Origin of the sequence: Micromonospora sp. NPDC001898 (assembly GCF_042891255.1) — a bacterium.
In the GTDB taxonomy this organism is placed as follows: Bacteria; Actinomycetota; Actinomycetes; order Mycobacteriales; family Micromonosporaceae; genus Micromonospora.
Genome location: NZ_JBIATC010000009.1, coordinates 125,924 through 183,594, shown reverse-complemented (window position 1 = coordinate 183,594; position 57,671 = coordinate 125,924). Strand labels below are relative to the sequence as shown.

Genomic DNA, 57,671 nt, shown 5'->3' with positions numbered 1-57,671 from the left:
GCCCAGCAGGTCCCGCTGCCACACGACGTGGTCGGCGTACTGCACCGGCATCGGCTGCCAGCGCGGCGGGCGACCGGCGAGCCGGGCACCGTACGCCTCGGCCAGATCGCGCAGCAGGGGAGGCAGTGACCACTCGTCTGCGGCGATGGGATGCAGCACCAGCACCAGCACCGACCGGGTCTCGTCCACGAGGAACAGCCTGGCCCGTACGGCCGGGTCCTGCCGGAGGTCGAAGGGCTCCCGGGTGACGGCCGTGACGGACTCGGCCAACTTCTCCGCGTCCATCGGTTCGACGACCAGCGGCGGCTGGATCGACTCAGGGGCGACGATCCGTTGGACGGGTGCCCCGTGGTGTTCCGAGAACCGGGTGCGGAGCACGGCGTGCCGGCGCACGACATCCGTGAGTGCGGCGTCGAGCGCGGCCACGTCGACCCGGCCGGTCAGGTGGAGCGCGGACGACACCTGGTCGGCCGGCGTGGTTCCCGCTTCCTGGTGCAGCGACCAGCGATGCCGCTGCGCGGGCGACAGGGGCACCTCGTCGCCGTGGGCGCACCGGGTCGGCGGGGGGCGGTCGGTCGTGGCGGTGATCCTCGGGATGAGCGCGGCGACGGTGGGCGACCCGAACAGCTCCTGGATGCTCACCTCCAGGCCGAGGACCGCCCTGATCCGGCTGGTCAGGCGGACGGCGGACAGCGAGTGTCCGCCCAGCACGAAGAAGTTGTCGTCCGGGGCCACCGTCGGGCGGCCGAGGGCCTGGGCGAAGAGTTGACAGAGCAGTTCCTCCGGCAGCGACCGTGGAGCGCGGCCGGCGTCGGCGGCGAGGACCGGATCGGGCAGCATCGCCCGGTCGAGCTTCCCGTTGCCGGTGAGGGGCAGCGCGTCCAGCACCACGAAGGCCACCGGCACCATGTGCCCGGGCAGGACGAGCGACAGATCGTCGTGGAGCCGGCGCTGGTCCGGCACGCCGTCTTCGGTCGGCACGACGTATCCGACGAGGGCCTCGTCCCCGGTCGGGAGGGTCCGGACGGCCACCGCGGCGGCGCGGACCGCCGGCTGTCGGACCAGCGCCGCCTCGACCTCGCCGAGTTCGATCCGGAACCCGCGGATCTTGACCTGGCTGTCGGTTCGGCCCAGGTACTCAAGGTCGCCGTCGGGTCGGAGCCGGGCGAGGTCACCGGACCGGTAGCCGCGGACCGACTGCCCGTCGTCGTCGGTCAGGTCGAGAAACCGCTGCCCGGTCAGGTCGGGTCGGGCATGGTATCCGAGCCCGACCCCCGGCCCGGCGACGACGATCTCACCCACGTGCCCCGGTCGTACCGGATCGAGTTGGTCGTCGACCAGCCGGATGAAGGAGTTCGGCAGCGGGACGCCGATGAGGCTCGCGCTCTGGCGCAGGTCGGCTTCGCGGATCCGGCGGTAGGAGGCGTGGACGGTCGTCTCGGTGATGCCGTACATGTTGACCAGCTCGACCGCCTCGTCGCCGTACTTGGCGATCCAGGGTGCCAGGGTGGCGAAGCGCAGCGCCTCGCCGCCGAACACGACCCGACGCACCGACAGCCGGTCGTCGTGCCGCTGCTCCTCGGTGACAAGCTGGTAGAAGGCGGTCGGCGTCTGGCTCAACACCGTCACCCGCCGGTCCCGCAACAGGCGCCGGAAGGCGGCCGGGTCCTGGACGGCGTGCTCCGGTACGACGACCACGCACCCGCCGTGGAGCAACGCCCCCCACATCTCCCAGACGGCGAAGTCGAACGCGAAGGAGTGGAACATCGACCACACGTCGTGCTCGTCGAACGCGAAGAGGGAATCCGTCGACCGGAACAGGTGCAGGACGTTGCCGTGCGATATGCGTACACCTTTGGGCTGACCGGTCGTTCCGGAGGTGAAGATGATGTACGCGCAGGCGGAGACGTCCACCGACGGTACCGAGTAGCGCAGGCCCGGTGGCGGGGTGTGGTGCAGCCGGAGCACCGCGGTGTCCGGTGGCAGGCCGTCCGCCAGGTCGCCGGTGGTGATGACCAGGGCGGGTTCGGCCACCTCCAGGATGCGCTCCAGCCGGGCCCGGGGGTTGCCCGGATCAAGCGGGATGTACGAATGGCCCGCCTTGATCACGGCGAGAGCCGCCAGCACCAGATCGGCGGAACGGGGCAGGTAGATGCCGATGCGGGCACCGGGTCCGCCGGTCCGGGCCTGGATCTCGGCGGCGACGGCCTCGGCGAGTTCGTCCAGCTCGGCGTACGTGAGCACCCGCTCGTCCGAGACGACGGCCGTCCGGTCGGGATGCCGACGCACGGAGTGGGCGAAGCCGGCCAGTAGGGTGTCGGCGCCGCCGCCGACACCACGGCTCGATTCGGTCGGTGTCATGCTCATCCCTCACTCGCGGCGACGGAAGCCCCTGCTCGGCAGGGTCGATGCGGCCCGGCGCAGCCGCGTACCGGTCAACCGCGGCCAGGCGAGTTCCCCAGATCATGTCGTTGATGGGGCGGCCCTGTCTTCAACCGATGGTGGAACGAGTGCATTCGGCCTCCACCAAAGGCGGACGGTCCCACGGCGCCGAAAGAACCGGGGCGTAGTTGGGTGCGCGGTGCGTCCGGCCGGACGGGTCCGGACCGAGCCTGGTCGGCGTTTCCGACTTGTCCGGCGCCGCCGGGGGACCGGTGCCCGGCGACCGGCTCCACCTTCCACGCGGGTTCCACAGTGGTTCCACAGCCGGGTGCTTCACTGAGCCGAGACCCATTGAGGAAAGTGGGTGTGCCGGATGGCGCTGGAGCCGATGACGCGAGGGCTGTGGCGGTACCGCAGCGGTGCGGGCAGGCCCGGCGGTCGGGCCACCCGGACCATCGTGGTGGCCCCGTACGGTGGCGGCAGCGCCTACTCCGTGTACGACCTGCTGCGGCACGTGGCGGTTGCCGCCGACGAGACCCTGGTCCTGCAGTACCCGGGGCGGGGGCCCCGGATCGGTGAGCCGGCCACGGCCAGCCTGCACGACCTGGCCGACCAGATGGCGACGGAGATCGACCGGCACGCTGCCGGCAACCTGGTGCTGCTCGGGCACAGCCTGGGCGGACTGCTCTGCTTCGAGCTGGCGCACCGGCTCACGCGCTCCGGCCGCCACGTCGAGCTCGTGGTGATCTCGTCGGCCCAGCCGACGGCGGTCACGACGCTGCGCGCCGACGAGATCGAGTCGCGCGACGTCGGGCAGTGGGTCGCTCTGCTCCGCCGGGAGAACGTCATGACCGACGAACTGCTCGACAACCCGGAGATGCTGCGTCTCGCGATCCAGACGATCCGCTCGGACACGCTGCTGGCCGCACGGCACGTCGGGTCGCCACAGCCGCTCCGCTGCCCGATGTTGGTCGTCGGTGGCGACGCCGACCCGGACATCACCCCCGAGCACCTGCGCGGCTGGGCGGACCTGACCGTCGGGCCGGCGACGATCGCCCTGCTGCCCGGCGACCACTTCTACTACCGCGACCGGGCAGCGGAATTCGGCGGACTCGTCCAACGGCAGTTGCCCCTGCTGCGCCGGAACGTTTCGGCACCGATGCGCGCGACGCAGGGAGAAGAATGATGACGGATCCGTTCGACCGGCCGGACGGCCGGGGCCACGTCGAGACGAACCGGGCCGACCCGCAGCCGGCCGGCCCCGCACGGGAGTCCGGGTCGTGAAGCGCAACCGCTGGCTGCTGCGCGACCCGTCCGACGAGTCAGTCGGCCGCGTCTTCTGCTTCCCGTACTCGGGTATGGGCGCGTCGATGTTCAACCGGTGGCCCCGTTGGATCGACGGGGTCGAAGTGTGCCTGGTGCAGTTGCCCGGTCGGGAGAACCGCATCCGGGAGCCGCACTACCGGAGCTACGCGCAGCTGGCGGACGTGTTGGCCGAGCAACTGCTGCCGCTGCTGGACCGGCCGTTCGTCTTCTTCGGACACTGCGCCGGCGCACTGCCGGCGTACGAGACGGCTCGTCGCCTGCCCGCCGACCGGCTGGCGATGCCGGCCGGGCTCGTGGTCTCGGCCCAGGTCGCCCCCCACCACTGTCCGCACGACCGGTTCCTGGCCCTCACCGACGAGGAACTCCTCGACGAACTGGCCGGTCTCGCGGTGCGGCGCGGCGGACAGCCGGATCCCGCGATGCTGGCCCTCAGCCTGGCGGTGCTGCGCGAGGACCTTGAGGCCAACCGCCACTACCGGCTCGACGAGCCGGCACCGGTCCCGATGCCCGTCACGGTGCTGCGCTGGGCCGACGACCCGGAGGTGACCGAGGCCGAACTACGCGGCTGGGAGCACTACGGCGACGACGTGCGGTTCGACGTCCTCGCTGGGGGCCACTACGAGTTCCTGACCGCGCCCGAGCCGCTGCTCGCCCTGCTGTCGGCGCAACTACAGGAGCGTGCCCCGCGATGATGGACGAGATCTTCCGGCAGGTCGCCGCACGGCACCCCGCCCGGACGGCGGTACGGGCCTGGGACGGTGAGCTGACCTATGCCGAGCTGAACCGGCGCGTCGACCGGTTCGCCCGCCGGCTGCGGCAGGCGGGCGCGGTACCGGGGACGGTGGTGGGAGTGCACCTGCCCCGGTCCGCCGCGACCGTGGTCGGTCTGCTGGCGATCCTCCGCTGCGGCGCCGCGTACGTGGCGCTCGATGACCGCTACCCGCCGGAGCGCCGTGACGCCATCCTCCGGGACGCGGCCGTCGAACTGGTCCTCACCACGTCGTCCGGGCTGTCGGACCTGCCGACCGGGTGCCGGGCCCTGCCGGTGGAGGACACCGGGGACGACGGAACGGCCGGGTTCGCCGCCGGCCAGTCCGGCCCCGCGCACCTCGCCTACCTCGCCTACACCTCGGGGTCCACCGGCCTGCCCAAGGGGGTGTGCGTACCGCACCGGGCCGTCGTCCGCCTGGTGGTGGACAGCGACTTCCTGCCGGTACGTCCCGACGACGTGTTCGTCCAGTACGCGCCGCTGGCGTTCGACGCCTCCACGCTGGAGGTGTGGGCCCCGCTGCTCAACGGGGCCTGCCTCGTCGTCCCGCCGCCGGGCGACCTCTCGCCGGAGGAGCTGTGCGCCTTCGTCGCGGAGCACGGTGCCACGGTGCTGTGGCTCACCGCCGGCCTGTTCCACCGGGTGGTCGAGGTCGGCCTCGACCACCTGCGCGGACTGCGGCACCTGCTCGCCGGTGGGGACGTGCTCTCCGTACCGCACGTGAACCGCGCCGTGACCGCGCTGCCCGACACCGTTCTGATCAACGGGTACGGGCCGACGGAGAACACCACCTTCAGCACCTGCCACCGGATGAGTTCCCTGGTCACCGGGAGCACCGTCCCGATCGGGCGGCCGATCCGCGGCACCACCGCGTACGTCCTGGACGACCGGCTCGGGCCGGTGGACGACGGTCAGGTCGGGGAACTGTACGTCGGCGGGTCGGGGATCGCCCACGGCTACCTCGGTGACCCGGCCCTCACCGCGACCCGCTTCGTCGCCGACCCCTTCGCCGCCACCCCCGGTGCGCGCATGTACCGCACCGGCGACCTGGTCCGGCGTACCGGGGAGCACCTGGAGTTCGTCGGCCGGCGGGACCGACAGGTGAAGATCCGGGGCTTCCGGGTCGAGCCGGCCGAGGTCGAGGCGGTGGCGGTCGGCGTGCCGGGCGTGACGGGTGCGGCCGTCGTGGTGCAGGACGACGCCCGCGGGGGCCGACGCCTCGCGGCCTTCCTCACCGGGACCGCATCCGTGCTGGACCTGCGCCGACGGCTGACCGCAGTGCTGCCGTCGTATGCCGTGCCCGCCCGGGTGACCAGGTTGGACGTGCTGCCGTTGACGGCGAACGGCAAGGTCGACCGCACCGAGCTGGCCAGCCGGGAGTCCCACAGCCGGCCCGAGCTGAGCGCCGACCACCGCAAACCGGGTACGGAGCTGGAGCTGACCATCACCCAGCTCTGGGAGGACCTCATGGGCTTGGACGGCATCGGCGCCGACGACGACTTCTTCGAACTCGGCGGCCACTCGCTGCTCGGGGTGCAGATCCTCACGGAACTCCGGCAGGCGCACGGTGTCGAGGTGTCCCCGCTGGCCTTCTACATCGACCCGACGCCGGCCGGCCTGGCCCGCACCGTGCAGGCGGCCCACCGGGACCTCCGGTGAGGATCTCCAGCGCCGTGGCAGCCCTGACCGTGCCGGTGGGGGACGTCGACCTGTTCGCCCCCGACTTCTACGCGACCGGTGACCCGCACCCGGTGTGGGCCGAGATGCGGGCCCGGTATCCGCTGCACCGGCAGGACCTGCCGGACGGCCGAACCTTCCTGTCGGTCACCAGGTACCGGGACGCCTGCCGGGTGCTGGGCGACCACCGCGGGTTCACCTCGGAGCGGGGCAGCCTCCTGCAGCAGTTGGGCCACGGCGACGCGGCGGCCGGACTGATGCTGGTGTCGACGGACCCGCCCCGGCACACCGAGCTGCGCACCCCGCTCAACCGCGTGCTGAGTGCCCGGGCGGTACGGGACCTCGAACCAGGCGTCGTACGGGCGGTCCGCCGGGTCTTGCGCCCCGTGCTCGACCGTGCGGAGTGGGATCTCGCCGAGTGCGTCGCACAGTTGCCGATGGCGGTCGCCGGCATGCTCATGGGAATCCCCGAACCGGACTGGGCCGAGCTGACCCGGTGGACGGCGATGGCCGCCGCACCGGAGGATCCCGGGCTGAGGGTGCGGCACCCCGCCGCCACCCTGGCCATCGCCCACCACGGCCTGTTCGACTACTTCGCCGGTCAGTTGCGCGACGACCGGTGCCAGCGGCGGGACGATCTGATCGGGCACCTGACCAGCATGCTGGCCGGTGGCCGGCGGCTGACCACCGAAGAGGTCATCTACAACTGTTACAGCCTGCTGCTCGGCGCGAACGCCACCACCCCGCACGCCGTCACCGGAACCGTCCTCGCGTTGATCGAACATCCGGCGCAGTCGGTCGCCGCGTCCGAGGCGGTGAACGGCGTGGTGGAGGAGGGCCTGCGGTGGACGTCGCCGGCCAACAGCTTCCTGCGGCACGCCCAGCAGGACGTGGAACTCAGCGGCGGCCTGGTCCGCCGGGGCGAGGCGGTCGCGGTCTGGATCGGGTCGGCGAACCGGGACGCGGAAACCTTCACCGATCCCTACCGGTTCGACATCGCCCGCCCGGACAACCGGCACATCGCCTTCGGATTCGGCCCGCACTACTGCCTCGGCGCACCGCTGGCGCGGATGACGCTGGCCGTCTTCTTCACCGAGTTGTTCCGGGCGTTCGACCGGATCGAGCTCAACGGGCCGGTGGAGCACCTGGCATCGAACTTCATCGCCGGCATCACACATCTGCCAGTGCTGACCCGGCGGCGCACCGCATCCCCGAGGGAGTTCGACGAATGAGCGACACGACGCAGGCCATGGTGAAGATCTGGCGACGGCACCTCGGTGACCAGCCGGTCGGTCCCGACGACGACTTCTACGCCCTCGGCGGGGACTCGCTCATCGCCCTGCGGGTGGTCGCGGACGCCAACGCGCGGGGTATCCCGATCGAACTGCGCGACCTGCTGTTCTTTCCGACGGTCAGCGAGCTGGTGGCGGCGGTGGCCGGCCGGCACGGACGTGACGAACCTGGCGAGGGCGGGCATCAGCGCCGGCCGTTCGGTCTCCTGGATCCCTATGACCAGGCGTTGATGCCGACGGGGGTCCGCGACGCCTGGCCCGCCTCCGCCCTGCAGGTGGGGATCATCTACCTGAGCGAGGCGTCGGGTGATCCCCGTCTCTACCAGGATCTCGTCGGTGTCGAGGTGGCCGGGCCGTTCGACGAGTCGCTGTTCACCGCCGCGCTCGCCGAGCTGTGTGACCGTCACCCGGCGTTGCGTTCCTCCTTCGACCTGGGCGGCTACAGCGTCCCCGCGCAACTGCTGTGGTCCTCGGTGGACCCACCGCTGTCCGTCGAGTACGCCACCACGGCCGAACCGGTCGCCCGTTGGCGCGAGACGCAGTTGTCCCAGGCCCTCGACTGGGGGCGCCCGCCGGTCGTCCGCTGCCACGTGGTGGCGCTCCAGGACAGCTTCCACCTCACCCTCACGATCCACCACGCGATCCTCGACGGCTGGAGCTACGCGCGGCTCTGCTACGAACTGCTCGCGTTGTACGACGCGAGACTCACCGGCCGCCCGGCCGGCCTGCCGCTGCCGCCGGAGTCCGGCCAACGGGAGTTCCTCCGGCTGGAACGGGAGGCGATCGACGACCAGGAGGCCGCCGACTACTGGCACACCGAGGCGGACGTTCCCGGGCTGCTGCTCGACCGGGGGCGGTTCGGCGGTGCGGCCGACCCCCGCGAGACGATCAGCTTCGAGGTGGGGGGAGCCCTGCTGGACGGCCTCCGGTCCGCCGCCGGGACCATCGGCGTCCCCCTGAAGAGTCTGGTCCTCGGCTGCCACGTCCGGGCCCTGAGCACCTGGACCGGGCGGGACCGCGACGTGGTGACCGGACTGACGGTCAACGGGCGGCCGGAGACCGCCGGTGCCGACCTGCTCGTCGGGTTGTTCCTCAACACGGTGCCCATTCGTGTCCCGGTCGTGCCGGCGGAGCAGGGGGAACTGTGCCGCAGCGCCCTCGGCGCCGAGCAGCGGGGGATGCGGCACCGCCGGTACCCGTTGGCGATGATCGAGCAGCGGCTGGGCCGGCCACCGTTCGACGTGGCGTTCAACTTCACCCACTTCCACGTCTACGACCAGTTGGGTCAGTTGACCGCGATCCGGCCCGGCGCGTGGTGGGCCTTCGACAAGGCCAGCTTCCCGTTCATGGTCGACTTCATGATCAACTCCCGTGACTTCGGCACCGCCGTCGCGGTCGCCTACGACCCCGACCTGTTCGACAAGGCACAGGCGACGACGTACCTGGAGCTGTACCGCAGTGCGCTGCACTCGGTGGCGGGAATGCCCGACTGATGGCCGGCCCGCTGGTGGTCGTGTACGACCGCGGCGCCGCGTCGGCTGCCGAGATCGCCGTCGGGCTGGGGGCACTCGGCCCGTTGGCGTTCCTGGTCAACCCGAGCGACCACACCCGCCGGACCGGGGAGGTGCTGCGCCGGCTGGGCGACGTCGTACCGTTGACCGCCGACCGCGAGGCGGATCTGGCGGCGGTGCGGCGGCTCAACCCGGCGGCGGTGCTGACCTTCTCCGAGCCGATGCTGCCGGTCACGGCGTGGCTGGCCGATGCGCTCGGACTGCCCTTCCACTCGATCGCCACGACCGAGATGCTGGCCAGCAAGGTGCGCCAACGCGAGCGGTTGCGCCTGCGCGGCGTCGACGACGTCCGCAGCCGCCCGATCTCCTCGGTCGACGAGTGGGCCGCTGCCCGGGAACACGTCGGCCTGCCCGCCGTGGTCAAGCCCGTGTACGGCCAGGGCAGCCGCAACACGTACGTGGTCACCGACGACGCGACGGCACACCGGGTGCTCGCCCCGCTCCTGCCCGCCGGCCGGGTGGCCACCGTCGTGGTGGAGGAACTGCTGGTGGGCCGGCAGGACGGACCGTACAGCGACTTCGTGTCGGTGGAGAGCTACCACGGGCCGCACGGACTGCGACACCTCGCCGTCACGGGGAAACTGCCGCTGGAACCGCCCTTCCGGGAGGTGGGGCAGTTCTGGCCGGCGGCGGTGACCGACGCGGAGCGACAGGAGATCCTCGACCTCGCCACGCGTGCCCTCACCGTGCTCGACCTGGGCCCCGGTCTGACCCAGACCGAGATCAAGCTGACCAGGCGCGGGCCCCGGATCATCGAGGTCAACGGTCGCCTGGGCGGTCACATCAACGCCCTGGCCCGGCACTGCGCGGGATTCGACGTGGTCCGCCTCGCCGGGCAGTTGGCACTGGGCCAACCGGTGACCGCACCCCCGGTCGACCAGCCGGGCCAGGTCCACTTCCAGTACCACACCCTGGCCCCGGTCGAGCCCTGCGAACTCCTCTCGATCGGCGGCGCGGCCGAGGTCCGCAGCCTCGACGGCATCGACGGGTTCCGGGCGTACGCACGAGTGGGCGACGTCCTCGACGCCGACGTGATGACCCGGCACCTCGACCTGCTCTGGGGCCGCTGTGACCGGCATGCCGACCTGGCCGCGCTGCTCGGTGAGGCACAGCGGCGGATCCGTTACGAGTTTCGGTTCCGCGACGGAGCACGGCGATCGAGCGCAGCCGACCTGCAGACAGAGGTGCCGAGATGACGGTGATCCAGGGCTCGACGCACCAGTTCCGGTCGCGGTCGACGTCCGACGGTGGCGAGACCCGCCCCCACCTGCGGACCCGTGTCCTGGTCGCGGACCACGACCCGCTCTGGCGTCAGCTACTGCACGACGTGCTCAACGGCAACAGCCAGCTCGACGTCGTGGCGGAGGTGGACAGCCGCCGCCCCCTGGCGGACTGGCCCCTGCAACGCGTCGACGTGGCGGTCCTCGGATCCAGCCACGGGGAACCGATGGTCGGTGCGATCCGGCAGTTGACCGCCCGACGGATCAGGGTCGTTCTCCTGTGCCTGGACTGGTCCCGGCGCAGTCTCGACGCGGCGGTGTCGGCCGGCGCGGCCGGCTGCCTGGTGAAGGAGGCCGACCTCGGCGGTGTGGCCGGCAGCGTGCAGGCGGTCACCGGCAGGAACCGGGTGCTCTCCCCGGCCCTGCTGAACCTCTACGTCAACCCGGCTGCGACGGACCGACGGTCCCAGGACGCCGTGCAGAAGCTGACCGCCCGGGAACGCGAGGTGCTCTGCCGGCTCGGTGAGGGGCTGACCACCGCCGAGGCGGCGGAGCTCTGCGGGGTGTCGAGGGCCACCGTCAAGAGCCACGTCTCGCACGCGCTCGCCAAGCTCGGTGCCCGCAACCGGCTGGAGGCCGTGCTCATGGTGCGGGACGTCCTGGGTGCCCCGGCCCCGGCGACCTACGGTGCCCCGGAGGCCGTCACGAGCTGATCCCGAGGGGCCGCCAGGAGGTGGCCGGTGCCGGGCACGTCGGCGGCGGCCTCGACCGTGGACCGGGCGTCGACTCGGGTCTCGGGCACCCGCAGTTCGGCGGCCAGCTCCGCCAGTCGCAGCCCCGGGAAGTCGGCCGTCTGGGCGGCGGTCACCGCCAGGGTCAGCGGGTTGCCGCCGCAGTAGTCGACGAGGTCGGTCACCGCCGCCGGCTCGGCGGCGGTCCGATCGACGCCCAGGCGCCGTTCGAGCAGCTCCCGCGCCTCGACATCGGACAACGGGCCGAGCGAGAGTGGCAGGGCCGTGCCGGTCGCCACCAGGCTGGTGAGCCTGCTCCGACTGGTCACGATGACCGGGCAGCCCGCCGCTGCGGGCAGCAACGGCCGTACCTGGTGGGCGTCTGCCGCGTTGTCGAACACGATCAGCATCCGGCGGTCGACGAGCAGGCTGCGGTACAGCGCCAACTGGCCGTCCACACTGACGGGCAGGCGGTCCGGCGACACGCCCAGGGCCAGCAGGACGGTCCGGATCACCTCCGGAACGGACAGCGGTGGACAGAGGGCGTCGGATCCGCGCAGGTCAACGTAGATTTGCCCGCCCGGCAGGTGGTCGGCGAGCCGGTGCGCCAGGTGGACGGCGAAGGTGCTCTTGCCGATGCCCGCCGGGCCGCTGAGGACGAGCGTCTTCGGACGCCAGCCCGCGCCGCCCAGCAGCCGGGTGCCCGTCTCCAGCTCGGCGGCCCGACCGACGAAGATCGGCGGTGCCGGCGGCAGCAGCCGGGGGACGGCCGGACGGGCATCGACCGGAACCGTCCGCCGCAGGATCCTCCGCTGGAGGTCATGAAGGTCGGGCGCGTCGAGACCGCGGCACGCCAGCAGGGTCAGTCCCTCTCGGCAGACCTCGGCCGCCTCGTCCACCCGCTGGTCGGCGTAGAGCGCCAGCGCCAGCAGGCGACGCACCTTCTCGTTGTACGGATCAACGGCGATCATGCCGGCGAGTTCCCCCGTGGCCTCGACGTAGCTGCCGATCTCGACAAGCGCCTCGGCGCGGATCTGCATCGCGGAGCGGCGCAGGGCGTCCAGGCGATTGATCTCGGCCGTGGCGCCCCACCAGTGGGCGATGTCCGCGAACGCGGTGCCGCGCCACAGCGCCAGTCCGTCCCGGAGCAGCTTCGCCGCCTGCCGCGCCTCCGCGGCACCGCCGGTCCGCAGCAACCGGCTGCCGTCGACCACCGCGTTCTCGAAGACGTGTGCGTCGATGCTGTCCCGTTCCAGCTCCAGCAGGTAGCCCCTGCTGGCCGGCGTACCCACCGTCCGCACGGTGGCCGCCGGACCGTCCTGCCCGGGCGGGAGTTCCAGCTTCTGGCGCAGGTGCGAGACGTGACTGCGGAGAGTCGTCTCGGCTGCCGCCGAGGCGGACTTACCCCACAGCAGGTCGACGAGCTGGCGCGCGTCGGCCGGCCGGCCGACGCGGAGCACCAGCGCCGACAGCAGGCCGGAGACCTTCGGCCCGAGTGGCACGGTGCGATTGAGGTGCTCGACGCGCAACGGCCCGAGCACGGAGATCCTCGTCGCTGCTGGCGCGGCCTGCTGGTCGGGCATTGATCTTCCCTGAGTGAGGTCCGTGTTCATGGGGACGTCCGGAGCCGACGACGGGGCACGTACGCCGCCTCGGCGGGCGAGCAGGCGCAGACGAGCGAACAGACCATTTCCACCCTCACGATCGGGGCTGTGCGGCTCAGGTTCCCGGGGCAGGCCAGGTCCGCAGCGGCCGGTGGGTACGACGGTGAAGCAGGACTGCGACTCAGGGCTCAGACGCTGGTAGGGGCCATCGGCGCCGGCAGGTCGACGCGGCTGGCCGTGCGGACGGTGCGGGTGGTGTACCGGTCGATGTCGACCTCCGGCCCGGCGCCGAAGACGTGGGTGGTCAGTCGGGGCGTGCTGACGGCGTCGTGGGAGTCGTCATCGGCATAGCCCAGCACGACCACAGGTGTGGTCAGCGCCTCGACGGAGAGCAGCAGGTCGGCGCAGTCGCCGGCCGGGGCCCGGCCGATGGGTTTGGCGGGTACCGGCTCGAAGCCGAGGCGGGTCTTGAACAGGAACAGGCCGGGTTTGGCGACGTGCCCGTACAGGTTGGGGTCGTTGCCCATGGTCACCTCGGGACAGCCGCGCCTGCGGGTCTCCTCGAAGGCGTGCAGGTAGATCACCCGGGCGAGGCTGTGTTCCCGCCAGCGGGACTCGACGGCGGAGAACAGCAGCCACACCGAGTTGTCCTCCGGGTACTCCCGGCACAGGCAGCCGCCGACCAGCTCGCCCTTCTCGTAGGCGAACACACCGAAGGTCCTCGGATTGTCGATCATGCCGGCGCGCATCGAGCCGGCGAACGAGAAGCCGAACCGCATGCCGTTGACCCGGCTCTCGTACAGGGCGAGGAACGGGTCGAGTTGGTCGCCGCTGAGCGTCTGGTGCACCTCGATGTGTACGTCAGCGCCGGCCGCCCGGTCGATGGCCCGGCGGAGGTCCTGGCGGGCCTTGCGGGCGAGCCGGGCGGCGTAGTCGTCGACCGAGCGTGGCGTGGGCGCCCGCCAGCTCAGCCAACTCGGCTTGCGGACGAATCCGGCCCGGGCGAGGTCCGCCCAGGCTTCCCGGGGCGGGTCGGGAACCCGGATGAGTGCGACCGGGGGCAGCTCACCGGCGCGGTGTGCGGCGAGTGCCTGTTGCGCGTCCGCTTCGGCGATGGTGAGCCCGTAGTCGTCTCGAACGTGCATGTCGTTGGCGCCTTCCGCAGTGCTGACCGGTCACGGGTGGAGCGGGGGGACGTGGACCGTTGGGGTGGTCGGGACGTCGCCGAGGCTGCCGACGTGGGGCGTCGGGGCCGGCGGGATCGGTGGCGGCCACATCGCCGCGGTGGTGGTCACGTCCGGGCCGGTTCGGCGGTGGTCGCCGTGCTGGGCGGTGGTTCGTCCAGGCGGCGCCAGCGGGCGGGACGCAGCACCAGGGTGAGCGCCACCAGCAGGTACAACAGTCCACTCAGGGCGATCGCGGTGGTCAACCCCAGCGTGGACGCGGCCCAGCCGCCGAGGACGCCGCCGATCGGGATGCTGGCCCAGGAGACCGCGGTGGCGAGGCCGAACATCCGGGCCTGCAACGGTGGTGGAGTGCGTTCCAGGATGGTGGCGGCGATGATCGGATTGACGGAGGACAGCGCCACGCCGCAGACGAAGGTGATGGCGATCACCACCAGCAGGTCGTGGCTGAACGCCATGGCCAGGAAGCGCGGGGCCCCACCGACGAGCAGCCCGATCGTGAAGGTGAGGTACCGGGGCAGCCGGTTGGCGGCGAAGCTGAAGCCGATGTTGCCGACGATCGCGCCGAGGGCGAGCGCGGCGCTGACCGCGCCGAGCGCGGCCGGGTTGCCGAGCACCCGGTCGACCCAGACGGGGATGTAGACGGCGACGCTGGCCTGGTTGAACAGGTTGATGATGAACATCACCGCGAAGATCCCGACGGCGACCTGGTCCTGGCGCAGGTGACGCAGCCCGATGCCGAGCGCCTTGAGGTACGGCTCCCGGTCCGCCGCGGCGGTGTGCGTGGGCCGCCCGATGGACGCCGGGATCAGCGCCGTCACGACGGCCGCGGCCACGGCGAAGGACGCCGCGTCGATCAGGATGGCCTGGGTGATGCCGAACCAGGCGATGATCACGCCGGCGGCCGGAGCGCCGACGAGGATGCTCGTCCGGTGCAGGCCGTCGTCGATGGCGCTGACCCGGGCCATGGACGCGCCCGCCGCTGCGATGGTGGCGTGCGCCATCGCCCGCTTGGCGTTGTCCCCGAAACCACGGAGGACACCGATGACGGCGACCAGGCCGAGTAGCGTGGCGAACCCGAGATGGTAGACGCTGGCCAGCAGCACCATGCCCGCGGCGCTGGCCAGGTCGGCCGTGATGGAGACCCGGCGGGCGCCGAGCCGGTCCACCAGCGGCGGGCCCAGCGCGCTGGTCAGCACGTAGGGCAGCATCTCGGCCGCGACGACCAGGCCCATCCGGGTGGGACTGCCGGTGGTGACCAGGACCAGCCAGGGCAGCGTCACCGTGGACACCCGGGTGCCGGTGTCGGAGATCGTTCCGGCGGTGAGCAGCCCGACGAGAGCGACCCGGGACCGGGTGGGCACCGTCACTCCGGTGGACCGACTGCCGTGCCGGTACGGGCGAGATAGCGGTCACGAAGTGCGCGTTTGTCGACCTTCCCGTAGCCGATCGTGGGCAACGCGTCGACGAACTCCACCTCGCGGGGCGTCCAGTTGGTGTCGAGTCGCTCGGTGACCAGGTCGCGGAGCTCTTCGGGGGTGACGGTGGCGCCCGGTACGGGCACGACGAAGGCGTACGCCGCCTCACCGTAGGCGTCGTCCGGTACGGCGGTGACGGCCGCGTCGTGGACGTCGGGGTGGGCGGTCAGGACGTCCTCGATCGGCCCCGGGTAGACGTTGACGGCGCCGGGACCGGTGACGATCAGCTCCTGGTCGCGCCCCACCAGGTAGAGGTAGCCGTCCTCGTCGAGATGCCCGGTGTCCCCGGTGCGTAGCCAGCCGTCGACCAGCGTTGCGGCGGTCAGCTCCGGCTGACCCCAGTACCCGGCCATGACCAGCGAGCCGGAGATCCACACGTGACCGTGCTGTCCGGGCGGCAGATCCCGCCCGGCGTCGTCCCGGACGGCGATGCGCACGTCGCCGTAGGCGCGTCCGCAGGAGCGCAGCAGGTGAGGCCGGCTCGGGTCGTGCTCGTCGCCGTTGAGTTCGGTGATCAGGGGGGCCTCGCTCATCCCGTAGGCGACGCGCACGATGGGCCCGAAGCGTTCGAGTGCCTGGGTCAGCCGGGCCGGAGCGACGGTCGAGCCGCCCAGGGTGATCATCTCCAGGCTGCTCAAGTCGGTCCGGCCGAGCAGCGGGCAGTCCAGCATCTCGTACAGGCGGGGCGAGGCGGCGTTCGTGCTGGTGATGCGCTCCTGCTCGATCAGGGTGAAGAACCGCGCCGCGTCGAAGGAGTCGCACATCACCTGCGTCCCACCGGCGAACAGCATGCCCATGACGCCCAGTTGGGAGCTGACGTGCCAGAAGACGCCGTAGTAGAGGTGGCGGGTCGGACGGCCCTCTCCCGCCCACCGGGTGGCGAGTTCCAGGATCGTCTGGAACAACAGGTTTCGGTGGTGGACCAGCTTGGGGCGTCCGGTGGTGCCGCTGGTCTGGAACACCGACGCGGGCTCGCCGGTCGCGTCGGCCGGGTCCACCGCAGTGCGGGGGGCCCGCCACAGGTCGGTGCCGAGGGTGCCGGGGCCGAGGCTGAACACAGCCGGGGCAGCGGCGCGGCGGGCCAGTTCGACGCCGGACTCGGCGTGGGTGCGGGGGTCGTACACCAGCGCGTCCGGGCGGGCCTGGCGGAGGAAGCCGAGCTGGTGCTCCAGGGGTGCGCGGGCCACCCAGACGGACCGGCAGCCCAGCAGGTGCAGCGCGAAGTGCAGCATGACCACGTCGGGGTGGTTGTTGGCGACCACCGCCACCGCGTGGCCCGCACCGATTCCCTGCCCGCGCAGGGCCTCGGCCAGGTGCTGGACGCCTTCCCGCAGGTCGGCGTAGGTCAGCCGGCGGTCCTGGTGCACGATCGCCTCGGCCGGGCCGTACTTCTCGAACAGCGCCAACGCCTGCGGGACGTAGTTGGTGGACTCAGCGGGGGTGCGCACGGGGCGATCTCCTCTCGGGCCGGCCGCTCGGTGGGAGTCAGGACGAATCTGCGCCGAACCGGATCGCCTGCGCGACCTGCTCCCGGCGCAGCCGGTCGACCTCGTCGGCGACGGTCTCGTCTTCGGCCATCAGCCGGTCGAGGTCGGCGTCCTGGTAGCTGAGCACGCCCATGTCGCGAAAGGCCCGCTGGAGTTTCGGGCCGAACAGGCCGATGTCCTTGAGCGTTGGCACGATCCGAGAGAACAGCTTCGATCGGAAGTACTGGTAGTGCTCGGACTCGCGCATGAAGGCCACGCACTCGGCGGCGTCCAGGTCGAGTGCGGTCCAGACCTCCTCGCCGACGAAGCGCTGCTGGAGCATGTGGCAGGCCTCGATGCAGAACTCCTCGCGCTCGTCGCGCTCGGCCTGGGTCAGCTCGGGGTAGTAGTCGCGCAGGGCCAGTCGACCGAATGCCACGTGCCGTGCCTCGTCCTGCATGACGTAGGCGTTGAGGGCCTGGGCGAGGGGTTCCTTGGAGTAGTCGCGGATCTGCCCGAACGCGGCCAGGGCGAGGCCCTCGATGAGGACCTGCATGCCGAGGTAGGTCATGTCCCAGCGGGAGTCGGAAATGATGTCGTTGAGCAGGGACTTGAAGTGCGGGTTGATGGGGTAGGCGAAGCCGATCTTCTCTCGCAGGTAGCGGGAGTACACCTCGACGTGGCGGGCCTCGTCCACCACCTGGGTGGCGGCGTAGAACTTGGAGTCGATGTCCGGCACGGTCTGCACGATCTTGGCGGAGCAGATGAGGGCGCCCTGTTCACCGTGAAGGAACTGGGAGAATTGCCACGAGTTCATGTGTAGCCGGACGTTAGCCTTTTCTCTGCTGTTGAGCGCTTGCCAGGTGCGCGACCCGTAGATGGCGACCGATTCCTCCGGTATGCCCATCGGATCGTCATGATCGATTTCTATCGTCCAGTCGAGTCGTTCCGCCGCGTTCCACTGCCGCTGTTTGCCCTTTTCGTAGAGGCTGAGCAGTTTGTCCCGGCTGTCGTCGTAGTCCCAGTCGAATACGGTGGTGTTTCCGGCCTTGATGTGCCAGCCCGTCTGGTCGACAGGGAGGGCGTACAGCCGCCTGCTCAATGACGCCTCCATCTCATGCATGGCTACCGTAGATTATGGACTTCTGGCTGTTTGTCGGGCACTGGGGAGTTCCCTAGGATCAAGCGCACGCATGGGCATACGTGACGTGACTCTGGTGTGGATAACGGCCCGCAAACCAATCCAACCCTGCTAATCTCCATTGCGGGTGATGGCTCATCTGGAAGACGGGAGTCGATCTGGAATGGCCTGTTCCTGGGCTCGACGGACACCTGACGGCGGCGGGCCTGCCTCGGGGCAGTGGTGGTGGTGACCCCGTTCGTGGGCCGGGACACCGAACTGGCGGCCCTGCGGAGCGTCCTGGAGGCGACCGGCCGCGCCGGAGTCCGGGTTGTGGCGGTCACCGGCGATCCCGGCATCGGGAAAACCCGGTTGCTTGGCGAGTTCGGTGAGCTGGCCCGTCGCCGGGGCGCCCGGGTGGTGTCCAGCTCGGCCACCCGGGGCCAGCGGTCACAACCCCTGGCCCCGCTGCTCGACGCGTTGGTCGACTGCGACCGCTGCGCCAACCGGAAGACCGCCGCGGGCGAGGCGTCGGGTGCCCTCGCGCCCAGCCACCTGGTGCGCGACCTGGTGAACCGGGCCGGTGACACGGACGCCAACACCCTGGTCGTCCTCGTCGACGACATGCACTGGGCCGATGAGACGACCATCGCGCTGCTGAACCAGCTCGTGCGCTCCCCGTCGCCGGTGCCGCTGCTGGTCGTGCTGGCCTATCGGCCCCGGCAGGCCCCGGTACGCCTGCACACCGCCCTGGTCGGCGCGCCGGGCGACGAGTGGGTGCGGGAGATGCCGCTCGGGGCGATCAGCGAGCAGGACGCGCAGACCTTGCTCGGATCGCAGCGCAGCGCGCCGTGGAAGTCCGCCGTCTACCGCCACAGCGGTGGCAACCCGTTGCACCTGCACGCGCTGGCCGCCGCCGCCACCGGGTTGTGCAGCACCGCGTCGGTGGTCGTCGGCGAGCTGCCCGCCGCGCTGCGGATGAGGCTGGTCGGGGAGCTGGAGGCTGCCTCCCCGCTGAGCCGCATCGTCCTCGACGCGGCGGCGGTGGCGGGAGAGGTGTTCGAGCCGGCGCTGGTCGCGCAGATCGGCCAGTGCCGCGACGCCGAGGTGCACCGAGCGCTGGACGAACTGGCCGAACTGGATGTCGTCCGTCGGGTCGCCGGTGGCCGGCTGATCGGCTTCCGGCATGCCGTGCTGTGGCGGGCGGTCTACGACGCGGTCAGCCCGGGCTGGCAGCTGGCCGCGCACGACCGGGCGGCGGCCGCGCTGTGCCGGCGTGGTGCCTCGCCCCAGGCGCTGGCCCCGCATGTCGCCCGCATCGCCCGGCCCGGTGACCTGGCCGCGGTGTCGACGCTGCACCGGGCCGCCATGGCGGTGCAGCACGACGCGCCGGTCACCGCGGCGCACTGGCTGCGCGTGGCCCTGCGGCTGCTGCCACACCGGCCCGACCACGACCAGCGGCGCGTGGTGCTGCTGGTCCGCCTCGCCCAACTGGCCGCCGCCGTCGGCGAGCTGCTGGCGAGCCGGGACGCGCTGCACGAGGCGCTGCGGCTGCTGCAACGTCGACCGACGACCCGCCGTGCGCACGCGGTCGCCCTTTGCGTCATGGTGGAGCTGTCGCTGTCCCGACGTGCCGAGGCGGGTGCGCTGGCCCGGGCGGAGCTGGCCGCGCTGCCCGCCACCCAGAGCATCGGCCGGGCCATGCTCACGTTCGAACTGGCCTGTCTGGAACTGGCCGCCGGTCACGTCGACACCGCCCGCGAGATGGCCGCCGTGGCGTACGCCGCAGCCCATCGCCACCGGGCCCGTTCGGCGGAGGCCACCACGCTCGCCCTGCTGGCGGTGGCGGACACCGCCGCGTTGGACATGCCCGCCGCGCGCCGGCGGCTGGACCAGGCGGTCGACCTGCTCGACGCGATGCTCGACGGCGAGTTCGTTCGCAGCCTGCGGGCCGCCGCCTGGGTGATCGAGGCCGAGATCCTGCACGAACGCTTCGACGACGCGCTCCGCCACCTGGACCGGGCGGTCGCTGGCGCCCAACAGGGCGGGCAACTGCTGCTGCTCACCCGGCTCTACGCGGCCCTGGTGGTGACGATGCAGGCCAGAGGCCGGTTGCTCGAGGCGCAGGAGTGTGCGCAGCGGGCGGTGGAGGTGGCCACCGCGGTCGGCGGCGACCGCGAGATCGCCGTGGCCCGCACCCTGCTGGCCTGGCTGGACAGCCAGATGCGGCCCACCACGGAGGCCGACCCGGACGTGGATGCCCTGCCGACGCTGCCCGAGGGCCCGTACGCGCTGCTGGTCCGCCGGCTGCTGGTGGAGATCGGGCTGGCCGGCGGGAAGGTGCCCGGGCACCTGGCCCGGAGCCGGCCCGGTGACGACGGCCCGCCCGCTTCCGACCTGTGCTCGCAGGCCAGTTGGTGCGAGGCGATGACGCGGGCCGAGCTGGTCGCGGGGCGGGCCGAGCTGGCGGCGCACTGGGCCGACCGCGCCGCCGCCGTCGCCGCGGTGCTCGACCTGCCGGGCCACACCGGTCTGGCCCTGCTCGCCCGGGCGCAGGTGCTGGCCGCCGAGGACCCGGCGCGGGCGGTGGCCGCCGCGCAGGTGGCGGCACGCGAACTGGCCTCCGCCGGCATGGTGGTGGACGCCGCCAGGGCCCGGATGGTGGCCGTCGGCCCGCTGGCCGCACTCGGCCAGGTCGACGACAGCTACCGGGAGATCAAGGCGGTCCAGGCCGCGTTCGAGGGATGGGGCGCGCACCGGCTGGCCCGGCGGGCCGTGGTGGAACGGCGTCGGCTCGCGGCGCGTTCATCGCGTCGGGCAGGCCCGGACGACCGTGAGGAGGCAGCCGGCCTCAACCTGCTCACGCGTCGGGAGGGGCAGGTCGCTGTGCTGGTGAGCCAGGGCCTGACGAACCGGCGGGTGGCGCAGGAACTCTTCGTGACCGAGAAGACGGTGGAGATGCACCTGTCGAACATCTTCGCCAAGCTGGGTGTGTCGTCCCGGGCGGTGGTCGCCCGTCTCATCGGGGCGACGGGGCGTCCGGTCGGTGCCGCGGTGCCGGCCGGGGAGGCGGCGGCGACCTGACGATGGCCGCTGTCGGCGGCAGATCACAGGGGGATGTTGCCGTGCTTCTTCGGCGGCGGGATGACCCGCTTGTTGCTCAGGGCACGCAGGGCGCGGACGACCGTGGTTCGGGTCTCCGACGGCAGGATCAGGTCGTCGACGCAGCCGTGTTCGGCTGCCCGGTAGGGCGTGAGCAACTGGTCCTCGTACTCCTCGACGAGGACCTGGCGGAGCAGCGCCGGGTCGTCGGCCCGGGCGAGGGCCTGGTGGTGCAGCAGGGCGACCCCGCCCGCCGCGCCCATCACGCCGATCTGTGCGGTGGGCCAGGCGAAGCACAGGTCGGCGCCCAGCTCCCGGGAGCCCATCACCGCGTACCCGCCACCGAAGGCCCGCCGTACCACGATGGTGATCTTCGGCACCGTCGCCTCGATGTAGGCGAACGCGAGTTTCGCCCCCCGACGGATGATGCCCTGGTGCTCCTGGGCGGTACCGGGCAGATATCCGGGGACGTCGACCAGGGTGAGCACGGGGATGTTGAACGAGTCGCAGAACCGGACGAACCGTGCGGCCTTCTCCGCGGCGTCGATGTCGATGGCACCGGCCAGGTGCAGCGACTGGTTGGCGACCACCCCCGCCGTGGCGCCTTCGATCCGGGCGAAGCCGCAAATGATGTTGGGGGCGAAGTTGGGCTGCACCGCCAGCAGGTCGCCGTCGTCGACGATCCGGCGGATCACCTCGTGCATGTCGAACGGGGTGGTGGCCCGGTCGGGTACGAGCGTGTCGAGTTCCCAGCCGGCGGCGGTGGGCTCCAGTGGGGACGCCGGCGGCCAGGCCGGGGCCGCGTCGAGGTTGTTGGCCGGCAGGTAGGACAGCAGGTCCCGGACGTAGTCGATGGCCTCGGCCTCGCTCGCGGCGGCGTAGTGGGCGTTCCCGCTGCGGGTGGTGTGCACCGTGGCACCGCCGAGGGCCTCCATACCCACCCGTTCCCCGGTCACCGTCCGGATGACGTCCGGGCCGGTGACGAACATGTGCGAGGTGTTCTCCACCATGACCACGAAGTCGGTGAACGCGGGGGTGTAGACGGCGCCACCCGCGCAGACACCCATGATGAGGGAGATCTGCGGGATCACCCCGGATGCGGTCACCATGCGCCGGGCCACCTCGCCGTATGCGGCGAGGGCCAGCACCCCCTCCTCCACCCGGGCGCCGCTGGAGTCGTTGATGCCGACCACCGGGCAGCCGACGCGCAGGGCGTGGTCGAGTATCTTGCTCACCTTGGCGCCGAAGACCGCTCCCGCGCTGCCGCCCCGGTGGGTCGCGTCGTGCGCGTAGACGCACACCTGCCGACCGTCGACGGTGCCGTAGCCGGTGACGACACCGTCCCCGGGGGGCTGCGGCCCGGCGTACCCCCCGACCTCCCGACGGGCCAGCCGGTCGGTCTCGACGAACGAGTCGGGGTCGAGCAGGGCCAGGATCCGCTCCCGCGCGGTCATCCGGCCCCTGACGGCCAGCCGGCGGGCCGCCCGGGCCGAGCCGGGCTGCTCCGCCTCGGCGCGGCGGCGCCGCAGCTCGGCCAGCTTCTCAGCGGTGGTCGGGGCGGCCACCTTCCCGGCCGTGCCGAGGACGGGCGGGGCGGTGGTGCCGTCGGGCCGGCTGTCGGCCCGGTCCGGCCCCAGGGCGGCGGCCGTCGGCGGGTGTCCGTGCGGTGCCGGGGTCATTTGCGGGTGTCCTTGACGATCGTGCCGTTGCTGACGACGAGGACGACCCGGTCCGGGTCGTCGAACAGGTCCGGCGCGGTGAGCGGATCGAAGTCCACGGCGACGAGGTCGGCCAGCTTGCCCACCTCGACCGACCCGAGACGGTCGGCGACCCCCATGATGCGGGCGTTGACCGAGGTGGCGGAGACGATCGCCGCCATCGGCCCCAGGACGTGGGCCTTGAGTACCAGCTCCAGGCCACGGTGGTTCTGGTCCGGCCCGATCAGGTCGGAGCCGGAGCCGACCAGCACACCGGCCTCACGGGCCAGCAGCATGGCGTCGATCATGCGCCGGGCGGTGTCGCCGACACGGTCCCGGAACCCGGGGGCGAGCCCCTGCCGCTCGGAGTCGGTACGCATCATCTCGGCGATGGCCAGGGTGGGTACCAGGTGCACGCCGTGGGCGGCCATCATCGCCGCGGTGGCCCCGTCGATGCCGGTACCGTGTTCGACGCAGCCCACGCCCGCCCGGACGGCGTTGCGGATGCCGGCGCCGTTGTGGGCGTGCACGGTGACGTACGTGTTGCGGGCACGGGCCTCGGCGACGGCGACCGCGATCTCCTCGACGGTGTACTGGGTGTCCTCCAACGAGTCGGACACCGAGATCACCCCGCCTGTGACGGCCATCTTCAGGAACGACGCGCCCTGACGGAAGCACTCGCGGGCGGCCCGGCGGACCTCCTCGACACCGTCTGCGTTGGGGGTCATCCCGGTCAGGCCGCGTACCGAGAACGGTGACGGACCCGCGGGGGCCAGCGGCGAGCCCAGCCGACCGTGCCCGCCGGTCTGGGACAGCGCCACGGCGGCGGCCCAGATACGGGGGCCGGGTACCAGTCCGCGGCGTACCGTGCGCAGCACCCCGAGGTCGAGGCCGCCGCAGTCCCGGACGGTGGTGAACCCGGCCGTCAGGGTCTCCCGCAGGTTGCGGAAGATGTCGGCGGCCCGTTCGGCCACCGACAGCTCCCCGCTGAGCATCGCGCGTACGTCGCTGGAGTAGCCCACGTGGGTGTGTGCGTCGATCAGCCCCGGCAGCAGGGTCAGCCCACTCAGGTCGACCAGGTCGGCGCCGTCGGTCGGGACTCGGACCCCCACCTGCGTGATCCGGTCGGCTTCGATCCGTACGGCCCGGTCGGTCACCGGGTCGCCGCCGAGCCCGTCGATGAGCGTGGCCCCGGTCAACAGCATGGTCATGGCAGCAGGTCCTTCTGGGCGGTGTCGGGCCGGGCCGGATCGCCGTCCGGCGGTGCGGGCAGGGCTCCGCCCCGGGCGAGGAAGCCCAGCATCCGCGCGAACAACGCGGCGTCCAGCTCCGGTGGGCGGGCCAGGTCGGCCGGCAGCGCCGACCGGACGTTGTCGCAGCGCATCCGGGGCATGTCCCGGTCCGGGGTGTCGCCGAGCATCGCCATCAGCGGGGCGAAGCTGTTCGCCGTCTCGTCGGCCTCGACCTGCTCGGTGAGCTGGTGGCGCCAACGCTGCCAGTCGACGCTCGGCACGCGGTAGCCGACGGCCCGCAGGTGGCGGAAGATGTCGTTCCAGTCCAGCGGGTCGGGGTTGACGGTGTGGAAGGTGCCGCCGGTGGTCTCCGGGCGCAGGGACAGAGCGACCACGGTACGCGCGACGTAGTCGACGGTGGCGGCGGCGAAGGCGTACCGGCGGGTGGGGGCCAGACCGAGCTCGACGCAGCCCTGGATGACCTTGGTGACGTAGTCCTCCCGGTTGGTCGCGCCGGTGCGGCTGTCCCCGAGCACCGCGCCGGCCCGGTACACCGACACCGGCACGCCGCGGTCCCGGGCGAGGCCGATGAGCCTCTCGGCGACCCACTTGCTCTGGCTGTAGGCGGTGTCGTGGCCCACCGGTGGTGGCAGGGGGTCGTCCTCGTTGATCTGCGTGGCACCGTCGGCGACGGCTCCGGCGAGGACGGCCAGGGTGGAGATGTGGTGCACGGGGGTGGGGCGGCCCCGGGTGGCCAGCCGCAGGATCTCCTCGGTGCCGCGCACGTTCGTGGCCTTGAGGGAGCGGTACGGGCGCACGAAGTTGACCCAGGCACCACAGTGGTAGATCGCGTCGACCTCGTCGGCGAGGGCGTCGAAGTCGGCCGGGGCCAGGCCGAAGCGGGGACGGGCCAGGTCGGCGGGGACGACGCGCAGCCGGTGCGCGGGTGGTGCGGGCAGGCCGTAGGAGGTCAGGACGGTGTGCAGGCGTTCGGTGCCCTCCTCGGGGCTGGCGGCCCGGACCAGGCAGACGATCTCGGCGCTGGTCTGCCGGGCCAGTTCGGCGCAGAGGAACGCGCCGACGAATCCGGTGGCACCGGTGAGCAGCACCACCCGGGGCGGGCCGGCGCGGGCCGGCGCGTCCCGGTCGGGGGTGACCGCCGGGTCGAGGACGACCTCGGCGGCGAGGTCGGGGCCGGTGCCGTGCAGTTCGATCAGCGGTCGCCCGGACACGGCGGCCTCGATCCGGGCGGCCAGGCCGGCGACGGTGGGGCTGGCCAGGACGTCGCCGGCGGTGAGCTGGGGTGCGCCGAGGCGGCGCAGCTCCCGGGCGGCCTGCGTGATCATCAGAGAGTGGGCGCCGCAGTCGAACAGGTCGTCGGTGACGCTGATGCGGTCCAGGCCGAGCAGGTCGCACCACACCCGCGCGACCTGGCGTTCCCGTTCGGTACGGGGGGCGAGGTGGCCGTCCTCCGGCGTGCCCGCCAGGTCGGTGCCGGCGGACGCGCCGCCCGGGTCGACGGTGCCGGAGTCCGGGTCGACCGTGTCGGAGTCCGGGTCGACCGTGCTGCCGGCGGTGTCGGCTGGTCCGCCGGCGGTCGCCCCCGGCTCCACCCAGTACCGGCGGCGCTGGAACGGGTAGCCGGGCAGGCTGACCCGCCGGGGCGGGCGCGCGGTGTGCAGCGCCGGCCAGTCCACGCTCACCCCGGCCTGCCAGAGCCGGCCCACTGCGGCCATCAGGTGCGCGGTGTCCGGCAGCCGGTCGCGGGGGTGACCCAGCGAGGCGACCGCGGTCGGGGTGGGGGCGATCCGCTGTCCGGGTACCAGCGCGGTCAGCGCCCGCCCGGGCCCGACCTCCAGCAGCACCCGGTCGTGCGTGGTCAGCACCGTCCGCAGCGCGTCGGCGAAACGTACGGGTTGGCGCAGGTGACGAGCCCAGTAGTGCGGGTCGGTGGCGTCCCCGGCGCGGATCCAGGTGCCGGTGACGCAGGAGACGAACGGGGTGTGCGGTGGCCGCAGGTCGCACTCCTTGACCCGGGCGGTGAACTCGTCAAGGACCGGTTCGACCAGCCAGGAGTGGCTCGCCGCCGGTACGTTGATCCGCCCGCAGTCCACGCCCCGGTCGGCCAGCCGCCGGTCGAGGGCGGCGACGTCGTCGTCCGGCCCGGCCACCACGGTCAGCTCCGGCGCGTTCACCGCCGCGATCGACAGCCGTTCGTCGAGCAACTCCGCGACCTGGGCCTCGGGCAGCGGTACGGCCAGCATCCGGCCCGGTGCCATCCGGGCGAACAGCTCGCCACGGGCGTAGGTGATGGCGAGCGCGTCCCCGAGGGTGAACACCCCGGACAGGCAGGCGGCGACGTACTCGCCGAGGCTGTGGCCGAGCATGGCGACCGGTGTCACGCCCCAGGACTGCCACAGTTTCGCCAGCGCGTACTCCACCGCGAACAGGGCGGTGACCACACCGGGCCCCTCGGCGCGGCCGAGCGCGCGTCCCCGTCGCGGCCCGCCACCGTCGCCGGGGAACAACAGCGCGGTGAGGTCGACGTCGAGCCGGTCGCGCAGCAGGGTGGCGCACTGGTCGATCGCCGCCCGGAACACCGGCTGCCCGCGGTAGAGGTCGGCGCCCATGGCGCGGTGCTGGTTGCCGCCACCGGGAAACATGAACACCGCCCGGTGGCCGGTCTCCGGGGTGGTGCGGGTGACCAGCCGGTGCGGGTCCTCCCCACGCAGCACCGCCACCAGGTCGGGCAGATCGGCGCAGGCGGCGAACCGGCGGACCGGGAAGCCGCGCCGACCGTTCTGGAGGGTGAAGGCGACGTCGGCCAGGTCGAGGTCCGGGTGGGCCTCCAGATGGTCGGCCAGCCGGTGGGTGGCAGCGTCGACGGCTGCGCGGCTGCGCGCGGACAGCGGCACCAGCTGCCAGCCGGATGCCGTGGGTGCCGGGTCGGGGCTGGGCGGTGGCTGTTCGAGGACCACGTGGGCGTTGGTGCCGCCGACACCGAAGGCGCTCACTGCGGCGCGGCGGGGTCCGGAGTCGGCCGGCCAGGCGGTGGCGCGGGTGGGTACGTAGAAGGGGGAGGTGTCGAGGTCGAGGTCGGGGTTGGGGGAGCGGAAGTTCACCGTCGGTGGGATCTGCCCGTGCTGGACGGCCAGGGCGGCGCGCATCAGACCGGCGGCCCCGGCGGCGGCGTCGAGGTGGCCGATGTTGGCCTTGACCGAGCCGAGGGCGCAGAAGCCCCGCCGGGCGGTGCCGACGCGGAACGCCTGGGTGAGCGCGGCGACCTCGATCGGGTCGCCCACCCGGGTGGCGGTGCCGTGGGCCTCCAGGTAGCCGATGCTGCCCGGGGAGAGCCCCGCCAGGGTGTGCGCGGCGGTGATGACGCGGGCCTGCCCGTCGGGGCTCGGTGCTGTGAAACCGGCCTTGACCGCACCGTCGTTGTTGACCGCGCTGGCCCGGATCACCGCGTAGATGTGGTCCCGGTCGGCCAAGGCGTCGGAGAGCCGGCGCAGCACCAGGGCCACGGCGCCGTTGCCGGGCACGGTCCCGGTGGCGTCGGCGTCGAAGGGCCGGCACTGCCCGTCCGGGCTGAACACCCCGCTGTAGGTGTGTGAGTAGCCGGTGCGCAGCGGCAGGTTGATCGTCACCCCGCCGGCGAGCGCCAGATCCGACTCGTAGGTCAGCAGGGACTGGCAGGCCAGGTGGGTGGCGACCAGGGAGGTGGAGCAGGCGGTCTGCACGGTGTAGGCGGGGCCGTCCAGGTCGAGCAGGTACGCCACCCGCGTCGCCAGGAAGTCCTTGTCGTTGAAGATGCGGGCCAGGGGCGCCATCGCCGACCGCTGGAAACGGGGGTTGGTGGCGAGGTTGGCCATCAGGTACTTGTTCATGAACATGCCGGCGAACACGCCGACGGCCCCGTCGGCGCTTTCCGGGGTGTGGCCGCTGTCCTCCAGGGCCGCCCAGGCGGTCTCGCAGAAGACCCGTTGCTGCGGGTCCATCGTCTCGGCCTCGGCGGTGTTGTAGCCGAAGAACTCCGCGTCGAAGTGGTCGGCGTCGTCGATCACCGCGCCCGCCGCGACGTACTCGGGGTCGGCCAGCAGGTGCGGGTCCACGCCGGCCGCGCGCAGTTCGTCCGGGGTGAAGCGGGTGATCGAGTTGACGCCGTCGAGCATGTTCGCCCAGAACCGGGGGACGGTGTCGGCGCCGGGCACCCGGCAGGCCATGCCGATGATCGCGATCGGTTCGACCCCGTCGGGCGGATCGACGTCGGTTCCGGTGCTGTCCCGGTGCGCGGTCACGACCGGTCGGCCCGTCGTACCCGCCGCGGGCCGGCGGCGGACAGGGCGGCGGCCCGTCGCCCGGCGGCCTGCCGGGCCCCGACCAGCGCGTCGGGGCGGTCTCCGGTGGGGGAGCAGGCGGCGGCGAGCGTACGCACCGAGGGGTAGCGGAACAGGTCCACCAGCGACACCCCGGTGACGTCGCGGGCCTGCAACCGGGACCTGGCCTGGACCGCCAGCAGCGAGTTGCCGCCGAGGTCGAAGAAGTTGTCGTCGAGACCGACCCGGTCGCGGCCGAGCAACTGCGTCCACACCTCGGCGATGGTCTGCTCGACGTCGGTCCGGGGGGCCAGGTAGCGGGCGGGCCCGGGGGTCTGCGGATCGGGCAGCCGGTTGCGGTCGATCTTGCCGTTCGGGGTCAGCGGCAACTCGTCGAGGACGGTGACGGTGGCCGGCACCATGTAGTCCGGCAGTACGTGGGCCAGGGCGGCCCGTAGCGTCGCCGGGTTCAGCACCGCACCGTCGGCGCGGCCCGCCTCGCAGTAGGCGGCCAGGCCGCGGTGGGCGCCGGTGCCGCGTACGACGACCACGGCGGCGCGGACGCCCGGCTGCGCGGCCAGCATGCTCTCGATTTCGCCGAGTTCGATCCGGTGGCCGTGGATCTTCACCTGGTGGTCCAGCCGGCCGAGGAACTCCAGGGTGCCGTCGGGGCGCCACCGGGCCAGGTCACCGGTGCGGTACAGCCGGGAGCCGTCGGCGGCGAACGGGTCGGGGACGAAGCGTTCTGCGGTCAGGCCGGGGCGGCCGTGGTAGCCACGGGCGACGCCCGGCCCGCCGAGCAGCAGTTCACCGGGCACGTTGACCGGGGTGGGCCGCAGGTCCGCGTCGACCACGTAGGCGCGTACGTCGGCCAGCGGGCGGCCGAGCGGCACGGTCGCGGCGACCGGCCCGGTGCCGGTGACCGGCTGGGTGCTCGCCCACACGGTCGCCTCGGTGGGGCCGTACATGTTGTGCACGCCCCCGCTGACCAGGCCGGCGAGGTCGGCGCCGAGCACGGCGGGCAGCGCCTCCCCACCGACGAGCAGGCGGCGCAGGTGGCGGAGCGCCTCCCGGCTGTCGGGGTCCTCGGCCAGCACACCGGCCAGCGACGGTGTGCACTGTAGATGGGTGACGTGGTGCCGGCGCAGTTGCGCGGCGACGGGCTCGTCGGCCAGCGCCACCCGCCGGCGTTCCTCGCTGATCTCCCGGGCGGTACGCAGGTGCGGCAGGGCGGCCAGGACCTGGTCGTGGTCCACCCCGAAGTCGATCAGGCAGGCGACCTCGTCCACCTCGATCGCCTTGAGCCGGTCCACCAGGTCCGCGGCGGCCTCGGGGGTGCCCAGCAGGGCGGCGGTGTCGAAGAACCGGTCGAAGGCCTGCTCGACCAGGGCGTCGAGTTCCCCCTCGGGCAGGTTGCGGAAGTCGCTGCTGCGCCCGGACACCGCGCCGAGGCCGGAGAGCAGGTCGAAGGAGCTCTTCAGGTACGCGCACAGCGGCGCTCGGACCAGCTCGCGGACCTGCTCGGCGTCGGCGCCGAGGAAGGTGTGCAGCATCAGGGTGACGTGGCCGGAGCCGGTGTGGCCGGCCTCCCGCCAGGCCCGACGGTAGATGGTGATCTTCTCGGCGAGCTGTTCCACGGAGTGGCCGAGCAGGTGTGTGAGCAGCCCGGCGCCGATCTCACCGGCCATCCGGAAGGTGTCGGGGCTGCGTGCGCTGGTGACCCAGACGGGCAGCTCGGGCTGCACCGGTGGCGGGTACACCCGTACGTTGACCTCGTCGCCGCCCGGGCGGGTGCGGCTGACCGTCTCGCCCCGCCAGAGCCGACGTACCTCGTCGATGCCCGCCAGCATCAGGTCCTTCCGGTCGGTGTACCGCTGCGGGGCGAGGACGAAGTCGTTCGGTTGCCATCCGGAGGCGACCGAGATGCCGACCCGCCCGCCGGAGAGGTTGTCCACCACGGCCCACTCCTCGGCCACCCGGAGCGGGTCGTGCAGCGGTACGACCACACTGCCGGCCCGGATCTGTACCCGTTCGGTGATGGTGGCGATGGCGGCGGCGGTGACCGAGGGGTTCGGGTAGAGCCCACCGAAGTCGTGGAAGTGCCGCTCCGGGGTCCACACAGCGGCGAAGCCGTGCCGGTCGGCGAAGCGGGCGCCCTCGACGAGCAGTCGGTACCGGTCGTCGACGGAGCCGCCCCGGTCACCGCCGAAGTAGAACAGGCTGAAGTCCATCGGCCTGGCCTGCACCTCGGCGGGTACCGGGACCCCGGTGGCGGAGGCGGTGCCGGGTTCGTCCCCCCGGATGACGACCTCGAAGCCGCGGGTGAGGGTCCACAGCAGTTCCAGCACCGAGATGTCGAAGGAGGTGCTGGTCACCGCCAACCAGGTCGGCGCGCCCCCGTCCCGGTCGGCGTCGGCGTCCGGGCCGAACTCGCGGTCCATCCCGGCGAAGAAGGTACCCACGTTGCGGTGGGTGACCAGCACGCCCTTGGGGCGCCCGGTGGAGCCGGAGGTGTAGATGACGTACGCCAGGTCGTCCGCGTGTGTCGGTACGGTCGGCCCGGTGGGTGCCGCGTCGGCCGGCGGTGTGCCGGGGGCGACGGCGGTGACCGGCAGGCCGCCCAGCCGGCCGGCGAGATGGTCGGTGGTGACCACCACCCGGGTGCCGGAGTCGGTGACCATGAAGATGAGCCGGTCGGCGGGCAGGGCGGGATCCAGCGGCAGGTACGCTCCGCCGGCCTTGAGGATGGCCAGCAGGGTCACCGCCAGGTCGGTGCCGCGGCGCAGCAGGACGCCGACCGGGAGGTCCGGGCCGACGCCGTGGCCGCGCAACGTGGCGGCGAACCGTTCGGCGCGCTCGTCGAGTTCGCGGTAGGTCAGTCCGGGTTGGTCGCCGGGTCCGGCGTCCCGCACGGCGACCCGGTCGGGGGTGCGCCGGGCCTGCGCGGCGACGAGCTCGTGCACGAGCACGCCGGTGCGGCGGTCGACACCGGTGGCGGTCCACTCGGTGAGCAGTTGGTGACGCTCGCCCGGGGTCAGGATGTCCAACCGGCCGACCGGCCCGTCCGGATCGGCCAGGGCCGCGGCGAGGACCTGACGGAAGCGGGCGGCCATCCGTTCGGCGCTGTCCGGGTCGAACAGGTCGGTGCTGTACTCCAGGCGGCCGGTCAGGTCCGTCCCGCGCCGGGTGAGGGACAGGGTGAGGTCGAACTTCGCGGTGGCGGTGTCGCCGGGGACCGGGGTGACCGCGCAGCCGGGCAGGTCCAGCCCCACGGCGTCGGTGTCGTGGTAGCTGAACAACACCTGGAACAGCGGGTTGTGGGCCAGGTCCCGGCTCGGGTGCAGCTCCTCGACGAGTTTCTCGAACGGCAGGTCCTGGTGGGCCAGGGCGTCGCGGGTCTCGTCGCGGGTCCGCTCGACCAGTTGCCGGAAGGTCGGGGCACCGGTGAGGTCGATCCGCTGTACCAGAGTGTTGGCGAAGAACCCGATCAGCGGCTGGATCTCGGGGCGTTGCCGGCCCGCCACCGGCGAACCGACGACGACCTGCGCCGTGCCGGTGTACGCCCGCACGACGACGGCGAAGGCGGCCAGCAGCACCGCGAACGGGGTCGCGGCGACCTGCCGGGCCAGCGCGGTCACCGCGTCGCTGACGTCGTGCTCGAAGCCCAGGTCCAGGTGTGCGCCGCGGTAGGTCTGCGTCGGTGGGCGGGGCCGGTCGGTGGGCAGGCTGGCCAGCAGCGGTACGTCGGCGAGCCGGTCCCGCCAGTGGCCGACGAGCCGGTCGAGGGTGGCGCCGGTGAGGTGGGTGTGCTGCCACTCGGCGAAGTCGGCGTACTGCACGGGCAGGTCGGGTAGCTCCCGTCCGCGGTAGGCAGCGGTCAGTTCCCGTTCGAGGACGGCCAGTGACCAGCCGTCGCAGACGATGTGGTGGACGGTGAGGCACAGCTGGTGGTCCTCCGGGCCCAGCCGCAGCAGGGTGGCCCGCAGGACCGGGCCGTCGACCAGGTCGAACCGGGTACGTGCCTCGGCCCCGGCCAGCGCCGCCGCCTCGGCGGGGTCGGCGACGTCGTGCACGGTCAGGGGGGTCTCCGTCGGCGGCAGGACGACCTGACGCGGCTGGCCGTCCACCGCCCTGAACACGGTACGCAGCGCCTCGTGCCGTCGGACCACCGTGGTCAGGGCCCGGCGCAGGGCGTTGACGTCGAGTGGCCCACGGATGCGGTAGCCCAGCGGGATGTTGTAGACGGGGTTGTCCGGGCTGAGTTGGTCGAGGAACCACAGCCGCTGCTGCGGATAGGACAGCGGGTGGCTGCGCTGGGCCAGTCGCTGGGCCAGGTGCCGGGCCAGTTGGGCCCGCCGGGCATCCGTGCCGGCGTCATTCATCGATCCACCTCGTTGTCCGTGAAGTCGTGCAGCAGCTGGTCGACCTGCTCGGGGGTGAGCTGGTCGATGTGCCGCAACAGGTCCTCCATCTGCTGCCAGCTACCGGGTGCGATGCCGCCCTGCCCGGTCGGGTCCGTGGCCGGTGTGCGGGTGTCGAGGGCGGCCACCAGCCCGGCGACGGTGGGCGTACGCAGGAAGCGGGCCAGTGCCACGTCCGCACCGAACGTCTCGTTCACCCGGGCCACCAGCCGCATGGCGAGCAGGGAGTGCCCACCGAGGGCGAAGAAGTCGTCGTCGAGGCCGACCTGGTCGAGCCCGATCAGCTCGGCGCAGATCGCGGCGACGGTCCGTTCGGTGTCGGTCCGCGGGGCACGGAGGGCCACCCGCAGGTCGGGGCGTTCGGCCTCGGCGGCCGGCAGTGCCGCCCGGTCGAGTTTGCCGTGCTCGGTGAGGGGCAGGGCGGTCAGCGACACGTACGCCGTCGGCACCAGGTAGGGCGGCAGCCGCTCGGCGAGCCAGACGCGCAGCTCCGCGGCACCCGGCCCGGGTCGGCTCGCCGGGGGCACGACGTAGGCGACCAGGCGGCGACCGGCCGGGCTGTCGTCGACGACGACCGCCGCGCCGGCCACGGCCGGGTGGTCGAGCAGGGTGTTCTCCACCTCGCCCGGCTCGATCCGGAACCCGGAGATCTTGACCTGGTCGTCGGTCCGGCCGAGGAACTCCAGCACCCCTCCGCTGCGCCAACGCACCACGTCACCGGTGTGGTAGAGGCGGGAGCCGTCGGCGCCGAACGGGTCGGGAACGAACCGTTGCGCGGTCAGCGCGGGCCGACCGGCATAGCCCCGGGCCACCCCGGGACCACCGAGGTGGAGCTGACCGGGTACGCCCTCGGGCACCGGGCTCAGCTCCTCGTCGAGGACGTACGCGGTGGTGTTGGCGATGGGCCGGCCGATGGGTACGGAACTGGCCCCGTCGGGCAGGTCGGTGATGTGGTGCACCACGGCGAAGGTGGTGGTCTCGGTGGGACCGTAGCCGTTGAGCAGCCGGGCCGGGGCGTACGGGCCGCGCAGCAGTTGGCGGATGCGGACCGGGTTCAGCGCGTCCCCGCCGACGAGCAGGTTGGTCATGGTGGCGAAGCTGTCCGGCCGGTGCGCCATGACCTCGTTGAACAGGGCCGAGGTGAGGAACATGCTGGTGATCCGGGACCGGCGCAACTCGTCGCCCAGCCGGCCGGGGCTCAGGACGGTGTCGCGGGGGATGACGCAGACGGTGCCGCCGTGCAGCAGGGCGCCCCACACCTCGAACGTGATCGCGTCGAAGGACGCGTCGGCGACCTGGGCGATGCGTTCGTGCGGTCCGAAGCGGACGAAGTCGGTGCCGCAGACCAGGCGCAGGATCGCGCGGTGCGCGACCACCACTCCCTTGGGCCGTCCGGTGGAGCCGGAGGTGTAGAGGACGTAGGCAGCGCTGTCCGGGCGGGCGGCGGTGGACTCCGGCCCGGCGTCGGGCCGGTCCTCGGGCCCGGCCTGCGGATCGTCGCCGGTCACCACCTCCACGTCGTCGACGGGCAGCACCCCGGCCAGGTCGGCCTGGGTGACCACCAGCCGGGCCCCGGAGTCGGCCAGCAGCCAGCGCAGCCGTTCGCCCGGGTAGCCGGGGTCGAGCGGCACGTACGCGCCGCCGGCCTTGAGCACGGCAAGGAAGGCGGTGATCAGGTCGGGGCCGCGGGCGAACAGGACACCGACCGGGGTGTCGGCGCCGACACCCCGCCGGCGCAGCAGCCGGGCCAGCCGGTCGGCGCCGGCGTCGAGGTCGGCGTAGCTGAGGGTCTGCCCCTCGTACTCGACGGCGGGGGCGTGCGGTCGCCGGGCCACCTGCTCGGCGAACAGGTCGGGCACGGTGCGGTCGGCCGGGAAGGCGACGGCGGTGCGGTTGTACGTGTGGACGACCCGGGTCCACTCCTGCGCGTCGAGCAGCGGCAGCCGGCCGACCGGCTGGTCGGGGCCGGTCATCGCCGCGTCGAGAAGCCGGACGTAGTGTCCGGTCATCCGCCGCATGGTCGAGGCGTCGAACAGGGCGGTGGCGTACTCCCAGATCAGGGTGATCGGGGCGGCGTCGTCCCGGTGGCCCTGCCCGGCACGCTGTTCCGCGCGGGGCAGGACCACGATGTTCAGGTCGGTCTTGGCGGTGCCGTTGTGCCGTTCCAGGACGGTGCCGGTCAGCCCGGCGAAGGTCAGCTCCGGCATCGGGGAGTCGTGGAAGCTGAACATGGTCTGGAACAGCGGGTTGCGGGACGGGTCGCGTACCGGGTCGAGGGCCTCCACCAGCCGGTCCAGCGGCACGTCGGCCCACTCGTAGGCCCGTGCGGCGCGGGTGTGCACCCGGCGGACCAGTTCGGTGAAGCTGGGCCGGCCGGACAGGTCGACGCGCAGCAGCAGGGTGTTGACGACCATGCCGATCATGCGTTCGGTCTCGGCGAGACGGCGGTTCGCCACACCACTGCCGATGATCATGTCGTCCTGGCGGGCGTAGCGGCCCAGCAGGGCGGCGAAGCCGGCGAGCATGGTGGCGTAGAGGGTGACCCCGTGCCGGCGGCTGTACCCGCGCAGTCGCGCGCACAGCTCGCCGGGAAGTTCGATCCGCAGCGCCGCGCCGGTGAAGCTCTGGGCCAGCGGACGGGCGCGATCCAGGGGCAACGCCAGCTCGTGCGGTGCGCCGGCCAGTTCCCGGGTCCAGTGCGACAGGTGTCGGTCGAGGGTTCCGCCCCGCATCCACCCGCGCTGCCAGAGCGTGAAGTCGCGGTAGCGGCAGGACGGCGGCGGCAGGTCCGGTTCCCGCCCGGCGGCGTAGCCGGCGTAGAGGGTGGTGAGCTCCTCGACGAAGACGGCGAAGGACCAGCCGTCGTGGACCAGGTGGTGTTCGACGTGAACCAGGGTGTGATCGTCGTCGGCGTGCCGGACCAGTGCCCACCGGGCCAGCGGTGGACTGGCCAGGTCGAAGGGTTCACGTAGGTGACCGGCCACGATCTGCTCGGCCCGCCGGCCGCGCTCCGGCTCGTCGTACGCGGACAGGTCGACGAGCGGGAGATCGACGGCGCGGTGGGCGGTGACGTGCTGCTCGGGCCCGTGCGGCCCGGCGACGAAGCCGGTACGGAAGATGTCGTGGCGGCGGACGATCTCGTCGAGCGCGGCCTGTAGCGCCGCTGGGTCGAGCGGCCCGCGCAACCGCATGGTGGCCTGGGCGTGGTACGCCCGGTTGCCGGGGTCGAGCTGGTCGAGGAACCAGATCCGCTCCTGGGGCAGGGAGAGGGGCGCGACCGCGTCGGGGTCGGCCGGGGTCAGCGGGGGCGGGGTGGGTGCGCGGTCGGTGTCGTCCGCGTCGTCCAGCGCGGCGGCCATGGCGGCGACGGTGGGGGATCGGTAGATGACCACGACCGGCAGTTCACGGCCGAGTTCGGCGCGGACCCGCGCGGCGAGCCGGCCGGCCATCAGCGAGTTGGCGCCGAGAGCGAAGATGTCGTCGTGCACGCCGAGGCGGAGCGCGGCCGGCGGGTCCGTGCCCGGCGCGGGGTCCGGCCCGGCGCTGGTGTGGCCGAGCAGGTCGGCGAGGAACCCGGCGAGGATCCGCTCGGTGCCGGTGCGCGGGGCGGTGACGGGTCCGGTCAGGCCGGCGCTGGCCCGGTCCGGCTCGGGCAGGGCGGACCGGTCGATCTTGCCGCTGACGGTCAGCGGCAGCGCGTCGAGGGTCACCACCACGTCGGGTACCAGGTAGGCGGGCAGCCGTTCGGCCAGGAAGGCGCGCAGCCCGGCCGGATCGTGGTCGCTGGCGGCGTAGCCGACCAGCCGGGTGGCGTCGCCGGAGCCCCGGGCGACCACCACCGCGTCGGTGACGGCGGGGTGCCCGGCCAGCACGGCGGCCACCTCGTCCGGTTCGATCCGGTGTCCCCGCAACTTGATCTGGTGGTCGATGCGCCCGAAGAAGTCGAGAGTGCCGTCGGGGCGGCGGCACACCTGGTCGCCGCTGCGGTACCGGCGTGCGCCGGGCGGCCCGTCCGGGTCGGGGACGAACCGCTCGGCGGTCAGCCCCGGCCGGGCGTGGTAGCCCCGGGCGACGCCGGCCCCGCCGATGACCAGTTCGCCGACCTGGCCGTCGGGCACCGGCCGGCCGTCGGGGTCGACCACGGCGACGTGGACGCCGGTGACCGGTACGCCGATGGACGGTCGCCCGTCGTCGGCACGCACCTGCGCCAGGGTGGCCCAGACGGTGGCCTCGGTGGGGCCGTAGGCGTTGAACATGCGCCGGCCGGGCGCCCAGCGCCGCACCAGCGCGGCGGGGAGCGCCTCACCGGCGCAGACCAGCACGGCCAGGTCGGGCAGGGGCTCGTCGGGCAGGGTGGCCAGCACCGACGGGGGCAGCGTGAGGTGACTGATCCGCCGGGTACGCAGGGTGGCGAACAGCTCCGGCCCCGGGGCGGCGATGGCCCGGTCCGCCAGCACCAGGGTGGCGCCCGTGGCCAGCGCCATGGCGGTCTCGAACACCGAGGCGTCGAAGCTGGACGGGGCGAACTGGAGCACCCGGTCACCGGGGCGCACCCCGAAGGCGTCGGCCTGGGCGCGGACGAGGTTGGCCAGGCCAGCGTGGCTGAGCAGCGCGCCCTTGGGACGTCCGGTGGACCCCGAGGTGTAGATCATGTACGCGAGGTGTCGGCCGGTCGGCGCCGGTGGCAGCGGGTCGGGCGCCGGCCCGGACTCCGCGGCGGCCTCGGCCGGGTCGATGCGGCGGACCCGCCCGGCCGGCAGCCGGTCCATGGTGTGCGCCTCGGCGACGAGTAGGTCCACGCCGGAGTCGGTGAGCATGTAGGACAGCCGCTCGGTGGGGTAGGACGGGTCGAGCGGCACCCAGGCGCCGCCGGCCAGCAGGGTGCCGAGCACCGCGACGACGGACTCGGTCGAGCGGTCCAGGGCGATCGCGACCGGTACGTCGGGTCCGACGCCGTGGCGGCGCAGGTGGAGCGCCACACGGCGGGCACGGGCGGCCAGCTCGGCGTAGCTCAGCGACCGATCGGTGGACTCCACCGCGACCGCGTCGGGGTCACGGGCGGCGTGTGCGAGGACCGCCTCGTGGAACAGCACGGATTCGCCGGGCATCGACGCACCTATCCTCATCAGGCCGGTGGGGTGAACGTCCAGTGGGCGGTGTTCTGCCGCAGGACCAGCCGCGAGGTGCCGCCGAAGACGAACTCCTGGTGCTGCCGCGGGGCCTCGTGCAGGTCCATGGTGATGTCGAGGACACCCTCGGGCGCGGTGGCCGAGCCGACGAGTCCGATGTCGACACCCGGACCGGTGATCCGGTACGTCGGCTCGGCGCCGGCGGCGGGATCGCCGGTGTGCTCGGGTGGGGTGGTGGTGGCCCGGTAGCCCAGCGCGGTGAGCGCGTCGGCCATCCGGGTCGCCCGGTGCGGGCGTACCCGGAGGGTGACGGCGGTGATGTCGCGCAGCGACCGCCGTCCGCCGGTCCCGAACGCCGCGTCGAGGTAGCCGCTGCGCAGCAACTCGCCGTCGGGTCCCCGGCGGGCGGACACCGAGTCGTAGTACCCGGGGGTGACCTCGTTGAGGAACATCAACAGTGGGCTGTCCTCGCCGAGGTCGGTACGCAGCATGTGGTACCAGGGGCGGAACTCGCCGGTGTCGGGTTCGGTGCGCTGGACCAGCTCGTAGTGGCCGCCGATGCCGGGGCCGGTGTCGAGCAGCTCCCGGGCGCGTTGCACGGAGCCGGGGTGTTCGAAGGAGAACACCAGGCCACCGGTGAGCCGACGCGGGCCGGGCAGCGCGCCGTCGAACAACTCCAGCAGGGTGTTCTCGCCGGCCAGCCCGAGCGCCGAGTACTGCCCGGCGATCGAGCTGGTGACTTCTTTCGGTTTCACCCGGGCAAATTGTTCACGCAGCATGGCGCAGGCAAATATGTCGCGGAAGGCGGCCCCGTCGAGCAGTACCACAACGTGGTCCAGAAGTGGAACGGGGATGGTGCGCGAATGCCCCTGCGCGAATGGCACGTCGATTTCCTCTCGTCGCTTTCTGGACGTTCCACCAGGGGATGTAAGCGAGATCAGCCTAATTTCGCTGCCGCGCGTCCGAGTATTGGGGGAAACCCCAACGGGCGGAACCTAGGGGGCGCGGGGCGGGTGTCACGGTGTTAACTGGTTGCTGGTTCGGGCTCAAAGAGATGCAAGGGATTCAATATGAACCTACCCATTCGGCGGGTACCGTGACGGCCCGGTCGGCAGTGCTCGCCGGGGTGGGTGGCTGGGTGCCGCCGCGCGTGGTCACCAACGCGGACCTTTCCGCCGGACTGGACACCTCGGACGAGTGGATCCGGTCCCGCACCGGCATCGCGCAGCGCCATTTCGTCGATCCCGGCATGTCCACCTCGGACCTCGCGGTCGAGGCCGGCCGGCGCGCCCAGGTCTCCGCCGGGACGCCGGGCGTCGACGCCGTCGTGGTCGCCACCATGACGCCGGACCGGTCCTGTCCGGCCATCGCACCCGAGGTGGCCTCCCGGCTGGGCCTGACCGGGGTGGCCGCCTACGACCTGGGCGCCGTCTGCACCGGGTTCGTCTACTCGCTGGCCACCGCAGCCGGCCTGATCGCCACCGAGCTCGCCGACCGGGTCCTGGTGATCGGCGCCGACGCGCTCTCCAGCGTGACCGACCCGGGCGACCGCACCACCGCGGTGGTCCTGGCCGACGGGGCGGGGGCGGTCGTCCTGCGCGCCGGCCGACGCGACGAGCCCGGCGCGCTCGGCTCCTTCGACCTCGGCAGCGACGGGGGCGGGAGCGACCTGATCCAGGTGGCCGCCGGCGGAGCCCGGCAGCGGTTGTCCGGTCGGACGCCCGACCCGGCTGACTTCTACTTCACGATGGACGGACGCGAGGTGTTCCGCAACGCCGTCGTCCGGATGGCCGCCTCGTCCCGTACGGTCGTGCGGCGCGTCGGCTGGCAGCTCGCCGACGTCGACCGGGTCGTCAGCCACCAGGCCAACATTCGCATCCTCAACGCCCTCGCGGACGAACTCGACCTGACCCGGGACCGGGTGGTGGCCAACATCGACCGGGTCGGCAACACCGGTGCCGCCTCCATCCCGCTGGCCCTCGCCGACGCCGGCGCCACCGGTGGGGTCGCCGCCGGAGACCGGGTCCTGATCACCGCCTTCGGTGGGGGCCTGACCTGGGGATCGACCGTGCTCGTCTGGCCACGGCTGCAACCAGCCGAACGGCCGGGCGACGCGACGGGAACCGCCGCCGGAACAGCCCCGGCGACTGCGGGATCGGCCCCGGCGACCGCCGGCGCAGCCTCCACCGCCGGGACGTTCCCGGCCCCCGCCGGGACGGAGCCCGTCCCACTGCCGCACCACCCCAGGTCCGAGCCGCCGGTCACCGGTCCGGCCATCCGGTGACCGACAAACCACGAGGAGCGTGTGAGATGACCGACGTCTACCAGCGGGTCGTACAGATCCTCACCACCCGCTTCGAGGTGGAACCGGACGAGATCGGGCCGGCCGTGACCTTCGAGCAACTGGAACTGGACTCACTGTTCATGGTGGAGCTGGCCCTGGTGCTGCAGAAGGAGTTCGACCTGAAGATCGCTGACGAGGACGCCACACCACGCACCACCATCGCGGCGCTCGCCGGCGTCATCGAGGCCTCGTTGGCCCGCGCGGCGTGACCGGGATGGAGACCGCCATCACCGGCCTGGGGCTGGTCACCCCGGGCGGGATCGGCGTGGCACGGACCTGGCAGACGGTCTGCGCCGGGGTCTCCACGGCAACCCACGATCCCGACCTGGTCGGCATACCCGTCGACCTCTCCTGCCGGGTACCCGACTTCGACCCGCGTGCCGCCGTCGGCCGCCGCCACTGGCAGTACGACCGCTTCGTGCAGTTCGCGCTGGTGGCGGCCCGGGAGGCGGTGGCCGACGCCGGCCTCGACCCCGCGACCTGGGACGGCGCCCGGGTCGGCGTGGTGATCGGTTGCGGCATGTGGGGGGTGTCCACCACGGCCGCCCAGCACGCCGTCCTGGCCGCCGAGGGGGCGCAGGCGGTCTCCGCGTTGTTGCTGCCGATGATGCTGTCCAACATGGCCGCCGGTCAGGTCGGCATGGACCTGCGCGCCGGCGGTCCCAACCTGGTCACTGCCACGGCCTGTGCCTCCGGCAGCACCGCCATCGGACTGGCCCACGACCTGCTGCGCAGCCGGGCCTGCGACGTGGTGGTGGCCGGTGGCACCGAGGCCGGCGTCACCCCGCTCGCCGTCGCCGGGTTCGCGCAGATGGGGGCGCTGTCGCGGCGGGCCGACCCGACCGCGTCCCGGCCGTTCGACGTCGGTCGGGACGGTTTCGTCCTCGGTGAGGGGTGCGGCCTGCTGGTCCTGGAACGCGCCGAGGACGCCGCCGCCCGCGGTGCCCGGGTGCGGGCGCGACTGCTCGGCTTCGGGGCCAGCGCCGACGCGTACCACCCCACCACCCCCGACCCGGAGGGCCGTGGTGTCCAGCGGGCCGTGCAGGCCGCGCTGGGTGGGGCGGGTCTCGTCCCGGCCGACGTGGACCACGTCAACGCACACGCCACCGGCACGCCCGCCGGTGACCTGGCCGAGGCGCGGGTGCTCAGCCGCCTGTTCGACTCGCTGCCGGTGGTGACCGCGAGCAAGGGCTGTCTCGGCCACGCCCTCGGGGCCGCCGGTGGGATCGAGGCGGCCCTGACCGTGCTGGCGTTGCAGCACGGCCTCGTCCCGCCGACCGCCAACCTCGACGAACAGGACAGCGCCATCGACCTGGACGTGGTCACCAAGGCGTCCCGAAAACAGCGCATCGGGGTGGCCCTGAGCAACTCGTTCGGCTTCGGTGGCCAGAACGCCGTCCTGGTGCTGGCCGCCGCCTGACACCGCACGCCCCCGCGCGGACACCGCGCCCGGGGACACCGCACGTCGCCCGCGTGGGTGCACCGCGTTGGGCCGAAAGGGGGCAACACACGTGGCAGCGACACCTGCCGGCGCCGACGTGGTCGTCGTCGGCGCCGGCTCCGCCGGCTGCGCGCTGGCCCGCCGGCTGGTCGAACGCGGACTGCACGTGGTCGTCCTGGAGGCCGGTGGCGAGGACACCAATCCCGACATCGGTACGCCCGGACGTCTGGCCCACCTCTGGTTCGCCAAGGAGGACTGGGCCTACCACACCACGGCGCAACCGAATGCCGGGCACCGGCGGCTGCACTGGCCACGCGGACGGGTGCTCGGCGGCTCCAGCGCCCTCAACGGCATGATCTGGGCCCGGGGCGCCGCCGCCGACTACGACCACTGGGCGTACCTCGGTAACGAAGGCTGGGCGTGGGCCGACGTCCTGCCCGTGCACCGGCGCATGGAGGACCTCGACGCGGTGGCCCCGTTGCGCGGCACCGGCGGACCGATCCACGTGATGTCCCAGTACCGCCCGGATCCGATCTTCGAGTCCTGCGTCAAGGCGGCGCAGGAGATCGGGGTCGGGATCAACCCCGACTACAACTCCGGCGAACTGGACGGGGTGTCGCTCACCCAGTTGACCATCCGCGACGGTCAGCGGCAGAGCGCAGCCGTCGGGTACCTGCGCCCCGTCCTCGGCCATCCGGGGCTCACCGTCGTCACCCGCGCGCACGCCCGTCGGCTGCTGTTCACCGCTGACCGCTGCACCGGAGTGGAGTGGGAACGCGACGGAGCCGTCCACACCACCCGCGCCGACGTCGAGGTGATCGTGTCCGCCGGCACCATCGAGTCCCCCCGCCTGCTGATGCTCTCCGGCATCGGCGACGCCGCCGAGTTGCGCCGGCACGGCATCGACGTCCGGGCGCACCTGCCCGGCGTGGGCCGCAACCTGCACGACCACCTGCTCACCCCGGTCATCTTCAGCACCAACCGTCCGGTCGGCCGCTCGCCCGACCTGTCGCCGATGCAGAGTCACCTGTTCTGGCGCAGCCGGTCCGGCCTGCCGGTTCCCGACGCGCAGACGCTGCACTTCCCGGTCCCGATGTACCAGCCCGGGATGTCGGGCCCGTCCGACGGGTTCACCCTCCAGGCCGGCCTGGTCCGCCCGGTGAGCCGGGGACGGATCCGCCTCGTCGCCGGCGACCCGCACGCCGGGCTCGACATCGACCCCGCGACGCTGGCCTGCGCGCAGGACGCCGACGTGCTCGTCGACGCGGTGACCCTGGCCCGGGAGATGGGTGCCGGCTCGGCCCTGGCCGACGAGTGGGGTGCTCGGGAGATCTACCCGGGTCCGCAGGTCCGCACCCGCGACGACCTGCGCGCCTACGTACGCGCCACCGCCGGAACCTTCCACCACCAGGTCGGCACCTGCAAGATGGGCGCCGACGACCAAGCGGTGGTCGATTCCCGGCTACGGGTGCACGGAGTACGGGGACTACGCGTCGCCGACGCGTCGATCATGCCGGCGGTGACCACCGCCAACACCAACGCCCCGGCGATCCTCGTCGGTGAACTGGCCGCCGACTTCGTCACCGCCGAGCACACCCGGCAGGACCAGCCGTGACCCTGGCACCGACGGGTCACGTCCCCGTCCGGTGAGACGCAGCCATGACGTCGGCGGGCGGGCGGCGTGGCCGGCGGGAAAACGGTACGGGCGCAGCGGAGTGCGTGGATCTGCTTCGGGAATGCCGCAGCCGTTGTGGATCAGGCCGGGGCGCAGCGGTCGCGGAGGACCGCGACGCCGCCGCCTTGGAGCTCGTCGCAGTACGTCCTACGCCCGGTCATCGCCATGGTCAGTGCCAGGGTGGTGCCGGACACGAGTGGCCCCGAGCCGGTGGTGAAGGGGCCGTCGTTCGCGACGAGGCGCAGGCCGCGGACCCGGCCTTTGGCCAGGACGACCTGGTCGGAGCCCTGGTAGTACCGGGCGACCTGCGTGATGGTCTCGATCGGGTAGGTCCGGCGGATGTCCAGCGGGCGGCGGATGTCCTCCCCGTGCACGATTGTCTCACCGAGCATCGCCATGGTCGGCAGTGGCGGTTTGGTCCTGCTCATGACGATGCCCCGGAATCGTTCCAGCGTCTCGGCCGCGGTCGCGCCCAACTGCTCGTTCAGCCGCATGGTCACCTGCTTGTCGAAGTCGAATCCGCAGCGGATTACGCCCGCCAGCCATTGCCAGGGGTTCAGGCTGGCCGCTGCGGTGAGGTGCGCGAGCACCTCGCGTACCGTCAGACCGGTGCACAACGACGGCGTCGCGAACTGCTGCTCGGTCAGGCCCGCGAGGTCGGCTGCCAGTGCCGCGCGCTCTGCGCGGATCCGGGACCAGGTGACGCTCCCCCGGTCGATACGGGCACTTGCCTGTCTTTCGGTCATGTCGAGTTCTCCTGCGGTGCTTGAGGCGTCCGGCGTTCAGCAGGGCGGGTCGGTGCCTGTCCAGCGGTCACCGGCTGCGGTGCTGGGGGTCTGTCGGAGTGGAGACCGCCGCTGCGGGGCAGAATCGTCGCTCATGGCGAGTTTTCTTTCGGGTTGGCTGGAGATCCGGCTGTGGTGAGCGCCGCGGATGCCGATCTTGGCCGGGCGCGCCAGGGTGACGATGGCGCCTTCACCCGCCTGGTCCAGCCGCTGCGCCGGGAGTTGCACGCCCACTGCTACCGCATTCTTGGCTCAACCCATGATGCCGACGATGCTGTGCAGGACACCCTGCTGCGGGCTTGGCGAGGACTCGCGGGCTTCGAGGGACGCGGCTCGCTGCGCTCGTGGCTCTACACCGTGGCCACCCGGGTCTGTCTGAATGTCGTGGAGTCCCGTGGTAGGCGGGCGATGCCCGTCGACCTTGGCCCCTCCAGTGACCGTGCGGTGCTCAAGGATCGGCCACTGACGGAGTTCGCCTGGCTGGGCCCCTACCCCGACGCCGGCCTCGGCGACGGTCCAGCCGGTCCAGGCGCACGGTATGAGCAGCGTGAAGCCGTCGAACTGGCCTTCGCCGCGGCGTTGCAACACCTGCCCGGGAACCAGCGAGCGGTGCTGCTGCTCTTCGAGGTTCTCGGCTTCTCCGCGGCCGAGATCGCCGACACGATGAACACCTCGACCACATCGGTGAACTCCGCCCTCGCCCGTGCCCGCCGGGTCGTCGCGGCGAAGGTACCGTCCCGGTCCCAGCAGCAAACCCTACGAAAGATCGACGACACCCGCGTGCGGCAGATCGTCGCCGAGTTCTCCACCGCCTTCGAACGCGGTGACGCCAACGCCCTCGTTGCGCTGCTCACCGAGGATGTCACGTGGTCGATGCCCCCGATGACGCACTGGTACCGCGGGATCGAGGCCGTCGCCGACTTCGCCGTTCAGGTCCCACTGACCCGCTGCCCGAGTTGGCGGCATCGTCCGACGACCGCGAACGGGCAGCCCGCCGTCGCTTTCTACCTCGGCGATGACCAATCGGGTCCGCACGTTGCCTGGTCGATCACAGTGCTGACCTTGCGTGACGAGCAGATCGCGGAAATCACTTCGTTCCTCGGCGCGGAACACTTCCCGTCCTTCGCGCTGCCGACGTCACTACCCTGACCTGGCCAGCCGCCCCTACCCGAGCCGCAGCCTCGATCACCCCCCGGCCGTCTGGGCCTGGTGACGACGGCACGTCGACCGCGCGCCCGGTCCGACCCGGCTGGGGACGGGCCGGGCACGCGGTCCCGGCGTCAAAATTGTTGTCGGCCGGCAGCGCCGATCCACCTTGTCAAATATTTACGTAGCCGTATATCGTGCCGGTGATAAGTTCCGGATCCGGACGAAGGGCGGTCGCATGGCAGCCAGAGGGGCGCCGGTGACACATCGGGCGGTCGACCAAGGTCGGTTCCTGCTCGATGGATCACTCGATCTCAGCGCACCGTTCACGTCCGTGGCCGATGTGACGATCGGCGGCCGACTGCACGAGTTTACGGCCGGTTCGATCGGGCTCGCAGACGACGTGGCCCGGACGCTCGGCGTCGAGAAGTTCGACGAGGAACTCACCTACCAGGGCGGAACGCTGCTGACCGCGCGGATCAGATCCTACGACCCGCAGATCCAGCTGGCCGAGGAACGGCTCGTGGCGGTCTGGCGGGGACGGCGACACTGCTTCTTCACCGAGATGTACGGTGCGACGACCACCGGTCTGCTGGGGGCGTTGCGGACCCTGCGCATCGAGGAGCACGACGACGGCCTGACCCTGCGCCCGACCCCGAAGACCGGCACCGAGTTCGCCGAACCCGCCACCGTGCTCAAAGAGGTTCCCGGGCTCGGCCTGCTGGAGATCGCACCGCTCACCAAGCAGCGCGCCGGGCAACTGCCCTCCTGGCGCGGCCTACAGACGCAGGCGGGCGAGCTGTTCAGGGACGTGCTCCCCGACGGGCAGCCCTACTTCGTACTGGCCGCGGCGGACGTCTGGCTCAGCCTGGTGCCGTTCGCCGACACTGCCGTGGAGCAGGTGCCCGCCCTGGTGAACCAGCTCCACGTCCAGAGGGCCGGGTAGACCGGGATGTCCGGACTGCTGAGCAGCGTGGCCGCGTACACCGTCCTGCTCACCCTGCTCGTCAGCACCGCCGAGCACCTGTCGCGACCGGCGGCGCTCGCCGAGGCGTTGGCCGCGCACCGGGTGCTACCGGCTCCGGTCGCGGTGGCCGCTCTCGCCATCGCGAGCGAAGGCCTGCTCGCCGGCGCCGGGATCGTGGCGTTGCTCCTCGACAGCGGCGCGGGCCTGCTCATCGCGGTCCTCGTCGGCGGCGCCGCGCTACTCGGCCTGTACGCCGGCTACGGCCTGCACCTGATGTCGACCGGGCGCACCGGATCGTGCGGGTGCTCCCGGGTGGAACTGCCGATGACCGGTTGGGTGGTGGCCCGAGCGTCCATCCTCGCCGGGCTGGCACTGGTCGCAGTGCTCCTGTCCGGCTCGATCGTTCCGGCGAGTCGAGTCGACGCCTCACTCGCCGTCGTGCTGCTGGCCTCCGCCACGTTCACCGCGCTGCTGTGGCATCTGCCCGCCGCGATGTACGAGCCGGCCACGGCACCGGCCGCGCGGCCCACGAACGCCCGGTCCATCGGCATGACACAGGGGGGCCTGCCCGGATGAGCTTTCAAACCAGCGCACTGATCCTGAGCTGGATCGCGATCCTCCTGCTGGCTCTCACGGTCTCGGGCCTGGTACGCCAGGTGCACGCGCTGTCGAGCGGGACAGTCCAGCGTCGTCGTGAGTCGGTCGGCCTGCGGCCGGGAGCAGCGGCCCCCGGATTCGCGCGGTTGGCGCCGGTGGCACCGGAGGTTCCGCTGGTGCTGCTCTTCCTGGAGCCCGACTGCGGGACCTGCACCGAGGTGCTGGCCGAGGCCAACGGCCACGTCGACCGCCCTGGCCTGGAGTTCCGGGTCCTCTACCGGGACACCCCCTCGGGACAGGCGGCGGGACTGCCGATCACCGTGCTCGGCGGGCAGGCGGAGCTGTTCGAGCGGTACGACATCCTCGCCACCCCGTTCGCCACCGTTGTCGACCGGGCCGGGCGGGTGCTCCGCGCCGAGCCGCTCGGCTCCCGTGCGGCACTGCGCCGCCTGCTCGACGAGATCGACAGCCCAGCCGGCGCCTTCGGACCGGCGGTCACCACGAATCAGGGAGGTCGGGCATGACTGATCTCGATACCGTGCCCTGGCTGCGCGGAACCGACCCGGGGACCGGGCCCGCCGTCCGGCGGGTGCCGGTTCATCCGGGCGGCCGCAAGCGCGCGGGCTGGGAGCTGTCTCGACGCACCCTGCTGCGGGCGGGCACCGCGGTGGGTATGGCCGCACTCAGCGTGTTTCCGGCAGCCCGCCGCGCGTACGCCGATGGTTACACGATCTATGCCGGGTGCCCGACGTACGCCAGCGATCACAACTGCTCGCCGGGGTGTGGCCCGAGCACGATCTTCGCCGACTCCTGCAACACCAGCGGAACGAACATCGGATTCCACAAGAACGACGGCGTCACCTGGATCCTGCGACCGAACCAGTGCTACGGCGGGACGTACGACGGCTGGCTGTGGGCCTACAACGGGGCGTGCGGCGCCTGTACCTGCTCGGTCGAACGCCGATGCCACGACGGATACAAGAAGACCAGCTCGGGCTGGGTGAAGTCGATCTGCCGCTGGAACACCAAGTGTGGATGCCTGGGCACGGTCAGCTGGCCCACCACCCAGCGGACCAACACCGGGGTGAATGTCTACACCGTGCAGCACCTGCTGACCGCTCGGGGCCACGCGACCGACATCGACGGGATCTTCGGTAGCGACACCGAGGCGAAGGTGAAGAGCTTCCAGGCGGCGGCCGGCATCGGGGCCACCGGTGTCGTCAACGCGACCACCTGGCCGGCGCTCGTGACCACGGTCCGCTCCGGGGTGACCAGCCACGCCGTCCGCGCCGCGCAGCGCCAGCTGAACAGGCGCGGCTACGTGCTGGCGGTCGACGGGGTCTTCGGCCCGGGGACCGACGCCGCGGCGCGCGACTTCCAGCGGCAGAACGGGCTGACGGTCGACGGGATCATCGGGGTCAACTCCTGGCGGACTCTGACCGGCGCCGCTGTATGACCCGAACGCTGCCAGACCCTGTGCGGGCAGTACGCCGCTGGGGCGGTGATCCTCTCGCACCCTTCCTGCTGCTCGCCGTCGGTGCGCTCGCCGCCGCCGCGTACGGGAACGTGCTCACCTGGGCGATGGTCGGAGGGCTCGCCGGTTACACGCTCTCCGGCTCGGTTTGAACGCACAACAGCGCACACGCGCTGGCCTCGCCCGGGTGGCGAGATCGAGATCGGCAGAGCGTCGTCCTCGCCCTGTTCGTCACCGGGTTGATCGTCGGCGGCTCGCTCAGCGGGCTGGTGTTGGGGTTGCTCTCCGGGCTGTCAGCTCCCCTGCCCGGCCCGTGGCGGTACGCCGGCATCGTGGCGGTGGCGGTGCTGGGGCTGCTCCGAGAGTTGGGCCTGGTACCGATCCGGCTACCGCAGAACGCCCGGCAGGTACCGCAGGACGTGCTTCAGCGCAGCCTGCGGCGTGGGGCGCTGCAGTTCGGCTTCGAACTCGGCACCGGGGTCCGCACCTACGTCTCGGCGAGTGCTCCGTACGTGTTGGCCGCCGCCCTTCTCCTCGGCGGTCAGCGCCTGCACGTCGCGATGCTCGCCGGGGTCGGATTCGGTGTCGGGCGCGCGTTGACCCCGCTGGCCCGCCGTGCCGCTGGCACCGGCGACAGGTGGGACGCCGACCTGCGGGCCCGGATTCGGACGATCACCGTCGGGGCGGGCTTCGTGCTCGTGGCCGCCCTCAGCCTGCTGGCCGTGCGGCAGCTCTGAGGGCGGCGTGAGGTCTTCGGCCGCCCCGCTGAGCCGAGGCCTGTCACACCTGGTCGAACCGATCGCGGGCCGCCAGGACATCGTCACCCGGGCTCGCCGGTGGCCTCAGCGCGTGGTGCCGTCCGATCGACCTGGGCCGGTCCCGGAGCGCCGGTGACCGATGCGGGGAGCCCGTACCACCGGGGAACTGCCGGACGCCGGGCGGAAATCCCGCGCCGCGTCGGCCACCATCGCGTCGGGGTCGCGGCCGAGGGCCTGCCGGATGTGCGGCGGGGTGAACTCGGATGTCGCCATCGCCAGGCGGACCTGCACCGAACGGTCGTCAACCAGGTGTTCCAGATCCGCCTCGGCCAGTTCGACCGAGCGGACCAGCGCGGCACGGACGTCGACCACGGGGTCCTGGGCAAGGGCGCTGCGCTGCTCGGCGGTGGTCCGCGGATTGCGGGCGACCCCCTTGCGCACGCGTGCGGTGCGGTCGGCCATCAGGGCGGTGATCACGTCGGGGTCGTGGGTGTGGGTGGCGAGTCGTTCCCGTACCTCGGGTGAGACGTCGTCGATCAGCCTGGCGGCCAGCTCAGGCTCCAACTCCCGCGTCTCCGCGAGAAGACCGCGAAGCTCCTTGTCGGATGCCTCTGACATCACCCGGCGAACCGACTCGTCGCAGGCCGGGTTGCCGGCGACCGCCCAACGGACCCACCGGTCGTCGTCCTTGACGAGACGCAGGAGATTGCCGACCGAGGCCGAAGGGTTTCTCGCGACGGCCTCCCGGACCTGGCGATCATAGTCCCGGGTCAGCGGTCGCAGTGCCTGCGCGGGTGCGTCGGCCCGGGCCGCGACCGCCTTGCGGACCACGGCCGACGGGTCGGACGCCAACTCGAAGAGGGTCATCTGTGGCGTTGCGGGGTCCTGCGCGAGGGCGAGCCGCGCGTCGGCGCTGTCACCGGTGGTGGTATCTGACCCGCTGTGACGATCGGGCCCGCCGACGTCCTGCTGCTTCCCCATGGCGGCAATCATGTCACGGGCTCACTGGACAGCTATCACGGCTGGCAGTAACCGTCAGTAGTGCTGTTTGACCTGGCCCCAGGGGCGGGGGACAGACTCCCGGTATGCCACGGTGGTTGACGAGCGGTGAGTTCCTGATTCAGTCACGACTGAGCCCGAAGGCGTTGCGCCTCTACGGCGTACGGAAGCTTCTGAGCCCGGCTCACGTCGACCCCCGCACCGGCTACCGGTACTACGGTCCCGGCGAGCTCGACCGCGCTCGCCGTATCACTCTGCTCCGCGCGATCGGCATGCCGCTGGCGGACATCGCCGACGTGCTCAGCGTGCCCGGCCCACAATCGGTCAGCAGGGTGGAGTCGTACTGGCGTGACGCCGAGACCAGACACTCCGCCCGCCGGCCGCTGGTGAACCACCTGTTGGAACTCCTCAGCGATCAAGGAACTCCCATGACCTTCAAGGTGCATCAGCGCGACGTGCCTGCCCAAAAGGTGATCTTCATCCAGCGACACGTGACCGCCGAGCGGCTTCCCCACTTCCTGCCCGAGGTCACACAGTTGCTTTTCGACCACCTCACCGCTGCCCGAGGCGTGCTGTCCGGCCCGCTGTTCGTCGCCTACCACGGGCTGGTCAGCGAGGACTCCGACGGGCCCGTAGAGGTGTGTGTCCCGACGAGCGACCCGGTGGAGCCTGAAGGGCCGGTCGGGGTCCGGATCGAGCGGGCGCACCGGCAGGCGTACGTGTCGCTCACGAAAGCGCAGGCGACGTACCCGGCGATCCTGCGGGCCTACGACGCGATCGGCACGTGGCTTCGTGATCACGACCGGGTGCTGAGTGCGTCAGCGCGGGAGGTCTACCTTCCGAACTGGGCCACCTCCGCCGACGATGAGCACTGCGTCGATGTCGGATTCCCCTGCGAACCGGCGGAGCCGGTAGGTGGACCGTAGGCAAACGGCGAGCCACACAGACCCCTGCGGCTGTACGACTCCTGCGCGAGGGCCGGTGGCGGGCTAGCCTCCTGATGGAGATCACTGAGGAGTTGGCCATGCTGAACCTGTTGATCCGTCCCACGTCTGTCCTTCGTGCCGCTGCCGCAGCGGTGCTGAGCGCCGGTGTCGCCGCATCCATGCAGGCCTGCACCACGCCGGCCCCCGATGCCGGAAGTTCCGCCGCCTCGCCGACGACATCGGCACCCACCACCGACAGCGGCGCGACCGGGAACGTGCCCTCGCCCACCGGCGGCTCAGGGTCGGAGGGCGGGTCGCAGGCGGGCGGCGCCGACCCGATCCTGCGGGGTGAACGGCAGGTCGTGCTGCGGCCGGTCGGGTCGTTCGAGTCGATCCTGGCGGTCGACGCCAAGGGCAGGCTGAACCTGACCGACGGCGACACGGACAAGAGTCTGTTCGTGTTGCTGCCGGCCAGCGGGAACAGATACCAGATCAGGACCGCGAAGGCACACAGCGGCGGTGAGCCCGACTGCATGGGCCTGCGCGACAACGGCAGCGCCCCGGCGACGGTCGTGGCGGCCGCCTGCGACTCCAGTCGGGCCGGTCAGCTGTTCGCCATCGAGAAGACGCAGGAGAGGAATCAGGGTCGCCCGACGTACACCATCGCCGGCGAGGGCAAGGTCTACCTGCGCGCGGTGGACGGGCAGGGCCTGATCGCCCAACGGGTGGGCGAGGGCGATGCGGGCGAGGGCCGGACCTTCGACTTCGTCGACAACGGGGTCGCCCCCGCAGGCCCGGGCGAGTGAGCCCTTGATCGGTCGTACGGCCCGACCTGGACCAGGAGCAGGCTGCCCGTGTGATGCTGCGCGCGGGTGAGGAAGGTGCGCCGTCGATCAGGCGGGTCGAGTTGTGTGGTCGTAGGCGTCGCGGGCGGCCAGGAGGGTGACCATGTGCTCGTGTGCCCAGTGTCGGCAGGCTGCGATGAGGTCGAGCAGCGTGCGTCCCAGTGGCGTCAGTTCGTATTCCACTCGTGGCGGTACCTCGGCGTAGACGGTGCGGGTGATCATGCCGTCGCGTTCGAGTGCGCGCAGGGTCTGGGTGAGCACCTTGGGGGTGACGCCGTGGATGGGGACGCGAAGCTCGGAGAACCGGCGTGGGCCTTGTTCAAGGCAGACGATGATCAAGGCTGACCACTTGTCGCCGATGCGGATCGGCATGACGCTGCTGGGGCACGCGGGGTGGAACATGTCGGGGTCAAGCGGATCCATCAGTACCCTCACGGTAGTTAGATACCTTTGAAGTAACCAATATCTCATGGATACCTTCGCAATCGGCGAACCCGTGCTTCGGGCCGCTGGCTTCTTACGATCGCTGAGAGCGAGGGCAGAGAGAATGCGTGCTGTTCGATTCCATGAGTACGGTCCGCCTGACGTGTTACGTGTCGACGAGGTGCCCGACGCGCGACCGGGCCCCGGGCAGCTGCTGGTCCGGGTCACGGCCGCAGGCATCGGGTTTGCTGACGTTCAGATCAGGGCCGGCCTGATGCGCTCGGTAATGCCGGATCTTCCGCTGCCGTTCGCGCCGGGATTCGAGATCGCGGGCACTGTCGTCGCGGTCGGATCCGGGGTGGATGCCACGGCGGTCGGCGGGCAGGTGGTCGGCGCGACGTCCGGCGGCGGCTACGCGGAGCTGGCGATCCTGCCAGCGGCGTCGGCGGTGCCGCTGCCCGAAGGGCTCGATGACCGGACGGCTGTGGCGTTGCTGGGCCAAGGGGCGACCGCGGTCGGCGTGGCCGAGGCTGCTGGTCTTACGTCGACAGACACGGTCCTGGTCGAAGCAGCCGCCGGAGGCGTGGGCAGCCTTCTGGTGCAGTTGGCCAAACGCGCCGGCGCCACGGTGATCGCTGCTGCCCGAGGCGAGACGAAACTCGCGGTGGCCAAGCAACTCGGCGCCGACATCGTGATCGACTACACCGCACCCGACTGGCCCCAACTCGTCCGCGACGCGGTGGGCGGCGGCGTTTCGGTGGTCCTGGAGAGCACCGGCGGTGCTGTTTCCGAGGCCGCCTTCGATCTGCTGACACCCACGATCGGCCGAATGGTGGTCTACGGAACGACCAGCGGGCAGCCGCCGCGCTTCGACCCGCTCGCCGTCTACCAGCGGGCCGTGTCGGTCACCGGCTTCGCGTCCGTGGCCCTCCCCGCGCACCACCTGGCCCGGCTGCGCGACCACGCGTTCGCGCTGGCTGACTCTGGTGAACTGCGGCCCGTCATCGGCACGGTCATGCCGCTGGCTCAAGCCGCCGCAGCTCACCAGGCGTTCGAAGAACGGGCGACGGTCGGCAAGACCATCCTCACGCCCTGATCGCCCTGCACGACAGGGCCGGCCAGCGGCTCGCAGGGAACGGGGTCGTGAAACCGTGATCATCACCAGCCCCGCCGGCGTCGCGTACGAATGGACGCGGCGCCGGTCTGTTGTTCCCTACCGGGAAGGAGGCTGATTTTCCCCGCACCAGGACACGGCCCGCACCCCATCCGATGCCGACCCCGGGCCGGGGCGACCGACCAATCGAGCACCGGTTCGGGACTCATCGTGACCGGGGCGGACCCCGTTCTCGCAGGCGGCGAACGTGGTTCATCATGTGCTGACCACCGAGGAGGTCGCCATGTCCATCCCGCATCCGGTGCCGCCCCCCGCCCCGCCGCGCGTCGACGACCGCGGCGCCGCTGACGCGCACACCGGCGATCCCGCGCGGCTGCGCTCGCGTACCTGGGTCGCGGTGGTGCTGCTCGGACTGGTGGGCCAGATGGCCTGGACGGTCGAGAACATCTATCTGAACCTCTTCGTCTACGACACGGTCACCGACGACCCGACCGTGATCGCCACGATGGTCGCCGCCAGCGCCGCCACCGCGACGCTCGCCACCCTGCTGCTGGGCGCCCTCTCCGACCGCCTCGGGCGGCGCCGGGCGTTCGTCGCGGGCGGCTACCTGCTCTGGGGCGTCTGCACCGCCGCGTTCGGCTTCCTCACCGTGGGAGCGACGGGTGACATCGCGCCGGTGGCGAACGTCGTCCTGCTCACCGTGCTCGCGGTGATCATGCTGGACTGCCTGATGTCGTTCCTCGGCTCGGGCGCCAACGACGCGGCGTTCCAGGCATGGGTGACCGACGTGACCCGGCCGGCCAACCGTGGCCGGGTCGAGGCGGTGCTGGCGATCATGCCGCTGCTCGCCATGCTGGTGATCTTCGGTGGCTTCGACGGGCTGGCCCGCGCCGGTGACTGGCGGACCTTCTTCCTGATCATCGGGGCGGTGATGGCCGGGGCCGGCGTCGCCGCCTGGTTCCTGGTCGAGGACAGCCCCACCCTGGTACGCAACGACGCCGGTTACCTGCGCTCGGTGGTCCACGGTCTGCGGCCGTCCGCGATGCGCGCCAACCCGGGCCTCTACCTGGCCCTGACCGCCTGGTCGGTCTGGGGCGTCTCGACGCAGGTCTTCCTGCCGTACCTGGTCATCTACCTACAGCGCTACCTGAAGGTCGAGGGGTACGCCGTGGTGCTCGCCGCCGTGCTGGTGACCGCGTCGGTGGTCAGCGTGCTCTCCGGCCGGGTGATCGACCGGGTCGGCAAGGTCCGGTTCGTGCTGCCGGCCGCAGCCGTCTACGGCACCGGCCTGCTGCTGATGTTCCTGGCCCGGGGCACGCTGCCGGTGATCGGCGCCGGGATCGTGATGATGTCCGGTTTCATGCTGGTGCTGGCGCCGTTGGGCGCCCTGGTGCGGGACCACTCGCCGCCGGAGCGGGCCGGTCACGTGCAGGGGCTGCGGATGGTCTTCGCCATCCTGATCCCGATGCTGGTCGGCCCGTACCTGGGCGCGGCGGTGATCAGCAACGCCGACGAGACGTACCAGGACCTGGGGGTGGTCAGGCAGGTGCCGACGCCGGGCATCTTCCTGATGGCGCTGGCCGTGCTGACGCTCATCGTCGTGCCGGTGCTGGCGCTGCGCCGCCACCGGGTCGGGAGGGAAGACGCGTGACGCTGACGACCGAGTGGGGCGAGGCGCTCGACCCCGACGCGGTACTGCCCGAGTACCCGCGCCCGCAACTGGTCCGGGACAGCCACCTCAACCTCAACGGCCGCTGGGCGTACGCGATCACCGACGACGCCCGGGAGCCGGCGCGCTACGACGGTGAGATCCTGGTGCCGTTCTCCCCGGAGGCGCCGCTGTCCGGGGTGGGGCGGCAGCTGCTGCCCGGCCAGACCCTCTGGTACCGCCGCACGCTGCGGCTGCCCGACGGCTTCCACCGGCCCGGCCACCGGGTGCTGCTGCACTTCGGCGCGGTGGACCAGACCTGCTCCGTCCTGCTCAACGGGGTACCCGTCGGCGGGCGCACCGGCGGCTACCTGCCGGTGCGCTGCGACGTCACCGACGCGCTGCGCGACGGCGAGAACGTGCTGGTCGTCGCGGTGCGCGACGACAGCGACACGAGCCACCACGCGCGCGGCAAGCAGAAGCTGCGCCGGGGCGGCATCTGGTACACCGCCCAGTCCGGGATCTGGCAGACCGTCTGGGCCGAGTGCGTCCCCGAGGCCCACGTCGAGCGGATCACCCTCACGCCGCACCTGGCCCAGGGCTGTGTCGAGGTGACCGTGCACGCCACCGCGGCCGTGGGTGACGCGGAGATCCGGATCCTGGCCGGCGGCGTCGTGGTCGCCGAGGCGAGCGCCGCCGCCGGGACCGCCGTGCGCCTGCCGCTGCCCGAGGTGCGCCTCTGGACACCCGAGGACCCGTTCCTGTACGACGTGACCGTCGGCTACGGCGACGACCGGGTCCGCGGCTACGTGGGCATGCGCTCGTTCGGTGTCGGGCCGGACGCGAACGGGGTGCCTCGGCTGCTGCTCAACGGGGAGCCGTACTTCCACGCCGGGGTGCTCGACCAGGGGTACTGGCCGGACGGCCTCTACACCGCGCCGTCGGACGCGGCGATGGTCGCCGACATCGCCGCGATGAAGCGGCTCGGCTTCACCATGCTGCGTAAACACATCAAGATCGAGCCGCTGCGCTGGTACCACCACTGCGACCGGCTCGGCATCCTGGTCTGGCAGGACATGGTCAACGGCGGCGGCCCGTACCGCCCGTTGGTGATCACCGCGCCGGTGCTGACGCCGCTGCGGCTGCCCGACCGGGGCGGGTGGCGGCGCTGGTTCGGCCGCGCCGACGCGGCCGGGCGCGACGAGTTCCGCGCCGAGGTGCGCGAGACCGTCGAGCACCTGCGCAACGTGGTGAGCATCGCCGTCTGGGTGCCGTTCAACGAGGGCTGGGGGCAGTTCGACGCCGCCGAGGTCGCCCGGGAGGTGGCCGCCCTCGACCCGACCCGTACCGTCGACCACGCCAGCGGCTGGCACGATCAGGGCGGCGGCGACCTGCGCAGCCTGCACGTCTACTTCCGTCGCTTCCGCGTGTCGCGGCGTCGACCACGCCGCGCCGTCGCGCCGGGCGGGGGAGCGGCCCGCGTCGGCGCCGCGCCGGGCCGGGACCGCCGGGCCCTGGTGCTCTCCGAGTACGGCGGTTACCACCTGCGCGTCGACGGGCACACCTTCGGGCCGGCCGAGTTCGGGTACAAGCGCTACCGCACCGGCGCCGAGTTGGCCGGGGCGTTCACCCGGCTGCACGAGGAACAGATCGGGCCCGCGATCGCGGCCGGTCTCGCGGCCACCGTCTACACCCAGCTGTCCGACGTGGAGGACGAACTGAACGGCCTGTTCAGCTACGACCGGCGGGTGCTCAAGCTGCCCGAGGAGGTGGTCCGGCAGGTCAACGGCCGGCTGCGTCACCAGCGGTTCTGAGCCTCCTCGGCCCAGCCGACCAGGCCGTCCAGGTCGACCCGCTCGCCGTCGTCGGCGGCTGCCCAACCGGTGAAGTGCCCGAAGCACTGGTGCGTCTCGTTGGCGAGCACACCGAAGTTTGTCCGGGCGATCTTCTCGTGGAAGGGGTGGAACTCCACCACCACCCGCTCACCGGTGATCCGCCACGGCCGTAGCCAGTCGGCGCGGTCGTACTCCCAGCGCAGCTCGTCGCCGATCTTGTGCAGCCGGCCGTCGACGAAGAGGCCGTTCTCGGTCGAGCCGGTGCCGTCGGTCCACTTACCGCCGAGCTGGATCGCCCGACCCGGGCCGCTGCCGGCGGCCCAGTTCCAGCGGATCGCGTACGGCCACCTGCCGCGGCCGTGGTCGAGGACGGCGAAGGAGTCCGCCTCGGCGACTGGATGATCCACCCCGTCCACCCGCAGGGTGCCGTGTACCGGGCGGCCGACGTCCTTGACGGTGTACTGGAACCGGCGGGTGCTCCAGGGCACCACCACGCCGAGCGACTCGTGACCCGCCGGCAACGGCACCACGAGATCGACCTCCAGACCGGGGGCGGTGGCGCGGATCGTGGTCCCCGAGGGCCCCTGGTCGATGTCGATCGAGAGCCCGCCGCCGCGGGCGCGCACGGCGCCTGCCCCGCTGACCGGCGGGAAGACCGTGCCCCGGGCGAAGGGGACCACCGCGCCCCGGTCGATCTCGACCTTCGTCGCCCGGTCGAGCACGTAGAGGCCGTGCACGCCCGCGTAGTCCAGCGACGAGGCGACCAGGCCGATGATGTGGGTCGGGGTGACGATGCCCCAGTACTCCCAGCGCTTGTTTCGGCCCCAGCCGCGCAGGTTCGCCCGGTGCACCGGGCGGGGGGGGGGCGGCCCCCCCCCCGGGGGGGGGGGGCCCCCCCCCCCCCCCCCCCCCACGGCCGTGGCCTGCAACGGGGTGAGCTTGCGGTGCAGCTCGATGAGCAGGTCGACGTCCGGGCC

At 72.2% G+C, this 57,671-nt stretch carries 40 protein-coding genes (1 of these 40 cut by a window edge); 24 read left to right on the top strand and 16 right to left on the bottom strand.

Going from position 1 to position 57,671, the window contains the following annotated elements; all coding sequences use genetic code 11:
• Positions 1-2,361, bottom strand: the 5' portion of a protein-coding gene (locus tag ACFYZF_RS20585; RefSeq protein WP_387023050.1) for an amino acid adenylation domain-containing protein. Its footprint begins 804 nt before the window's first position; only the first 2,361 of its 3,165 coding nucleotides appear in the window; the start codon lies at positions 2,359-2,361; the stop codon falls past the left edge of the window.
• Between the two features lie 394 nt (positions 2,362-2,755).
• On the opposite strand from ACFYZF_RS20585, the gene ACFYZF_RS20580 reads away from it, so the two are divergent.
• The 7 genes from ACFYZF_RS20580 (at position 2,756) to ACFYZF_RS20550 (ending at position 10,950) form a co-directional block, all read left to right on the top strand.
• Positions 2,756-3,568 (top strand): thioesterase II family protein, encoded by an 813-nt coding sequence (locus ACFYZF_RS20580; protein WP_387023048.1) that lies wholly within the window; start codon positions 2,756-2,758, stop codon positions 3,566-3,568.
• A 94-nt stretch (positions 3,569-3,662) separates the two neighbouring features.
• The gene (locus ACFYZF_RS20575) at positions 3,663-4,400 is read left to right on the top strand and encodes a thioesterase II family protein (protein WP_387023046.1); all 738 of its coding nucleotides are present in this window, start codon (positions 3,663-3,665) and stop codon (positions 4,398-4,400) included.
• Positions 4,397-6,136, top strand: a complete 1,740-nt coding sequence (locus tag ACFYZF_RS20570) for an amino acid adenylation domain-containing protein (RefSeq protein WP_387023044.1) — start codon at positions 4,397-4,399, stop codon at positions 6,134-6,136. Before ACFYZF_RS20575 ends, ACFYZF_RS20570 begins: the two co-directional genes overlap by 4 nt.
• A 14-nt stretch (positions 6,137-6,150) precedes the next feature.
• Entirely contained in the window at positions 6,151-7,386 is a 1,236-nt protein-coding gene (locus ACFYZF_RS20565) for a cytochrome P450 (protein ID WP_387023042.1), read from the top strand.
• Positions 7,383-8,939, top strand: a complete 1,557-nt coding sequence (locus ACFYZF_RS20560; protein WP_387023040.1) for a condensation domain-containing protein — start codon at positions 7,383-7,385, stop codon at positions 8,937-8,939. The genes ACFYZF_RS20565 and ACFYZF_RS20560 overlap by 4 nt, the downstream gene beginning before the upstream one ends.
• On the top strand, positions 8,939-10,213 hold the full coding sequence (locus ACFYZF_RS20555; RefSeq protein ID WP_387023039.1) for an acetyl-CoA carboxylase biotin carboxylase subunit family protein: 1,275 nt from the start codon (positions 8,939-8,941) through the stop codon (positions 10,211-10,213). The genes ACFYZF_RS20560 and ACFYZF_RS20555 overlap by 1 nt, the downstream gene beginning before the upstream one ends.
• Positions 10,210-10,950, top strand: a complete 741-nt coding sequence (locus ACFYZF_RS20550) for a LuxR C-terminal-related transcriptional regulator (protein WP_387023037.1) — start codon at positions 10,210-10,212, stop codon at positions 10,948-10,950. The genes ACFYZF_RS20555 and ACFYZF_RS20550 overlap by 4 nt, the downstream gene beginning before the upstream one ends.
• On the opposite strand, the gene ACFYZF_RS20545 is transcribed toward ACFYZF_RS20550, so the two are convergent.
• The 5 genes from ACFYZF_RS20545 to ACFYZF_RS20525 form a co-directional block, all read right to left on the bottom strand.
• Entirely contained in the window at positions 10,920-12,551 is a 1,632-nt protein-coding gene (locus ACFYZF_RS20545; protein ID WP_387023035.1) for a BTAD domain-containing putative transcriptional regulator, read from the bottom strand. The genes ACFYZF_RS20550 and ACFYZF_RS20545 overlap by 31 nt on opposite strands.
• 209 nt (positions 12,552-12,760) lie before the next feature.
• Positions 12,761-13,717 carry a GNAT family N-acetyltransferase gene (locus ACFYZF_RS20540; RefSeq protein ID WP_387023033.1) on the bottom strand — a complete coding sequence of 319 codons (957 nt, stop codon included), beginning with the start codon at positions 13,715-13,717 and terminating at the stop codon, positions 12,761-12,763.
• 146 nt (positions 13,718-13,863) lie between these two features.
• A complete protein-coding gene (locus ACFYZF_RS20535) occupies positions 13,864-15,120 on the bottom strand; it encodes an MFS transporter (protein WP_387023032.1) in 1,257 nt (418 codons plus the stop codon).
• A gap of 2 nt (positions 15,121-15,122) precedes the next feature.
• Positions 15,123-16,682 carry an AMP-binding protein gene (locus ACFYZF_RS20530; protein WP_387023030.1) on the bottom strand — a complete coding sequence of 520 codons (1,560 nt, stop codon included), beginning with the start codon at positions 16,680-16,682 and terminating at the stop codon, positions 15,123-15,125.
• Positions 16,683-16,719: 37 nt separating this feature from the next.
• Positions 16,720-17,823 carry a ferritin-like domain-containing protein gene (locus ACFYZF_RS20525; protein ID WP_387023028.1) on the bottom strand — a complete coding sequence of 368 codons (1,104 nt, stop codon included), beginning with the start codon at positions 17,821-17,823 and terminating at the stop codon, positions 16,720-16,722.
• Positions 17,824-18,069: 246 nt separating this feature from the next.
• Between ACFYZF_RS20525 and ACFYZF_RS20520 the strand changes: the two genes are divergently transcribed.
• Entirely contained in the window at positions 18,070-20,904 is a 2,835-nt protein-coding gene (locus ACFYZF_RS20520; RefSeq protein ID WP_387023026.1) for an AAA family ATPase, read from the top strand.
• A gap of 23 nt (positions 20,905-20,927) precedes the next feature.
• Here ACFYZF_RS20520 and ACFYZF_RS20515 read toward each other — a convergent pair whose 3' ends face one another.
• The 6 genes from ACFYZF_RS20515 to ACFYZF_RS20490 are packed head-to-tail and all read right to left on the bottom strand — an operon-like array spanning position 20,928 to position 38,544.
• Positions 20,928-22,601, bottom strand: coding sequence for an acyl-CoA carboxylase subunit beta (locus tag ACFYZF_RS20515; RefSeq protein ID WP_387023024.1), 1,674 nt, complete (start codon positions 22,599-22,601; stop codon positions 20,928-20,930).
• A complete protein-coding gene (locus tag ACFYZF_RS20510) occupies positions 22,598-23,830 on the bottom strand; it encodes an amidohydrolase family protein (RefSeq protein ID WP_387023023.1) in 1,233 nt (410 codons plus the stop codon). Before ACFYZF_RS20510 ends, ACFYZF_RS20515 begins: the two co-directional genes overlap by 4 nt.
• Positions 23,827-28,149, bottom strand: coding sequence for a type I polyketide synthase (locus tag ACFYZF_RS20505; protein WP_387023021.1), 4,323 nt, complete (start codon positions 28,147-28,149; stop codon positions 23,827-23,829). The genes ACFYZF_RS20510 and ACFYZF_RS20505 overlap by 4 nt, the downstream gene beginning before the upstream one ends.
• Complete coding sequence (locus ACFYZF_RS20500) at positions 28,146-32,549, bottom strand: MupA/Atu3671 family FMN-dependent luciferase-like monooxygenase (protein WP_387023018.1); 4,404 nt, start codon at positions 32,547-32,549, stop codon at positions 28,146-28,148. The genes ACFYZF_RS20505 and ACFYZF_RS20500 overlap by 4 nt, the downstream gene beginning before the upstream one ends.
• Complete coding sequence (locus tag ACFYZF_RS20495; RefSeq protein WP_387023016.1) at positions 32,546-37,696, bottom strand: amino acid adenylation domain-containing protein; 5,151 nt, start codon at positions 37,694-37,696, stop codon at positions 32,546-32,548. The genes ACFYZF_RS20500 and ACFYZF_RS20495 overlap by 4 nt, the downstream gene beginning before the upstream one ends.
• 17 nt (positions 37,697-37,713) lie before the next feature.
• Positions 37,714-38,544, bottom strand: coding sequence for a DUF5829 family protein (locus tag ACFYZF_RS20490; RefSeq protein WP_387023133.1), 831 nt, complete (start codon positions 38,542-38,544; stop codon positions 37,714-37,716).
• A gap of 269 nt (positions 38,545-38,813) precedes the next feature.
• Here ACFYZF_RS20490 and ACFYZF_RS20485 point away from each other — a divergent pair, with 269 nt between their 5' ends.
• The 4 genes from ACFYZF_RS20485 (at position 38,814) to ACFYZF_RS20470 (ending at position 43,117) form a co-directional block, all read left to right on the top strand.
• Complete coding sequence (locus ACFYZF_RS20485; RefSeq protein WP_387023014.1) at positions 38,814-40,001, top strand: beta-ketoacyl-ACP synthase III; 1,188 nt, start codon at positions 38,814-38,816, stop codon at positions 39,999-40,001.
• A gap of 26 nt (positions 40,002-40,027) precedes the next feature.
• Positions 40,028-40,270, top strand: a complete 243-nt coding sequence (locus tag ACFYZF_RS20480; protein ID WP_387023012.1) for an acyl carrier protein — start codon at positions 40,028-40,030, stop codon at positions 40,268-40,270.
• Entirely contained in the window at positions 40,267-41,481 is a 1,215-nt protein-coding gene (locus tag ACFYZF_RS20475) for a beta-ketoacyl-[acyl-carrier-protein] synthase family protein (RefSeq protein WP_387023011.1), read from the top strand. Before ACFYZF_RS20480 ends, ACFYZF_RS20475 begins: the two co-directional genes overlap by 4 nt.
• Positions 41,482-41,572: 91 nt before the next feature.
• Positions 41,573-43,117, top strand: coding sequence for a GMC family oxidoreductase (locus tag ACFYZF_RS20470; protein ID WP_387023009.1), 1,545 nt, complete (start codon positions 41,573-41,575; stop codon positions 43,115-43,117).
• A 140-nt stretch (positions 43,118-43,257) separates the two neighbouring features.
• Here ACFYZF_RS20470 and ACFYZF_RS20465 read toward each other — a convergent pair whose 3' ends face one another.
• On the bottom strand, positions 43,258-43,923 hold the full coding sequence (locus ACFYZF_RS20465; protein ID WP_387023007.1) for a maleylpyruvate isomerase family mycothiol-dependent enzyme: 666 nt from the start codon (positions 43,921-43,923) through the stop codon (positions 43,258-43,260).
• 171 nt (positions 43,924-44,094) lie between these two features.
• Between ACFYZF_RS20465 and ACFYZF_RS20460 the strand changes: the two genes are divergently transcribed.
• The 7 genes from ACFYZF_RS20460 to ACFYZF_RS20430 all read left to right on the top strand — a co-directional run bounded on the left by ACFYZF_RS20460 (position 44,095) and on the right by ACFYZF_RS20430 (position 48,883).
• Complete coding sequence (locus tag ACFYZF_RS20460; RefSeq protein WP_387023006.1) at positions 44,095-45,111, top strand: sigma-70 family RNA polymerase sigma factor; 1,017 nt, start codon at positions 44,095-44,097, stop codon at positions 45,109-45,111.
• A gap of 331 nt (positions 45,112-45,442) precedes the next feature.
• Positions 45,443-46,054 carry a hypothetical protein gene (locus tag ACFYZF_RS20455; RefSeq protein ID WP_387023004.1) on the top strand — a complete coding sequence of 204 codons (612 nt, stop codon included), beginning with the start codon at positions 45,443-45,445 and terminating at the stop codon, positions 46,052-46,054.
• 6 nt (positions 46,055-46,060) lie between these two features.
• Positions 46,061-46,651, top strand: a complete 591-nt coding sequence (locus ACFYZF_RS20450) for a MauE/DoxX family redox-associated membrane protein (RefSeq protein ID WP_387023002.1) — start codon at positions 46,061-46,063, stop codon at positions 46,649-46,651.
• A complete protein-coding gene (locus ACFYZF_RS20445; protein WP_387023000.1) occupies positions 46,648-47,196 on the top strand; it encodes a hypothetical protein in 549 nt (182 codons plus the stop codon). The genes ACFYZF_RS20450 and ACFYZF_RS20445 overlap by 4 nt, the downstream gene beginning before the upstream one ends.
• On the top strand, positions 47,193-48,128 hold the full coding sequence (locus ACFYZF_RS20440) for a peptidoglycan-binding protein (RefSeq protein ID WP_387022998.1): 936 nt from the start codon (positions 47,193-47,195) through the stop codon (positions 48,126-48,128). The genes ACFYZF_RS20445 and ACFYZF_RS20440 overlap by 4 nt, the downstream gene beginning before the upstream one ends.
• A gap of 20 nt (positions 48,129-48,148) precedes the next feature.
• Complete coding sequence (locus tag ACFYZF_RS20435) at positions 48,149-48,298, top strand: hypothetical protein (protein WP_387022996.1); 150 nt, start codon at positions 48,149-48,151, stop codon at positions 48,296-48,298.
• An 87-nt stretch (positions 48,299-48,385) separates the two neighbouring features.
• A complete protein-coding gene (locus tag ACFYZF_RS20430) occupies positions 48,386-48,883 on the top strand; it encodes a hypothetical protein (protein ID WP_387022995.1) in 498 nt (165 codons plus the stop codon).
• Between the two features lie 105 nt (positions 48,884-48,988).
• Here ACFYZF_RS20430 and ACFYZF_RS20425 read toward each other — a convergent pair whose 3' ends face one another.
• On the bottom strand, positions 48,989-49,885 hold the full coding sequence (locus ACFYZF_RS20425; RefSeq protein WP_387022993.1) for a hypothetical protein: 897 nt from the start codon (positions 49,883-49,885) through the stop codon (positions 48,989-48,991).
• 104 nt (positions 49,886-49,989) lie between these two features.
• On the opposite strand from ACFYZF_RS20425, the gene ACFYZF_RS20420 reads away from it, so the two are divergent.
• Positions 49,990-50,829 (top strand): MerR family transcriptional regulator, encoded by an 840-nt coding sequence (locus tag ACFYZF_RS20420; protein WP_387022991.1) that lies wholly within the window; start codon positions 49,990-49,992, stop codon positions 50,827-50,829.
• Between the two features lie 74 nt (positions 50,830-50,903).
• Positions 50,904-51,635, top strand: coding sequence for a hypothetical protein (locus ACFYZF_RS20415; protein ID WP_387022990.1), 732 nt, complete (start codon positions 50,904-50,906; stop codon positions 51,633-51,635).
• An 87-nt stretch (positions 51,636-51,722) separates the two neighbouring features.
• Here ACFYZF_RS20415 and ACFYZF_RS20410 read toward each other — a convergent pair whose 3' ends face one another.
• Positions 51,723-52,097 carry a winged helix-turn-helix transcriptional regulator gene (locus ACFYZF_RS20410; protein WP_387022988.1) on the bottom strand — a complete coding sequence of 125 codons (375 nt, stop codon included), beginning with the start codon at positions 52,095-52,097 and terminating at the stop codon, positions 51,723-51,725.
• A gap of 163 nt (positions 52,098-52,260) precedes the next feature.
• Between ACFYZF_RS20410 and ACFYZF_RS20405 the strand changes: the two genes are divergently transcribed.
• From ACFYZF_RS20405 to ACFYZF_RS20395, 3 genes are all read left to right on the top strand, one after another.
• Positions 52,261-53,193, top strand: coding sequence for a zinc-binding alcohol dehydrogenase family protein (locus ACFYZF_RS20405; RefSeq protein WP_387022986.1), 933 nt, complete (start codon positions 52,261-52,263; stop codon positions 53,191-53,193).
• Positions 53,194-53,494: 301 nt separating this feature from the next.
• Complete coding sequence (locus ACFYZF_RS20400; protein WP_387022984.1) at positions 53,495-54,862, top strand: MFS transporter; 1,368 nt, start codon at positions 53,495-53,497, stop codon at positions 54,860-54,862.
• Positions 54,859-56,673, top strand: a complete 1,815-nt coding sequence (locus tag ACFYZF_RS20395; protein WP_387022982.1) for a glycoside hydrolase family 2 protein — start codon at positions 54,859-54,861, stop codon at positions 56,671-56,673. The genes ACFYZF_RS20400 and ACFYZF_RS20395 overlap by 4 nt, the downstream gene beginning before the upstream one ends.
• Here ACFYZF_RS20395 and ACFYZF_RS20390 read toward each other — a convergent pair.
• Positions 56,658-57,545: a DUF2804 domain-containing protein gene (locus tag ACFYZF_RS20390; protein ID WP_387022980.1), complete on the bottom strand. Its 888-nt coding sequence runs from the start codon at positions 57,543-57,545 to the stop codon at positions 56,658-56,660. The two genes, ACFYZF_RS20395 and ACFYZF_RS20390, sit on opposite strands and share 16 nt — an antisense overlap.
• Positions 57,546-57,671: the final 126 nt, after the last annotated feature.

Excerpts from the sequence above, each read along its gene's own strand:
- ACFYZF_RS20500 (WP_387023018.1), bottom strand. The coding sequence starts at position 32,549 with ATGAATGACGCCGGCACGGATGCCCGGCGGGCCCAACTGGCCCGGCAC.
- ACFYZF_RS20400 (WP_387022984.1), top strand. The coding sequence starts at position 53,495 with ATGTCCATCCCGCATCCGGTGCCGCCCCCCGCCCCGCCGCGCGTCGAC.
- ACFYZF_RS20425 (WP_387022993.1), bottom strand. The coding sequence starts at position 49,885 with ATGGGGAAGCAGCAGGACGTCGGCGGGCCCGATCGTCACAGCGGGTCA.
- ACFYZF_RS20540 (WP_387023033.1), bottom strand. The coding sequence starts at position 13,717 with ATGCACGTTCGAGACGACTACGGGCTCACCATCGCCGAAGCGGACGCG.
- ACFYZF_RS20450 (WP_387023002.1), top strand. The coding sequence starts at position 46,061 with ATGTCCGGACTGCTGAGCAGCGTGGCCGCGTACACCGTCCTGCTCACC.
- ACFYZF_RS20555 (WP_387023039.1), top strand. The coding sequence starts at position 8,939 with ATGGCCGGCCCGCTGGTGGTCGTGTACGACCGCGGCGCCGCGTCGGCT.
- ACFYZF_RS20560 (WP_387023040.1), top strand. The coding sequence starts at position 7,383 with ATGAGCGACACGACGCAGGCCATGGTGAAGATCTGGCGACGGCACCTC.
- ACFYZF_RS20420 (WP_387022991.1), top strand. The coding sequence starts at position 49,990 with ATGCCACGGTGGTTGACGAGCGGTGAGTTCCTGATTCAGTCACGACTG.
- ACFYZF_RS20410 (WP_387022988.1), bottom strand. The coding sequence starts at position 52,097 with ATGGATCCGCTTGACCCCGACATGTTCCACCCCGCGTGCCCCAGCAGC.
- ACFYZF_RS20465 (WP_387023007.1), bottom strand. The coding sequence starts at position 43,923 with ATGACCGAAAGACAGGCAAGTGCCCGTATCGACCGGGGGAGCGTCACC.
- ACFYZF_RS20445 (WP_387023000.1), top strand. The coding sequence starts at position 46,648 with ATGAGCTTTCAAACCAGCGCACTGATCCTGAGCTGGATCGCGATCCTC.
- ACFYZF_RS20570 (WP_387023044.1), top strand. The coding sequence starts at position 4,397 with ATGATGGACGAGATCTTCCGGCAGGTCGCCGCACGGCACCCCGCCCGG.
- ACFYZF_RS20415 (WP_387022990.1), top strand. The coding sequence starts at position 50,904 with ATGGAGATCACTGAGGAGTTGGCCATGCTGAACCTGTTGATCCGTCCC.
- ACFYZF_RS20550 (WP_387023037.1), top strand. The coding sequence starts at position 10,210 with ATGACGGTGATCCAGGGCTCGACGCACCAGTTCCGGTCGCGGTCGACG.
- ACFYZF_RS20515 (WP_387023024.1), bottom strand. The coding sequence starts at position 22,601 with ATGACCCCGGCACCGCACGGACACCCGCCGACGGCCGCCGCCCTGGGG.
- ACFYZF_RS20440 (WP_387022998.1), top strand. The coding sequence starts at position 47,193 with ATGACTGATCTCGATACCGTGCCCTGGCTGCGCGGAACCGACCCGGGG.
- ACFYZF_RS20510 (WP_387023023.1), bottom strand. The coding sequence starts at position 23,830 with ATGACCATGCTGTTGACCGGGGCCACGCTCATCGACGGGCTCGGCGGC.
- ACFYZF_RS20480 (WP_387023012.1), top strand. The coding sequence starts at position 40,028 with ATGACCGACGTCTACCAGCGGGTCGTACAGATCCTCACCACCCGCTTC.
- ACFYZF_RS20545 (WP_387023035.1), bottom strand. The coding sequence starts at position 12,551 with ATGCCCGACCAGCAGGCCGCGCCAGCAGCGACGAGGATCTCCGTGCTC.
- ACFYZF_RS20495 (WP_387023016.1), bottom strand. The coding sequence starts at position 37,696 with ATGCCCGGCGAATCCGTGCTGTTCCACGAGGCGGTCCTCGCACACGCC.
- ACFYZF_RS20580 (WP_387023048.1), top strand. The coding sequence starts at position 2,756 with ATGGCGCTGGAGCCGATGACGCGAGGGCTGTGGCGGTACCGCAGCGGT.
- ACFYZF_RS20525 (WP_387023028.1), bottom strand. The coding sequence starts at position 17,823 with ATGCATGAGATGGAGGCGTCATTGAGCAGGCGGCTGTACGCCCTCCCT.